The organism is Metapseudomonas phytobenefica (assembly GCF_043392685.1).
Classification (GTDB): Bacteria; Pseudomonadota; Gammaproteobacteria; order Pseudomonadales; family Pseudomonadaceae; genus Metapseudomonas.
On sequence record NZ_JBHZGM010000032.1, the window covers coordinates 1 to 56580 of the forward strand.

The window sequence follows — 56580 nt, forward strand, 5'->3', positions numbered from 1 at the left end:
CGAAGAAGTGACGTAGCTTCTTGCGGCTGTCGCTGCGACCGAAGCCGTCGGTGCCCAGCACCTTGTATTCCTTGCTCGGAACCCACTGGCGGATCTGGTCGGCGAACAGCTTCATGTAGTCGGTGGAGGCCACGACCGGGCCCTTGCGACCGCTCAGGCACTGCTCGACGTAGGTCTGCTTCGGCTTCTGCTCCGGGTGCAGGCGGTTGTAGCGCTCGACCGCCAGGCCTTCGCGGCGCAGTTCGTTGAAGCTGGTGACGCTCCAGACGTCGGCGCCGACGTTGAACGCTTCGCGGAGGATCTTCGCCGCTTCGATGACTTCGCGCAGGATGGTGCCCGAACCCAGCAGCTGCACGTGGTGTGCGGCTTCCTTCTTGTCCTCTTCGAGGAGGTACATGCCCTTGATGATGCCTTCCTCGGCGCCTGCCGGCAGGGCGGGCTGGGTGTAGGCCTCGTTCATCACGGTGATGTAGTAGAAGACGTGTTGCTGCTCTTCGATCATCTGGCGGATGCCTTCGCGGATGATCACCGCCAATTCGTAGCCGTAGGTGGGGTCGTAGCTGCGGCAGTTGGGTATCACCGAGGCGAGGATATGGCTGTGGCCATCCTCGTGCTGCAGGCCTTCGCCATTGAGGGTGGTCCGGCCGGAGGTGCCGCCGATCAGGAAACCATGGGCGCGGCTGTCGCCGGCCGCCCAGGCCAGATCGCCCACGCGCTGCAGGCCGAACATCGAATAGAAGACGTAGAACGGCAGCATCGGCTGGTTGTGGTTGCTGTAGGAGGTGCCGGCGGCGATGAAGGAGGACATGGCGCCCGCTTCGTTGATGCCTTCCTCGAGGATCTGGCCCTTCTTGTCCTCGCGGTAGAACATCACCTGGTCCTTGTCGACCGGCTCGTAGAGCTGGCCCACGGACGAGTAGATGCCCAGCTGGCGGAACATGCCTTCCATACCGAAGGTACGGGCTTCGTCCGGGATGATCGGGACGATGCGCTGGCCCAGTTCCTTGTCCTTGACCAGCTGCGCGAGGATGCGCACGAAGGCCATGGTGGTGGAGATTTCACGGTCGCCCGAGCCGTCGAGGATGGCCTTGAGGGTGTCCAGCGGCGGGGGCGGGATGCTGAAACTGTTGGCGCGGCGCTTGGGCATGAAACCGCCCAGGGCAGCGCGGCGTGCCTGCAGGTACTTGAACTCGGGGCTGTCCTCGGCGAAGCGAACGAAGGGCAATTGTTCCAGCTCGGCGTCGTTGACCGGGATGTCGAAGCGGTCGCGGAACAGCCTCAGGCTTTCGATATCGACCTTCTTGATGTTGTGCGCGATGTTCTTCGCTTCGCCCGCGCCAGTGCCATAACCCTTCACTGTCTTGGCCAGGATGACGGTGGGTTGGCCCTTGTGGTTGACCGCCTGGTGGTAGGCCGCATAGAGCTTGTAGGGGTCGTGGCCACCACGGTTGAGCCTCCAGATCTCGTCGTCGGACAGGTCCTTGACCATCTCCTTGAGTTCCGGGGTGTTGAAGAAGTGCTCACGGACGTAGGCACCGTCCTTGGCCCTGTAGTTCTGGTACTCGCCGTCGACCACTTCGTCCATGCGGCGCTGCAGGGCGCCGTGGGTGTCCTTGGCGAACAGCGGATCCCAGAAGCGGCCCCAGACCACCTTGTTCACGTTCCACTGGGCGCCACGGAAGACGCCTTCCAGTTCCTGGATGATCTTGCCGTTGCCGCGCACCGGGCCGTCGAGGCGCTGCAGGTTGCAGTTGATGACGAAGATCAGGTTGTCCAGCTTCTCGCGGCCGGCCAGGGAAATGGCGCCAAGCGCCTCGGGTTCATCACACTCGCCATCACCGAGGAAGCACCAGACCTTCTGCTTGCCGGCGGGAATGAAGCCGCGGCTTTCCAGGTACTTCATGAAGCGCGCCTGGTAGATCGCCTGGATCGGGCCGAGGCCCATGGACACGGTGGGGAACTGCCAGAAGTCCGGCATCAGCCAGGGGTGCGGATAGGAGGACAGGCCCTTGCCGTCCACTTCCTGGCGGAAGTTGTTCAACTGCTCTTCGCTGATGCGGCCTTCGAGGAAGGCGCGGGCGTAGATGCCGGGGGCGATCGGCCCCTGGATGAAGATCAGGTCGCCGCCATGCTCCTCGGTGGGCGCCTGGAAGAAGTGGTTGAAGCCAACATCGTAAAGGGTGGCCGAAGAGGCGTAGGTCGAGATGTGCCCGCCCAGGTCCGGGTCCAGCCGGTTGGCGCGCATCACCATCGCCACCGCGTTCCAGCGGGTCATCGAGCGGATGCGGCGTTCCATGAACAGGTTGCCAGGCATGCGCGCTTCGTGGCTCACCGGAATGCTGTTGCGATAAGGCGTGGTGATGGCGTAGGGCAGTTGCGTGCCGCTGCGGGTGGCCAGCTCGCCCATGCGGGTCAGCAGGTAGTGCGCGCGGTCTTCACCTTCGTGCTCAAGTACGGATTCCAGGGAATCCAGCCATTCCTGGGTTTCGACGGGATCGAGGTCTTGCATGACAGACTCCACATGTTTGGCCCCACTGGCCGGGGCTGATGTCATCGTCCGAACAGGCCGCGCCTTCTGCAGCGCCGGCGTACGTGAAGGACCACGTTTGTACCACCGGCGGAGCACACTTTAGCGTTCACAGAATAGAACTCTGAGGGCGATAAATTGGATCTACCGAGGCCGTCGTTGCGCAACTACCGTTACCGCCATTGGTTTCAGGAGGTTCGCAATGAAGAAGATCCTCGGCGTCTACACCAGCCCCCGGCCCCACTGGGTGGGTGATGGCTTCCCCGTTCGCACGTTGTTTTCCTACGACAGCCTAGGCAAGCATGTGAGTCCCTTCCTGCTGCTCGACTTCGCGGGCCCCCATGATTTCCCGGCTACCTCCCAGCGCCGGGGCGTGGGGCAGCACCCGCACCGGGGGTTCGAGACGGTGACCATCGTCTACAAGGGCGAACTGGAACACCGCGACTCCACCGGCGCCGGCGGGCTGATCGGCCCCGGCGATGTGCAGTGGATGACGGCGGCCTCGGGCATTCTCCATGAAGAGTTCCATTCCGAGGCCTTCGCCCGCAGCGGCGGCACCCTGGAAATGGTGCGGCTGTGGGTCAATCTGCCGGCTCGCGACAAGATGGCGGCTCCGCGCTATCAGACCCTCCTCGATCAGTCGATTCCCGCCATTCCACTGGCAGGCGGTGCGGGGACACTGCGGCTGATCGCCGGGGAATTCGAGGGCCGTCAAGGACCGGCGCAGACCTTCACGCCGATCGACGTCTGGGACCTGCGGCTCAAGCGAGAAAAGCCGCTGTCCTTGCCATTGGTCGAGGGGCGCACCTCTGCCCTGGTGGTGCTGCGCGGCACGTTGCAGGTGAATGGCACGCAAGTGCTCCGTGAGGCGCAGACCGTGCTGTTCGACCGGGCCGGAGACGAGGTGCTGCTGGAAGCCAATGACGAGGCGCTGGTGCTGCTGCTTTCGGGCGAGCCCATCGATGAGCCCATCGTCGGTTACGGCCCCTTCGTGATGAACAGCGAAAGCGAGATACGCCAGGCGATCCAGGACTTCCAGACCGGCCGGTTCGGCCAGATGAACGACTGACGGTCATATTTCGGACCGGGTCATTGCCTAGTCTGATTAATCCCCACAGTGGACCTGTGGGCCCGCGGTTCGGCCGCCATGGCGAGGATGGCCAAGAACAACAAAGTGCTGGACTCCCGGCACACCCGACCCCAGACCCGCCCCACAAGGGCGGGGCGTCAACCCAAGCAAGGAGACTCACCATGTCTTTCCAATACAAGCGTCTGGACAAGAACAACGCCGCTGTACTGCTGGTAGATCACCAGACCGGTCTGCTCTCGTTGGTGCGGGATATCGATCCGGACCGGTTCAAGAACAACGTGCTGGCCCTTTCCGATCTGGCCAAGTACTTCAATCTGCCGACCATTCTCACCACCAGCTTCGAGAACGGCCCCAACGGCCCGCTGGTGCCCGAGCTGAAGGAACAGTTCCCCGATGCGCCCTACATCGCTCGCCCCGGCAACATCAATGCCTGGGATAACGAAGATTTCGTCAAGGCAGTGAAAGCCACCGGCAAGAAGCAACTGATCATCGCCGGCGTGGTGACCGAAGTCTGCGTGGCCTTCCCGGCCCTGTCGGCCCTGGAAGAAGGCTACGACGTCTTCGTGGTCACCGACGCTTCCGGCACCTTCAACGAACTCACCCGTGATTCCGCCTGGCGCCGTATGGAAGCCGCCGGTGCCCAGCTGATGACCTGGTTCGGCGTGGCCTGCGAACTGCACCGCGACTGGCGCAACGACATCGAGGGCCTGGGCACCCTGTTCTCCAACCACATCCCGGACTACCGCAACCTGATGACCAGCTTCTTCACGCTGAACTCGGGCAAGTGAGTCTGACCCCGGTAGCCCTGCCTGTGTGCATGGCTACCGGGACCGCCACTTTGAAAGTCGCCAGCGATGAGGTCCTGACAACCCGTCCATTGCCCGAGTAAGGAGAACGATCATGGCCAACGCTCCCCGGATCAACGTGCTGGGCATTTCCGGCAGCCTGCGGCGCGGCTCTTTCAATACCTCGGTGTTGCGCGAGGCTGCGCGCCTGGCGCCGGCGGACATGGCCATCGAGCTCGCCGACATCAGCGAGATCCCGCTCTACAACGAAGATACCTACGCCCAGGGCTTTCCCCCTGCGGTCGAGCGTTTGCGTGAACAGATCCGTGCCGCCGATGCGTTGCTGATCGCCACGCCGGAATACAACTATTCAGTGCCAGGGGTGCTGAAGAACGTCATCGACTGGGTTTCCCGTCCGCCCGAGCAACCCTTCGCCGGCAAGCCGGTTGCCCTGATGGGCGCCAGTGCCGGCCGCTTCGGTACGGCGAGGGCCCAGTACCACCTGCGCCAAAGCATGGTCTTCCTGGACATGCGTCCGCTGAACCGACCCGAGCTGATGATCGCCACCGCCCACAAACTCTTCGATGAACAGGGCAACCTGACCGATGAGGCGACCCGCGAGTACCTCCGTGGCCTGCTCGTGACGCTTCATGAGTGGACCCTGAGTCACCAGGCCGGATGATGGAGACCAAGTGATGAGTACTCACGAAACCCGTTGCGAGCTGTCCTCTTCCTTCGATTGTCCGGAGAAGGATGGCGTCCGGGCCGTCCAGCGGATCACCTCGCGCAGTGCCGAGATCGGCGGTGGCATTTCCGTCAGCCGGCTGCTGCCTTCGAGGCATAGGCGCATGGTCGGTGCCTGGTGTTTCCTCGACCATGCCGGCCCGGCGGTTTTCAAGTCCGGCGATGGCCTGCGGGTCGGGCCGCATCCGCATATCGGCCTGCAGACCTTCACCTGGATGATCGAAGGTGAAGTGCTGCATCGCGACAGTCTGGGCAATGTCCAGGTGATCCGTCCCGGCCAGGTGAACCTGATGACCGCCGGCCACGGCATCGCCCATACCGAGGAGTCCCTGCCGGGCGAGGGCCATCTTCACGCCGTGCAATTGTGGATCGCCTTGCCGGCTGCGGAGCGTGATCGGGCTCCGGCATTCGAGCACCATGCCGAACTGCCCCGCTGGCAAGCCGAAGGTTTCAGCTTCACGCTGCTCGCCGGACGTTTTGGCCAGCACGAAGCGCCTGTCAAGACCTTCTCGCCGCTGTTGGGCATTGACCTCGCCACCCTTGATGCCGCGAGCACCCGGCTGGATCTCGATCCGGCCTTCGAATACTGCGTCCTGCCGCTGATCGGCCAGTGGCAGGTCAATGGCGAGTCCTTTGCCGAGAACGAACTGGCTTATCTCGGCCGTGGCCTGGAGTCGCTCGAACTGAGCGCCCCGGCCGGCGCGCGGGGCATCCTGCTGGGGGGCGTGCCTTTCACCGAGGAGATCTTCCTGTGGTGGAACTTCGTCGGCCACAGCAAGGCCGAGATCGCTGACGCCCAGCGCGACTGGGAAGAGGGCAGCGCCAGGTTCGGCGAGGTGGCCGGCTTCGATGGGCGGCGCCTGGTTGCACCTGCGCTGCCCTGGCGAGTGTCGTAACGGCCGGTTTGTCCCGAGGTCCTGGATGAACCCGCTGATCGCCTATTTCAAGATTGCCCTGCGCCCCGGTCGTGACGTCCTGCTGTTCGCATTGCGTACCGTGGCAGCCGGATTGCTCTGCCTGTACCTGGCCTTCATCTTCGATCTGGACCAGCCGAAGTGGGCCCTGATGACGGTGGTCATCATCAGCCTGCCGCTGGCCGGCATGACGCTCAAGCGCAGCTTCGCCCAGGTGCTGGGCACCGGAGCGGGTGCCGGGGTGGCGGTGTTGATCATGGCGGTGTTTCCGCAGGCGCCGGAGCCTTTCCTGATCTGCCTGGCGTTGTGGCTGGCGTTCTGTACGGCGGGCGGCACGCTGCTGCGTTACACCGATTCCCATGCCTTCGTGCTGAGTGGATTCACCGCCGTGATTGTCGCCACGCTGGCGATTCCGGAGCCGGACGGCACGCTCCTGCTGGCCATCACACGGTTGACGGAAACCCTCCTGGCGGTGGCCTGCGTCGGCTTTGTCAGCCTGCTCACGGCTCGCCCGCAGGCGGTGGCCAAAGGTTACTTCGCCAAGGTCGACGGCCTGGTCAGGCTCATCGCCGTTCACGCTGCCGCAGTGATTCGGACCGACGAGGATGAGGCCGCCTTTCGCCAGCGCCAGGCACAACTGGTCGCCGAGATCAGCGCCCTGGAGAGCCTGCGCCGCCACCTGTACTTCGATGCGCCGCACCTGCGCAGTGCCGATGGCCTGGTGCAGTTGTTCGCCAATCAACTGGTCCTGCTGACTTCGCGCCTGCTGGTCCTGCGGCAGCAGCGCGAACTGGTCCAGCAGCACTGGCAAGGCCCGCTGCCAGCCGATATCCAGTTGCTGCGCCAGCGCGAACTGGCCAGCCTGGACGAGCTGGCGCGTGATGGCATGGCCCTGCCGGCGGCCAGCCGTGACGCCCTGCGGAATATCCATCAGGGATTCGACGAGGCCGCTGACCGCGCCGAGTTCCTGAGTGAACCCTTGCCCGCCCATTTGCGCTCCCTGGCCTGGGCGCTGCGCTGGGAGCAGGCCCGCCTGCTGCAGCAGCTGGATGAACTGATAGAACTCAACGAGGCCATCCAGCAGGGGCGGACGGCCAGTTGCCCCTTTGCACGGGGTGGCCTGAATGCGCTTCACCTGGACTTCCGCCTGGCGGGCATGAATGCCGTGCGTGCCTTCCTGGCGCTTGCCCTCGCGGGCTTCCTCTGGATCGAGACGGCGTGGGACGGGGCGCGGGCGGGGCTGATCCTGGTGGCGGTCATGTGCTCGCTGATGGCGACTTTTCCGCGCCCGTTGCTGGCCAGCCAGAACTACAACAGGGGGCTGGTGGTGGCCATCGGTCTGTCGGCGATCTACCAGTTCGCCCTGCTGCCGGTGTTTGGCGATTTCGAGATGCTCGCGCTGTGTCTGGCCCCCTTGCTCTATCTGGTGGCGGTCGGATTGGCCAGCCCCATGACCGCGGGCATCGGCATGGGCATCGGTCTGGTGACCCTGTTGATGGTCGGTCCGCAGAATGTCGGGGCCTACCATAACACGGCGATGCAGTGGTTCGAGTTCGCCGGGGCCTACCTGGCCGGCGGGCTTCTCTCGATGGTGGTGTTTGCACTGGTGTTTCCCTTCAATCCAGAGCAACGGATCGCCTGGCTGTTCCGCGCGTCCCGCGAGGACGTCGCCCGACAGGTCATCGGGACGCCCGGACCGGCCGGCCAATTCGATTTCGAGAGCCGCATGCTGGACCGGCTGGCGATGATGATCGGCCTGCTGCCGGCCACCACGGACCCACGCGCCAGGGAAATCTTCGAATGCAACCTGATGTGCGTCGGCCTTGCCGTGGCGCTGGTGCAGGCGAACGAACAGTGCGCCAGCAGCAAGGCGCTGCCGGCGGAACTGCGCTCGGCGTTGCAGCAAGGGCTGCGGGATATGGCCGATTACATCGGCGCAATCCGGCGCGTCGACCTGCACGGGCTGCTGCAGGACATGCAGCGGATCGGCCAGTCGATGGACGCGCTCCATGAGGCGCATCTGACCCATGGCCGTGAAGAGTTGCGCAGGCTGTTCATCATGCGCGTTGCGCTGGCGATCGCGCTGGCGTTGCTTGAGCGCTACCGCCATTTGCTGGATTTGCCGGGGCCATTGCCGCTGGAGGAGGGTGCCTATGCCCGCTGATTTCGAACTGGGTGGCGTCTACCTGCCGCCGATTGCCCAGGCGCTGTTGCTGAGCCTGCCGTTGTTCCTGCTGCTCGATGCGCTGTTGCGACGCCTGGGCGTTCTCGCGTTCGTCTGGCATCCGGCGTTGTTCCAGGGCGGCTTGTATGCGGCGATCTGTGCGCTGCTGGTGCTGTTGATGGGAGTGAATGTCTGAAATGCCCGCGATGAAACCCTTGCTGTCCAGGACGCTGACCCTTGTCACCGTGCTTGTCGCATTCGGCCTTGGCTGGTACGCCTGGGAGCATTACACCCGCGCCCCGTGGACCCGTGACGCGCGGGTGCGGGCCGATGTGGTGACACTCTCTGCCGAGGTGAGCGGGCGCATCGTCGAGCTGCCATTGCAGGACAATCAGTTCGTCGAGAAGGGCGACCTGCTCCTGCAGATCGATCCAGCCCGCTACGAGCTGGCCGTGCTGCACGCCCAGCGGGCGGTGGAAGTGGCGCGTGCCGCACTGGGACAATCCCGGGCATCCATAGTCGCCAACCAGGCGTTGTTGCGGCAGCGGCGCAGCGAGGAGCAACGCCGTCGGCAATTGCGGCAGCGCTCGGCGATATCCAACGAAGAATGGGAAAAGGCCAGCACCGACGTTGCCGTCGCCGAGGCCGAGCTGCTCAGGGAACAGTCCAACCTGGGCCTGGCACAGGCCAACGTCCAGCTGGCCGAGGCGTCGTTGCAGCAGGCGCGACTGGATCTGGAGCACACCCGGTTGCTGGCGCCGGTGAGCGGCTATGTCACCAACCTGTTGACGCGCAAGGGCGATTTCGCCCAGCCGGGCGCGCCGCTGCTGGCCCTGGTGGACAGCGACTCCTTCCATGTCAGCGGCTACTTCGAGGAAACCAAGCTGCCACGCATCCACGTCGGCAGCCGCGCCCGGATCGTGCTGATGAGCGGGGAAGAGCTGGAGGGCAGGGTGGAAAGCATCGCCTACGCCATCACCGACCGCGAGAACCTCCCGGGCAGCCGCCTGCTGGCGAACGTCAACCCGAGCTACACCTGGATCAAGCTCGCCCAGCGCATCCCTGTGCGCCTGCGGCTGGACCCGCTCCCCGCTGGAGCGCCGCCACTGCGGGCCGGAACCACCGCCACCGTCACCATTCTCGAATAGGTCTGGAATGTTGCATGCAGTCATCCGGTTGGACATGTCGCCATGTTCGATCTGAACGAGCTTTACCTGTACGCCAAGGTCGTAGAGCACGGCGGGTTCGCCCCCGCTGGCCGCAAGCTGGGCGTGCCCAAGTCCCGCTTGAGCCGACGTGTTTCCACGTTGGAGGAGCGCCTGGGCGTGCGCCTGATCCAGCGCTCGACCCGGCACTTCGCGGTGACCGAAGTCGGCCTGGAGTATTACCACCATTGCGTGGCGATGCTGGCGCAGGCCCATGCCGCCGAGGAGGCGATAGAGCGGAGCCGGGCCGAGCCACGGGGCGTGGTGCGGATCGCCTGTTCGACACCCTTGCTGGACGCGCGGCTGGCGCCCATGCTGGCCCGCTTCATGGCCCAATGCCCGGTGGTGGAGTTGCTGGTCAAGAGCCTGAATCGGCGCGTCGATGTCATCAGCGAAGGCTTCGACCTGGTCCTGAGCGTTCGCCACCAGCCGCTGGAAAGCAGTGAACTGGTCATGCGGACACTGGCGCGGAGTCGTCAATGCCTGGTGGCGGCACCCTCCGTTCTTGCTGGACACGCAGATGCCCTCGGGCCGGCGGACCTGCCTGGGTTGCCAGCCCTGTGCTGGGGCCCGAATGTCCAGGACTACACCTGGGAACTGGACGGGCCGGATGGGGCCGTGGCATCGATTCATGTCCGCCCGCGCATGGTGTCGGATGACCTGGCCGTACTGCGGGAGGGGGCGTTGGCCGGGGTGGGGGCCGTACTGCTGCCCGAGGAGGTCGTGCAGGCGGACCTGGCGAGTGGCCGGCTGGTCAACGTACTCGATGGCTGGGCGCCCAGATCGGGGGACGTGGTTGCCATCTTTCCGTCCCGTCGTGGCCTGATGCCGTCCGTGCGCCAACTGATCGATTTTCTCGCCGAGGCATTCCAGCACGAGTCAACGGCGCTGGATGCGGAGGCCATGCCTGCATTGGCCGTTGCCAGAGCGGTGTAGGAGCCAGCTTGCTGGCGAAACGGGACCATTCGCTGGCAAGCCAGCTCCTACGGGCAATTCGGACACCCTCCGACATCCTGCCCGTGGGTTGGCACACCAGCCTTGCGCCGGGAGAGGCGGTCCGTCGGCCGTCGATTCGATTCTTGATTTCAACTCAAATAACTTTGCTCGATTGGCGGCTTAATCGACAAAGGTAAAGGCGACACACTGCGCGCCATTCAAGTCGTCGACCTACTGGAGCCTAGCCATGTCGTCCACCCCCCTCATTCCTTCCTTCGGCCTCGGCACCTTCCGCCTGACCGGCCAGCCCGTCGTCGATTCGGTACGCAGCGCCCTGGAGTTGGGCTACCGCGCCATCGACACCGCGCAGATCTACGGCAACGAGGCCGATATCGGCCAGGCCATCGCCGAGAGCGGCGTGCCCCGTTCCGAGCTGTTCCTCACCACCAAGATCTGGGTGGAGAACTACGCCAGCGACAAGCTGGTCGCCAGCCTGCGCGAGAGCCTGGAAAAACTGCGCACCGATCAGGTGGACCTGACCCTGATCCACTGGCCGGCGCCGGGCAACGGCGTCGAGCTGCCCGAATACATGGAGGCGCTTGCCGAAGCCAAGGCCCAGGGGCTGACCCGCCAGATCGGCATCTCCAACTTCAACATCGATCTGACCCGGCAGGCCGTCGCGGCGGTGGGCAAGGGCGAGATCGCCACCAACCAGATCGAGCTCAGCCCCTATCTGCAGAACGCGGCGCTGACGGCCTTCCTCAAGGAGCAGGGCATCCCGGTCACCTCCTACATGACCCTGGCCTACGGCAAGGTGCTGAAAGACCCGGTGCTGGCCGAGATCGCCGCCAAGCACCAGGCCACCGTCGCACAGGTCGCTCTGGCCTGGGCGCTGCAGCTGGGCTATGCGGTGATTCCGTCCTCGACCCGCCGCGAGAACCTGGCCAGCAACCTGCTCGCCCGCGACCTGCGCCTGGACGCCGAGGACATGGCGCAGATCGCCGCACTGGAACGCAACGGCCGCGAAGTTAGCCCCGAAGGTCTGGCTCCGGTCTGGGATTGACGGCCACGCCAGCTTCCCGCGCCCGACCACGGTGCGCCATCGAATTTTTCTGATCACCGAACGTCGTCAGGCGAGGGCCCCAGCGCTCCGCCGACGGCCTGAACGAATACAGGAGTGTCATATGAAAACCTTCGCCAGATTCGCCCTGGCCGCTGCGTTGCCGCTGGCCATGCAGGCCGCTTCCGCCGCCGACTGGTATCCCTCCGCCTACGGCGCCAACGATGAAATCGGCGCCGCCAACCTGCTGACCCCCGAGGTGGTGAAGCAGGCGGTCGGCCTGGTCAAGACCGGCAAGACCTATCCGCTGGCGGTGCCGGTGGACAAGAACCTGCCGGCGTTTCGCCACCGCAGCTTCCACCTCTACAACATCCAGCCTGGCGAGCAGGCCGGCCGGACCCTCGGCCCGAACAAGTTCACCTTCAACGACGAGATGGTGAACGCCTGGACCGGTGTCGGCACCCAGCTCAACGGCATCGGCCACATCGGCATCGACAACCGTTACTACAACGGCAACCAGGCGGCCGACTTCGTCACCGTCGAAGGGGTGAAGAAGCTCGGCATCGAGAAGGTCCCGCCGTTCGTGACCCGTGGCGTGGTGCTGGACATGACCGCGCACTACGGCAAGGCCGTCGTTCCCGGCGGTACCGAGTTCAGCGTCGCCGACATCCAGGCGGTGCTGAAGAAGCAGGGCCTGACCCTGCGCAAGGGGGACGTGGTGCTGTTCAACACCGGCTGGCTGGAGCTTATCGGCAAGGACAACAAGCAGTTCCTCGAAGTCGAGCCGGGCATCGGCATGGAAGCGGCTAAGTGGCTGGCCGACCAGGGCATAGTTGCTTTCGGCGGCGATACCTGGGCCTCCGAGGTGTACCCCAACCCCCACGGCAAGGATGAGTTCCCGGTGAACCAGTACATGCTGGCCAAGCGCGGCATCTACAACCTGGAACTGATCGACAGCCGCGCACTGGTGCGCGACCAGGCCTGGGAATTCCTCTTCGTCCTCGGCCAGCCGCTGTACGTCGGCTCGACCCAGGTCAACATCAACCCGGTGGCCATCAAATGACGACTTCCACTTCGCTACCGGCCTTCGCCGGCCGCAGCTTCCGCGTCGACTACCAGGGCCTGTCCGCGCACAACCGCTATTCGGCGGACGGCTCTTTCATCCGCTACGCCATCGTCTCCGGTCCCTACGCCGGTGCCGAGGGCGAGGCGGCCTGCCAATGGCGGGAAATCGCCGAGGGTGTCTACGTGATTTCTTGGCAGGAAGCCGACGGCGCCACCGTGGTGCATGTCGATGATTTCGCCAACGGACATTCGCAGGCGTTCTTCACCGCAACCGACCTGAGCTTCCATCGCATGCAGGGGCCGTTGACGGCGATCGAAACGGAGGAGGGCGAGCAATGAAATCCACTCAGGTATTGTTCGCGCTGGCCATCGGCGCGTTCGGCATCGGCACCACCGAGTTCACACCGATGGGGCTGCTGCCGGTCATCGCCGAGGGGGTGGACGTCAGCATTCCCAGCGCGGGGATGCTGGTCACCGCCTACGCCGTCGGCGTGATGCTTGGCGCGCCGCTGATGACACTGTTGTTCAGCCGCTTCGGCAAGCGTGGTGCGCTGATCTCGCTGATGGCCATCTTCACCCTGGGCAATCTGCTGTCGGCGATGGCGCCTGACTATGCCACGCTGCTCGCCTCGCGCCTGGTCACCAGCCTCAACCATGGCGCCTTCTTCGGCCTCGGGGCGGTGGTCGCGGCGAGCGTGGTGCCGAAGGACAAGCAGGCCAGCGCGGTGGCGGCCATGTTCATGGGCCTGACCATCGCCAATATCGGCGGTGTGCCAGCGGCGACCTGGGTCGGCCAACAGGTCGGTTGGCGCGTGGCATTTGCCGGCACCGCGGCGCTGGGTCTGATCGCCATGGCCGCGCTCTGGCTCGCCCTGCCCAGGGGTGAGCGCGGCAGCGTACCCGATGTGCGTCGCGAACTGGCCGTGATAACCCGCCCGAGCGTGTTACTGGCGATGGCGACGACGGTGGTCGGAGCCGGTGCGATGTTCACGCTGTACACCTACGTGGCACCGGTGCTGGCCGAACTGACCGGCGCTTCGGACGCTTTCGTCACCCTGGCGCTGGTGCTGATCGGCGTTGGTTTCACCCTCGGCAATAGCCTGGGCGGCCGTCTCGCGGACTGGTCGCTCGACGGTTCGACGCGAATCTTCCTCGCGGCGCTGGCCGTCATCATGCTGCTCTTGCCGCTGGCGCTGACCAACCACGTAGCTGCGGCGCTGGGCTTGCTGGTCTGGGGTGTAGCGACCTTCGGTCTGGTGCCTCCCCTGCAGATGCGGGTCATGGAAGCCGCCGCCGAAGCCCCCGGCTTGGCCTCGTCCATCAATGTCGGTGCCTTCAACCTTGGCAACGCGCTCGGTGCGGCACTGGGCGGCGGTGTCATCAGCCTGGGCCTGGGTTACGTCGCCGTACCGGTGGCCGGTGGCCTGCTGGCTGCTCTGGGGTTGTTGCTGGTATGGCTGGGGCGAGCCGGCAAGGTCGCCGAAGTCAATCTGGCCCAGCAGCCCTGCGACAGTGTGTGATTGAACCCTGTTGCCGAGAGAACGGAAAAGGCCCCGGGACAGAACGCCCGGGGCCTTCATGTGTTCGGACTCGACCCTTTTGACCTGCGGCCGATTGTGAGTGAGTTTCGTCGAATCGTATTGACCGGCGCGGAGCGCCAAGGACTCCCCATGATTCCATCCCTGGACAGTATTTTTGCTCGCTTGCGCCTGCGTCAGTTGCGCCTGCTCATCGAGCTCGATCGTTGTGGTTCGCTGCACAAGGCTGCAGAGGCCATGGCCATCTCGCAACCCGGCGCGACCAAGGCACTGCGCGAAGTCGAGGAAATCCTCGGCGTGCCGTTGTTCGTGCGCCAGCCCAGTGGCCTGGTGGCCAATGACGCCGGGCGCTGCGTGGTGCGCTATGCGCGGTTGATCCACAGCGACCTGGGCCATCTGCGCGATGAGGTGCTGGGTATCGTCCAGGGGCAGGGCGGCCACCTGGCGGTGGGCAGCATCATGGGGGCCATGCCGATGCTGGTCGGCGCCCTGGGGCGGCTGCGGCACAAGCAGGAGAAGCTGTCGGTGGAGATCGCCGAGAACACCAGCGCCAACCTGCTGGCGCAACTGGACGAAGGGCGCCTGGACCTGGCGATCTGTCGCCCGGGCGTAGGGCGCAACACGGAGGACTACGTCTTCATGGAACTGGCCAAGGAACCCCTGGCGGTCGTGGCACATCCCCAGCATCCGCTGGCGGGCGCGAAGGCGTTGGAGATCAGCGACCTGAGCCAATACCGCTGGATCGTCTATCCGGCCAACATGCCCATGCGCCAGGCCCTGGAGCGCGAGTTGAGCGAGGCGGGTGTGGCGGTGCCGCGCTACCCGCTGGAGACCTCGTCCACCTTCGCGACCTTCATGTTGCTGGAGGAAGACCCGACCCTGGTGGCGGTGATTCCCAGTGCCGTGGCGGCCTTTGCCGAACAGCGCGGGCTGTTGGTGTCGCTGGCGGTGCGGCTACGGGCGCTGAGCGATCCGTTCGGGGTGGTGCACCGGGTCGGCTCGCCGCTGTCCCATGCGGCGCAATTGCTGGTGGATGAGTTGCTCGCACCCTGAGTGCACAAGGGCCGCTATGCGGCCCTTTCGCGGCTGAAGCCGCTCCCACAGGTACTGCGCCGTTCTCAAGGTCTGCGGACTACCTGTAGGAGCGGTGACCCTTGTGCGGTCAGAACTGGCGTTCGCGGTAGTCGATCAGGCTGGAGAACAGGGCAATCAGCACCGCCGCGATCACGAAGAAGATCAACGCGAAGAAGTACTCGCCGGTGAACTGCACGATCAGGCCAATGATGATCGGCACCAGCACGCCGGCCATGTTACCGCAGAAGTTCATGGTCCCGCCCAGTACGCCGGTGCGCGAAGGGCCGCCGATGATCGCCGGCAGGCACCAGTACATGCCGCACCAGCGGATGAAGAACATCGCCACGCACAGCAGGGTGATCACAGGCCCTGTGCTGGCGACGAAGGCCGCCGCGAGGATGCATGCCGCCGCGATCAGCGCCGAGCCGCTGAACATCGAGCGCATCACCAGGTTCGGCGAGGCGCCGCTGGCGCGCCATTTGTCACCGATCCAGCCGCCGACCAGCTCACCGATGAAGCCACACATGAAGATCAGGAAGGTCGCGCCGCCCATGGCCGAGATGTCCAGGCCGTGGGCCTTGTGCAGGTAGCTGGGCATCCAGGTCAGCAGGCCGTAGAACACCGCGAGGATGCAGCTGTAGCCGGCGAACATGGCGAAGATCGAGCGGTCCTTGAGCAGCACGCGCAACGGGATGCGCACCTTGGCGGCAGCGGCGTGGGCGCTGGCGTTGCCTTCGGTGATGTGGCGCAGCTCGGCTTCGTTGACGCCCGGGTGTTCGCTCGGGTGGTTGCGGATGTACTTCCAGGCCAGGATGCCGGCCAGGATGGTGCCCGCCCCGGCGACCACGAAGGCCAGGCGCCAGGAACCCAGCCAGGCGATCAACCCGGAGATGAGGATCGCTCCCAGGGCGCTGCCCAGCGGTGCGCCGCCGTCCACCAGCACGGCACCACGGCCACGCTCGTTGGGTGTGAGCCAGGAACCGTTGAGCTTGGCCCCGGCGGGCATGATCGGCGACTCGGCGACACCCAGGCCGATGCGCGTGAACAGCAGCACCAGCCAATGGTGCGAGGCGGCGCCCATGGCCTGGAAGGCACCCCAGGCGACGGTCGCGCCGCCGATGATGCCGCGGGTGTGGAAGCGGTCCAGCAACAGGCCGCCGGGAATCTGCATCAATGCATAGGACCAGAAGAAGGCGCTGAGCATCAGCCCTTCCATGGCCGGTGTCAGGTTGAACTCCGGCGCGATCAGCGGCAGGGCCACCGAGAGCGAGGCGCGGTCTATGTAGTTGATTGCGGTGAGCAGCAACAGGATCAGGAAGATGCGCCAGCGCACATTGGTCATGGGAGCGGCGGTGTCCGGCGCCAGGTCAGCAGGGGAGGAGATCGTCTTCATCGCAGTGCTCGTTCTTGTGATTATCGGAAGGCACACCGCCCTGGGCCGTGCGCGCTTCGATTGTTGGAGGCGCAGGTTTTCACCAGGTAATGAAAAGAGCTGATCCAGGGATAACCGTGGCTTATCGATAAGCAGGGGTTATTCCCGGATCAGCTCTTTTCATTATCGGGGCCGCCAGCGGCGCCCCTAGATTGGCCAGGCACGGCTCGCCGGACTTACGGCGGGTTCAACAAGAACAACGCGGCGCCACGTGCCTGAGGATCTTCCATGAGCAATTTCCAATTCCATTTCCCCACCATCACCCAGTGCGGTGAAGGCCTGGCCAATCAGGCTGGCGCGCTGCTCAGGCCCCATGTCGAGGGCGCCTTGCTGGTGGTGACCGACCAGGGCCTGATCGACGCCGGGATCCTGGGCGGGTTCTTCGCCTCCCTGGAGCAGGCCGGTATCGACTACCACCTGTTCTCGGCGGTGGAAGCCAACCCCAGCACCGATGTGCTCGATGCGGCCGTGCGCATGCTGCGCGAGTGTGATTGCAAGGCGGTGATCGGCGTGGGCGGTGGCAGCAGCATCGACACCGCCAAGGGCGTGGCGGCGATGGCCACCAACCCGGGCAGCATCCTCGACTACGAAGGCTACGACCGGCTGGTCAATCCGCCGTTGCCGATCTTCGCCATCCCCACCACCGCCGGTACCGGCAGCGAGTGCACCGCCTCGACGGTATTCACCAACAAAGAGACCCTGTTCAAGACCGTCATCATCAGCCCGCAGCTGTTCCCGCGCCTGGCCATCCTCGACCCTGCGCTGACCCTGAACCTGCCGGCGTCGATCACCGCTGCCACGGGCATGGACGCGCTGACCCACGCCATCGAATCCTATGTGTCGCGCCAGGCCAACCCGATCAGCCAGGCCATGGCCCTGCAGGCGATCCGCATGATCGCCGGCAGCCTGGAGAAGTGTTACTTCGTCGGTGCCGACATGGCCGCCCGCGAGCAGATGCTGCTGGGCTCGTTCCTGGCCGGGGTGGCGTTTTCCCAGTCCAAGCTGGGCAACGTGCACGCCATCTCCCACACCTTCGGTGGCGTGTTCAACATCCCCCACGGCATCGCCAACGCCGCGTTGCTGCCCTATGTCATCCAGTTCAACCTGCCGGCCTGCCCGGAGCGCTTCCGCGACATCGCCATCGCCCTGGGCGCCGACGTCACCGGCCTCGGCCTGGAGCAGGCCGCCGCCTGCACCGTGGAGCGCGTGGTGGCGCTGAACCGCGCCATCGGCATCCCCGCCACCATCCGCGAGTTGGGCGTGGACCTGGAATATCTGCCGCAGATGGTCAGCGACTCCATGCGCAGCGGCAACGTGCGGGTCAACCCGCGCCTGACCACGGCCCGCGATGTCGAGCGCCTGATCACCGACGCCTACCACGGCAACCTCTGAACCCCATTACCCACCGTGTGCCCGGCTGCGGGCACGCCTGCCCAGGAAGCCCTGTCCATGTTCTATGAAATGCGTACCTACACCCTGCACATCGGCAAGATGAAGGAATACCTGGAGCACTTCGAGAAAGAAGGCCTGCCGGTGATCTCCCGCTACACCACCCTGGTGGGCTGGTGGTACACCGAAATCGGCGAGCTCAACCAGGTGGTGCACATCTGGGCCTACGAGAGCCTGGATGACCGCATCCGCCGTCGTGCCGCGCTCTACGAGGACCGCGACTGGCTAGAACGCTTCATCCCCAAGGCCTTCCCCATGCTGATCCGCATGGAGTCCAAGCTGCTGATGCCGGCGGCTTTCTCGCCGATCCAGTGATCTTTCTGTCTTTCTTGCGAGAGAAATTTCATCTCCGACGGATACAACACGAGGAGCCAACATGGAGCTGGGTATCAAGGGCCGCTGGGCCATCGTCTGTGCGGCCAGCCAGGGGCTGGGCAAGGGCTGCGCCGAAGCCCTGGGCGGCGAAGGTGTCAACCTGGTGATCAACGCCCGTACCGCCACCACCCTGGAGCAGACGGCCGCCGAATTGCGTAGACGTTGCCCGGCCATTGAAGTGCGCACGGTCGCAGGTGATGTGGCCGAGCCGGCGGTACGCCAGGCCCTGCTCGGCGCGTGCCCGCAGGTCGATATCCTGGTCAACAACGCAGGCGGTCCGCCTCCGGGGGATTTTCGCGACTGGGCCCGGGAAGACTGGATCAAGGCCCTGGACGCCAACATGCTCACGCCCATCGAGCTGATCAAGGCGGTGGTCGATGGCATGGCCGAGCGTGGTTTCGGGCGGGTGGTGAACATCACATCGGGCGCGGTGAAGGCGCCGATCGATATCCTCGGCCTGTCCAACGGCGCGCGCAGCGGCCTGACCGGCTTCATCGCCGGGCTCGCCCGTCAGCAGCGCCTGGCCGGGCGCAACGTGACCCTGAACAACCTGCTGCCGGGCGCCTTCGACACCCCTCGCCTGCAGAAGACCCTGCAGGCCGCGAGCCAGGCCAGCGGCGACCTGCAGGCGACCACCCGGGCACGCCGCCAGGCGATCCCGGCGGCGCGCTTCGGCAAGGCCGAAGAGTTCGGGGCGTACTGCGCGTTCCTGTGCAGCGTCCACAGCGGGTACATCACTGGGCAGAACCTGCTGATCGACGGCGGAGCCTACCCGGGCACCTTCTGACCCAGCACGTCTGGGCAGGGAGGCCCAGGCGTTGGCCATGATGGGATTTTCCAGTCGGCTTCAGATAGCCAGGCTGTCCACCACGCCACCGTCAACGCGCAAGGCGGCTCCGGTGGTTGCGGAAGAGTAGGGCGAGGCAACGTAGGTCACCAGGGCCGCCACTTCTTCGACTTCAGCCACGCGCTGGATGATGGAGCTGGGTCGCTCGCGGCGCACGAATTCATTCGCTTCCTCGCGCGGGGTGCGGCCGGATTTGTTCACGGCGTCGGCTACCAGGTTGGCCACGCCTTCGGTGAAGGTCGGGCCGGGGAGGATGGCGTTGACGGTGACGCCGGTGCCCGCCAGGCGCTTGGCCAGGCCGTGGGAGACGGCGAGGTTGGCGGCCTTGGTGACGCCGTAGTTGATCATCTGCGCGGGGATGGCTACGCCCGATTCCGAGGACAGGAAGATCACCCGGCCCCAGCCGCGCTCGACCATGCCGGGAGTGTAGTGGCGGGCCAGGCGCACGCCGGACAGCACATTGATTTCGTAGAAATCCAGCCACTCCTGGTCCTGGGTTTCGAAGAAGTCGACGTCGTTATAGATGCCCAGGTTGTTCACCAGGATGTCGGCGTGGGGTTCGGCGGCGAACAGCGCCTCCGCCCCGGCGGCGGTGCCCAGGTCGGCGACCACGCCACGGGCCTTGCCGTTGGCGGCACGGATGCCGGCCACGGCTTCGTCAACGGAAGCGGCGTTGCGTCCGACTATGACCACGTCGGCGCCGGAAGCGGCCAACTGGCGGGCGATGCCCAGGCCGATACCGCCGGTGGAACCACTGATGATGGCGGTCTTGCCGCCGAGATCGATTTGCATGTGAGTAATCTCCTCATCCAGGAGGGCACGGGATGTGCCGGTGATCGTCTGGATCTGGTGCCATGCTACGAGGGGCTTATATGATCGTACATAACTTAATTCGACATACTTGAGTCCTTGAGGGTCTTATGCTTGATCTCAGACAACTCCGCTATTTCGTCGCCGTGGCCGAAGTCGAGCACGTCGGCAAGGCGGCGGAGCAACTGCACATTTCCCAGTCGCCGCTGAGCCGGCAGATCGCCCAGCTGGAGGAGCGCCTCGGCCTGCAGCTGTTCGAGCGCAGTCAGCAGCGCCTGCGCCTGACCTCGGACGGGCGCACTTTCCTGCACGAGACCAAGGCGCTGCTCAAGCACGCCGAACGCCTGGAGTCCCTCGGTCGCCGTCTGGGCCGGGGCGAAACGGGCGGGCTGTGCATCGGCTACGTCAGCCATGCCATCCATGCCGGGGTGCTGCCCGAGGCATTGCGCCATGTGCGCGAGGAGCGGCCGGGTATCCACATCGCACTCTATAACCTTTCGGCCCAGGAGCAGTTCGAGGGACTGCGCCAACGCAGCCTGGATATCGCCCTGGTGTGCGAACCGCCGGCGGAGGATGACCCGGACCTGCTCGCCTCCCCGGTGTTCGAGGACCCGCTGCATCTCGCCTTGCCGCTGGGGCACCCGCTGGCGGACAAGGCGGTGATCGAGCCGGCCGACCTGCACGAGCAGGACTGGATCATGGTAGAGGGGCATTTGCAGTCAAACCGCCGCGAGCGCTTCCTCGCCTGCTGCGTGGAGTCCGGCTTCACCCCGCAGATCCGCCTGGAGGCCGCCGAGCCGCTGAGCGCCATCGGCCTGGTCTCCGCCGGCCTGGGGCTGGCATTGATCCAGCAGAGCATTGGCGGCAAGAGCAATCCCAACGTCGTGCTGCGCGAGCTGCCCTGGCTGGGCCAGAGCACCGGCCTGTGGGCCGCCTGGCACCGAGTCGACCTGCGGCCGATTGTGGCGGACTTCCGCGAGATGGTGCTGGCGGGCGCCAAGGTCTGACGGCATCAACAGGAATGGGGGTTTGACGTTACAGGTCTGATCTCTGTCGAATTATGACTTGGACGGTCTTGGTTGGGCAGGCATAGGATTGCCGCCACTGGAGTTCACAAGCGACTCCTCCCCAACCAGGAGAATCCCTATATGAGTCTCAAATCCCTGATCCCCACCCGCCTCGGTTTCGGCACCGCGCCGCTGGGCAACATGTACCGCGACGTACCTGCCGAGGAAGTGCAGGCCACCGTCGATGCTGCCTGGAACAACGGCGTGCGCTACTTCGACACCGCCCCGTTCTACGGCGCCGGCCTGTCCGAAACCCGCCTGGGTGCTGCCCTGGCAAACCGCCCGCGTGACGAATATGTGCTGAGCACCAAGGTCGGCCGCATCATCCTCGACGAACTGGAAGACCCGGCCGCCCGCGAGCTGGGCGAGAAGAGCGGCCTGTTCGAACACGGCAACCGTAACCGCATCGTCAACGACTACAGCGCCGATGCCACCCTGCGTTCCATCGAAGACAGCCTCAAGCGCCTGGGCACCGACCGCCTGGACATCGTCTGGATCCACGACATCGCCCAGGACTTCTACGGTGACGAATGGCTGACCCAGTTCGAGATCGCCCGCACCGGCGCCTTCCGCGCACTCACCCGCCTGCGTGAAGAAGGCGTGATCAAGGCCTGGGGCCTGGGTGTGAACCGCGTCGAGCCCATCGAGCTGACCCTGGACCTGGACGAGCCGCGCCCCGACGGCTTCCTGCTCGCCGGCCGCTACTCGCTGCTGGACCACGAGCGCGCGCTGCAGCGGGTGATGCCGCAGGCGGTGGAGCAGGGCGTCGGCATCGTCGGCGGCGGCCCGTACAGCTCCGGCGTGACCGCCGGTGGCGAGCACTTCGAGTACCAGAAGGCCAGCCCGGCCGTGCTGGCCAAGCTCGAACGCATCCGCTCGGTCGCCCGTGACCACGGCGTGGACGTGAAAGCCGCCGCCCTGCAGTTCGCCCTGGCCCATCCGGCCGTGGTGGCGGCGATTCCCGGCTCGACCCGCCCGCAACATGCCAACGAAGACCACGCCGCGCTGAACGCCGTAATCCCGGCTGCCTTCTGGAACGACCTGCGTCAACAAGGCCTGATCAGCGCCGTGGCGCCTGTCCCGGCCGCTTGAACCTTCAACCGCCGGGCCCGCCGGCCCGGCGCATTACAGCCAATCATCGAATCATTTGGGGCCTGCGCCCCAGGAGAAACATCATGACCAAGGCCACTGCATTCATCGAACTCAACACTGACGCCAACCAGGTCTGGCAACTGATCGGCGGCTTCGACTCGCTGCCCGACTGGCTGCCCTTCATTCCCCAGAGCACCCTCAGCGAAGGCGGCCGCGTCCGCACCCTGAAGAGCGTCGAGGGCGCCACCATCATCGAACGCTTGCTGAACTTCAGCGAAGCCGAGCGCAGCTACACCTACACCATCCTCCAGGGCCCCGCGCCGGTGCGCGACTACGAAGCGACCCTGCGAGTGCTGCCCGGCAGCAATGGCCAGGGCGCCCGCGTGGAGTGGTTCGGTTCCTTCATCCCCGAGGGCATCAGCGACGCGCAAGCCACCGAGCTGTTCACCACCATCTACGAGGATGGCCTGGCGGCGCTCAAGCAAGCCCTCGAAAGCTGATGGCTTGAGGCGCCCTGCCCCGGGCGAGTCCCTTTTGCAGACGCCCAAAAGGAACTGAAACGCTTGCACCTGCATCCTGAGTTTCAGCCCGGTTTCAGATCTCCGTGGGCTTCAGGATGAATTCATCGCGTCAGGCGCGAGTCACCCCTCTCCTCTTTAGGGAGAGGGGCCGGGGGAGAGGGGGACGCCAGATGGATGCGGAGACCTGAAAGGCCCGAAATAGAGCCTTTCCTTCACCGCTGCAACAGTTGACGCAGCCATAGCCTTAGCTGTTGCCAGCGATCGAGGCGCCTTGTAGGAGCCAGCGTGATGGCGAAGCGGAGCCATTCGCTGGCAAGCCAACTCCTACGGGCCATACTGCGGGCTCCCTGCACCGACCTTTATTGAGCCGTCCAGCCGCCATCCATGTTCCAGGCGGCGCCGCGGACCTGGGCGGCGGCATCGCTGCAGAGGAACAAGGCGAGCTCGCCGAGTTGCTCGGGGGTGACGAAGTCCAGCGAGGGCTGCTTTTCCGCCAGCAGGTCGTGGCGCGCCTGTTCCGGGCTGGCGCCGGCACTGATGCGCGCGTCGATCTGTTGCTGGACCAGCGGCGTCAGTACCCAGCCGGGACAGATGGCGTTGCAGGTGATGCCGGTGGTGGCGGTTTCCAGCGCTGTGGTCTTGGTCAGGCCGATGACTCCGTGCTTGGCGGCGACGTAGGCGCTTTTTCCCGCCGAGGCCACCAGTCCGTGGGTGGAGGCGATGTTGAGGATGCGCCCCCAGCCGCGCTGACGCATGCCCGGCAGCGCCAGGCGTGTGGTGTGGAACACCGCGGACAGGTTGATGGCGACGATCGCGTTCCAGCGCTCGACGGGGAAGTCCTCCAGCGCGGCGACATGCTGTATGCCGGCGTTGTTGACCAGGATGTCGAGGGCGCTGAACTCGCGCTCGACGTAGGCGATCATCTCGGCGATCTGCTCGGGTCGGGACATGTCCGCGCCATGATGGCCGATGCGAGCGCCATGGGCGGCGAGCTCGCCCACCACCGCGTCGATGTCGCCGAAGCCGTTGACCACCACGTTGGCACCCGCGGCGGCGAGGCGACGGGCGATGCCCAGGCCGATACCGCTGGTGGAACCGGTGACCAGGGCGGTCTTGCCATTGAGGTTCATGGGGTTCTCCTGTTGGTCACGGCAGCCGCCTGCGGGCGGCTGCGTGTTAGGGGACTCAGACGATGCCGGTCGCGTAGAAGGTGCCGATCACCAGGAACACGGCGAACGTCTTGATCAGGGTGATGGCGAAGATGTCCTTGTAGGCCTCGCGGTGGGTCAGGCCGGTGACCGCGAGCAGGGTGATGACGGCGCCGTTGTGCGGCAGCGTGTCCATGCCGCCGCTGGCCATGGATGCCACCCGGTGCAGCACCTCCAGCGGAATGTCGGCTGCGTGGGCGGCAGCGATGAACTGCTCGGACATGGCCGCCAGGGCGATGCTCATGCCGCCGGACGCCGAGCCGGTGATGCCGGCGAGGGTGGTCACGGTGATGGCCTCGTTGATCAGCGGGTCGGGGATGCTCTTGAGTGCGTTGGCCAGCACCAGGAAGCCCGGCAGCGAGGCGATCACCGCGCCGAAGCCGTACTCCGAAGCCGTGTTCATCGCCGCCAGCAGGGCACCGGAAACGGCGGTCTTGCTGCCTTCGGCGAGCTTGCTGCGGATCACCCGGTAACTGCTCGCCAACACCAGCAGGATGCCCAGCAGCAGCGCCGCCTGCACCGCCCAGATGCCGGTCAGCTTGGCGACGTCACTGGTCACCGGGGCGGCCATGCCGGCCAGTTGCAGGCTGTGGGTCGTGCCGTAGAGCTGTGGAATCCAGTGGGTGAACAGCAAGTTGGCACCGCCCACCAGCACCAGCGGCGAGAGCGCCAGCAACGGGTTGGGCAGTTTCAGGTCGCTGGCGGTTTCCGGCTCGTTGCGCAGGTCGTTGCCATAGCCTTCGCCGGCGGCCTGGGCCTTGTTCAGCTGGCGGCGCAGGAACAGCATGCCCATGGCGAACACGCACAGGCTGCCGATCACGCCCAGCCAGGGGGCGGCCCAGCCATTGGTGCTGAAGAAAGTGGTTGGGATGATGTTCTGGATCTGCGGGGTGCCGGGCAGCGCGTCCATGGTGAAGGTGAAGGCGCCGAGGGCGATGGTCGCCGGGATCAGCCGCTTGGGGATGTTGCTCTGGCGGAACATCTCGGCGGCGAACGGATAGACCGCGAACACCACGACGAACAGCGATACGCCGCCGTAGGTGAGCAATGCGCAGACCAGTACGATGACCAGCATCGCCTGGCGGGTGCCTAGCAGGCGGATGGCGGCGGCGACGATCGAGCGCGAGAAGCCCGACAGCTCGATCAGCTTGCCGAACACCGCGCCCAGCAGGAAGACCGGGAAATAGAGTTTGACGAAGCCGACCATCTTTTCCATGAACACCCCGGTGAAGGCCGGGGCGACGGCGGAGGGATCGGTCAGCAGTACTGCGAGCAGGGCCGCGATGGGGGCGAAGAGGATCACGCTGTAGCCGCGATAGGCGGCGAGCATCAGCAGGGCGAGGGCCGCAAGGGCGATGACCACGCTCATCGAATGGATCTCCAGTTGGCGCGACGGGTGCCGCGAGTGGTTCTTGTTGTTTTGAGGACTACCAGAGCGGCAGGACGAAGCTGGTTGCGTCGATTGTTGTGATGCCGGTTATGTAGCCAGGGCCGCGGCAAGCGACATAGCCAGGATCGTGCCAGTTATGTAACTCATTGATTTATATGAATTATTTTTTAGCTTGGGCTGTCGAGGCGCTACGCTATTCTCCGAATGGAGACAAATTGCGTGCTGTTGGCTCCCGAGTGCCCGGGCATATGCGGAAGTCCTGGTTGTCTCCATATGGAGACTTGTCTCTGTTTCAGGACGAAAGACCCAGCGCAGCCAACTTCTTGTACAGCGTCGAACGGCCCAGCCCCAGGCGCCGTGCGGCCGCGTCGACATTGCCGGCCTGTTCGTCGAGCACGCTGCGGATCAACTGGCGTTCGAATTCCTCGCGCGCGGCGTAGAAATCCTGGCCGGCAGCCAGGGTGACGGAAGGCGCACTCGTCGCTGCCGGTAGCGGTTGCAACGTACCGAGGGACGAGCGCAGCGTGGCGGCGTCGAGCTGAGGGCGGTCGCCAAGCAGCACGGTGCGTTCCAGCAGATTGCGCAGCTCGCGCACATTGCCCGGCCAGGCGTGCTGGGCCAGCAGGGCAAGAGCGTCGGCGTCCAGTTCGTAGAGCATCTGGTGGTCGTCGCGCAGGCCGTCGAGTATGGCTTCGCAAAGGGCCGGCAGGTCCTCCAGGCGCTCGCGCAGCGGTGGAATCTCGATGGGCAGGACGTTGATGCGGTAGAACAGGTCGGCGCGAAAGCGCCCCTCGCGCACGGCGGCATCGAGATCGATGGAGGTGGCGGCGATCAGGCGGATGTCGCTGCGCAGCATCTCGTTGGAACCCACCGGTTCGAATTCCTTTTCCTGCAGCACACGCAGCAGCTTGCTCTGTAGCGCCAGTGGCATGTCGCCGATCTCGTCGAGAAACAGGGTTCCGCCCTGGGCGATCTGCAGCTTGCCAGGGCGGCCCTTGCGGTCGGCGCCGGTGAAGGCGCCCGGAGCGGTGCCGAAGAACTCCGCTTCCAGCAGGGATTCGGGAATCGCCGCGGCGTTGACGCTGACGAAGGGCTTGTCGGCCCGTGGCGAGGAGGCATGGATGGCATGGGCCAGCAGCTCCTTTCCGGTACCGGTTTCCCCCAGCAGCAGTACCGGGGCGTCGCTGGTCGCCCCGCGCCGGGCGCGGCGCTTGACTTCCAGGCTGGCCGGGCTGGTACCGATGAAGTGGCCGAAGCTGTATTTCGCCTGGCGCGCCTGCAGCAGGGAGCGGGTCGAGGCCAGCTCGGCCTGCATGCGCTGGTAGCGGGTCAGCAACGGTGAGAGCGAGCGCAGCTCGTCGAACAGGGCGAAGCCGATGCCCCCGATCACCGCGCCGGTGTCGTCGCGGATCGGCATGCGCATCACCACCAGCGGGTCCTTGGCCATGTCGAGAATGTCCAGCAGCATCGGCCGGCCGCTGCTGACCACCTCACGCATCAGGCTACCGGGAATCACCTGCTCGACCGGACGGCCGATGGCTTGCTCGGCGCTGTCCAGGCCGAAGCGCTGGGCGTAGCGCTGGTTGATCCAGACGATGCGTGCCTCGCGGTCGACGATCACCGTGCCTTCGCTGAACTGCTCGAAGATTTCGAACAGCGAGCGGATCGCCAGTTGGCGGACGCTTTGATAGTCCGAGAGGGCGTGGTTGTCGCTCATGGGGCTTTCGACAGTCTGATGGGGACGTCGCGCACCTTAGCGCACTGTCATTCGCTCGGCGACACCACGACGCGAACCGCCCCTCTCCCGCCTGCGGGAGAGGGGCGGGGGAGCGTGTGGCGCCTGTCTGGGGGACTTGGGCTTAGAACGGCAGGCTGCCGCCGCCTGTTTTCAGGTGTTCGAGCAGCAGGAAAATGGAAACCAGCACCGCGTTGATCGACCAGGCGACGGTGAGGAAACGGGCGATCTCGCCAAAGAGTGCGGTGCGGACGTTGCCGGCGTTGCGCCAGACGGCATTCAGCACCCAGGCCGTGTAGATAATGAAACCGAAGAACAGCAGGGCCAGCTGGGCACTGCCGAGTTGCCCGTACAGCGCCAGTATGCCGCCGAACAACACATGGCTGACCAACACGCCGTACAGCCAGAACACCTTCCACAGCGGTGTTGTGCCGGGAGTGTCGAGCCAGGCGTAAAGCTTGTGTGCATGCATGGTAGTGCTCCTGTGCTGGAAGTTCCGTCAACGCTTGAGTGTAGATAGCGCTGGTGCAGGTTGGTCCGGTCAACGGCTCGACCCGCCAGCGGCGGGTCGAGCCTGGCCAACACTCTTGCTCTGTCAGTTAACCGATAGGCGTTCTCCTTCCGCGCGCTGGGGCACGGTGCTGGTGGTGGGAGAGAAGAATCCGCTGACGACCTGCCAGGCCATGGCCAGCGCACCGACGATGAACACCACATCACCGAAGGTGCGTACCCAGCGCAGCGTCTGGAGGATTTCCTGCTGCATGAAGGCCTCGCTGCGGGCATACCACAGGCCCTCGCTGACGCTGGCGTGGAACTGGATGATGCCGATCGGCAACAGGCTGGTGGCGATCATCAGCACCAGGCCGCCGTTCAGCCACCAGAAGGCGGTCTTCATCAGACGCTCGTTGAAGCGTAGTTGCGGACGGATGTAGCGCAGCACCAGCAGGGTGAAGCCCAGGGCGAGGAAGCCATAGACTCCGAACAGCGCGGCGTGGGCGTGTACCGGCGTGGTGTTGAGGCCCTGCACGTAGTAGAGCGAAACCGGCGGGTTGATCATGAAGCCGAAGACGCCGGCGCCGAGCATGTTCCAGAACGCCACGGCGACGAAGCACATCAGCGGCCACTTGACCCGCTCCATCCAGGCCGCGCGGCTCTTCAGGCGCCAGTTTTCCCAGGCTTCGTAGCCAAGTACCACCAGCGGCACCACTTCCAGGGCGCTGAAGGTGGCACCTACCGCCATCACCGGAGTGGTGGTGCCGGCGAAGTACAGGTGGTGGAAGGTGCCGGGCACGCCGCCGAGCATGAACAGCGAAGCCGAGGCCAGGCTGGCGGTGGTGGCCATGCGCTTGGACACCAGGCCCATGCTGGAGAAGATGAAGGCCAGTGCAGTGGTGGCGAATACCTCGAAGAAGCCCTCGACCCACAGGTGCACCACCCACCAGCGCCAGTACTCCATGATCGACAGGTGGGTGCGCTCGCCGTAGGCGAAGCCGGCGCCGTAGAACAGGCCGATGGCGATCACCGAGGCGGACAGCAGGGCCAGCAGGTTCTTGTCGCCGGGCTGGCGGAACGCCGGCAGGATGCCGCGCAGCATCAGCAGCAGCCAGAAGGCCACGCCGGCGAACTTGCCGATCTGCCACAGGCGGCCGAGATCGACGTACTCATAGCCCTGGTGGCCGAGCCAGAAGTTCCACTCGGCCGGCATGACCTGGGCAATCGCCAGGTAGTTGCCGACGAAGGAGCCGAGCACCACCACCACCAGCGCCCAGAACAGCGCGTCGACGCCGAGTTTCTGGAATTTCGGGTCCTTGCCGCCGTTGATGATCGGGGCGAGGAACAGGCCGGCGGCGAGGAAACCGGTGGCGATCCAGAACAGCGCGCTCTGGATGTGCCAGGTGCGCAACAGCGAGTAGGGGAACCACTGCGACAGCGGGAAGCCGTAGAAATCCTGGCCTTCCACCGTGTAGTGCGCCGTGGCGCCGCCGAGCATGACCTGGAAGCTGAACAGCCCGACCACCAGCAGCAGGTACTTGCCGAGGGCTCGCTGCGACGGGGTCAGCGCCACCAGGCTGAGCGGGTCCTGGGCGGGCGCGGCGGGTTCTTCCTCCTCGTGGCCGCGCAGGAAGGCCCAGGCCCAGATCAGGAAACCGACGCCGGCGATCAGCAGGATCACGCTGGCCACCGACCAGATCAGGTTCTCTGCGGTGGGATGGTTGTCGATCAGCGGCTCGTGCGGCCAGTTGTTGCTGTAGGTGGCTTCGTGCCCTGGCCGTTCGGTCGCGGCGACCCAGGCGGTCCAGAAGAAGAACCGGCTCAGCTGCTCGCGGCGCGCGGCATCGGGCAGGGTGTTCTCCTTCATGGCGAAGCTCTTGCGGCTGCCCTGCAGGGCTGGGTCGTTGCTGAACAGCGCGTCGTAATAGGCGGCGGTCTGGCCCATGGCGGCGACGCGGCGCTCGCTCAGGGACAGCACGCCGTCACGCACCTGGTTACCGCGATACTCGCGCTTGAGTTGCTCGCGTAGCAGGGCCTGGTGGTCCTGGTCGACCTCGGCATAGGGCTTGCCGTACTGCTGTTGCGCGGCCAGGTCGAGCCAGGCGAGCAGTTCACGGTGCAGCCAGTCGGCGGTCCAGTCCGGCGCCTGGTAGGCGCCATGGCCCCAGATGGAGCCGAGCTGCATGCCGCCGACGCTCTGCCAGGCGGTCTGGCCATCGAGGATGTCGTCGGCGCCGAACAGGTGCTGGCCGCTCGCGCTCACCACCTCCGAGGGAATCGGCGGCGCCTGGCGGTAGACCTCACGGCCGAACCAGCCGAGCAGGCAGAAGGTCACTCCGAGCACGGCGATCAACGTCCACCAAAGCTTGCGGTACTCACCCATGGCGCACCTCCAGGCCCAGGGCACGGGGGAACAGCAGGTTGTTTTCCAGGTGGATGTGCTGCATCAGGTCGACGCGCAGTTCATCGAGGCCGCGATACAGCGCTCGCCAGGTGTTGCAGGCGCCTTCCGGCGGCTGCATGTCGCCGGTCAGATCCACCAGTTGCTGCAGCGCTTCGCCATGCTGGTCGTGCTCGAAACGCATGACCGAGATCGGCCCGCCGGCCATGGGGCCTGCGCCGCGTTCGATGAGCGGGAAGAGCACCTGCTCCTCCTTCTGCATGTGGCTTTCCAGTTCCTGCTGCATGGTGATCAGCAGTTCGGTCAGCCCGTGGGGGCAGTCGTCACGTTCCCCGTGGACCTGTTCGACGCGCGCCGCCAGGCGGATCAGCTCCGGCAACTGCTGGCGATGCACGGCGTGGAAACGGTCAAGCAGGTGGTCGATCAGTTGCTCGGGAGACGCCTGGCGCCAGTCGGCGCCCTCGGCGTCCTGCGGGTCGAGCCGGGACAGCTGGCGGATCACTTCGTCGGCATCCACCCCGCGCTCCAGGGAAGCCTGGCGCAAGGTCTTTTGGCCGCCGCAGCAGAAGTCCAGGTGGAACTGATGGAATACCCGTGTGGCGCCGGGGAGGGTGCATGCCAGGTCGCCCAAGGTGCTGTCGAGCAGTTGGTCAGCCATGGAGAGGCTCCTTGATGGTTGAGAGTCCTCCTGACACTGGCAAGCACCGTGCCGCTTTTGAAATTGACGGAAATCAAGGGTTTGCCGGCAGGTAAGGTCTAACCTACCCGGCACGAATCAGGTCATGGATACCCGAAATGGTAGATTTCACCCCGATCCAGAATGCCCAGCTCGCCGACCTGGTCTGCGAGCTGCCGGCGGCGGTCCGCCTGCAACGGCTGGTGGTTGGCCTGCGCGAGGCGTTTGGCTGCAGTGCGGTGGTTCTGTTGCGCCTGGACGGCGAGAGCTTGCGCCCGCAGGCGGCCGTGGGGCTGGCCCATGAAGTGCTCGGACGCAGCTTCGCGGTGGCTCGCCATCCGCGCCTGGCGCAGATCCTGGCGCAGCGCGAGCCGCTGCAGTTCGCCGCCGACAGTCTGTTGCCCGACCCCTACGACGGCCTGCTGGAAGACAGCCCGGACGAGCCGCTGCCAGTGCATGACTGCATGGGCATGAGCCTCTATCTGGATGGCCAGCTGTGGGGCGCGGTGACCCTCGATGCCTTGCGTCCCGGCAGCTTTGATCGCCATGCCGCGCAGCGCTTGCGCCAGCACGCGCTGCTGATTGAAAGCGCGCTGCGGGTGTGCCGGCTGGAGGCCGAGGTGCGCAGCCTGCGCCTGGCCGGACGCCAGGCGGAACCGGACGGGGAGGCCGGTGATGCGGCGATTCTCGGCAACAGTCCAGCGATCAGCCAACTGCTGGACGAACTGGCTGTGGTGGCCGACTCCGAGTTGCCCGTGCTGCTGCAGGGCGAGACCGGCGTGGGCAAGGAGCTGTTCGCCCGCTGGCTGCACAGCCATTCGCCGCGCGCGCGAAAGCCGCTGGTCTACGTCAACTGCGCGGCCTTGCCGGAAACCCTGGCCGAGAGCGAGCTGTTCGGCCATGCCAAGGGGGCGTTCTCCGGCGCGGGCCAGGACCGTCCCGGGCGCTTCGAAGCGGCCAACGGAGGCACCCTGTTCCTCGACGAGATCGGCGAGCTGCCGCTGGCAACCCAGGCCAAGATGCTGCGCGCGCTGCAGAACGGCGAAATCCAGCGCCTTGGCGCCGACCAGCCACGGCATGTCGATGTGCGGGTGATCGCAGCGACCAATCGCCGCCTCTGGGAAGAGGTGCGCGAGGGACGTTTCCGCGCCGATCTCTACCATCGCCTGTCGGTGTATCCGGTGCATATTCCGCCGCTGCGCGAGCGTGGCCGCGATGTGCTGTTGCTGGCCGGCCACTTTCTCGAACTCAACCGGGTGCGTCTTGGCCTGCGTTGCCTGCGCCTCTCGCCAGAGGCCGAGCGGGTGCTGCTGAACTACGACTGGCCGGGCAACGTACGCGAGCTGGAGCATGTGATCAGCCGGGCGGCGCTCAAGGTGCTCAGCCAGGCCGAGTCGCGTACTGCACTGCTCAGCATCGAGGCTCCCTGGCTAGGACTCGAGTCGCCGCCAGTCCGCCATCTCACTCCGCCACAGGCCGCCTCCGAGCCGGTGCTGGAGTCCATGCAGCAGGCACTGGAGCGCTACCAGCGCGAGCTGGTCGAAGCGGCCCTGGGCCGTCATGCCGGCAAGTGGGCGGCTGCCGCCCGCGACTTGCAGATGGACCCGAGCAATCTGCGCAAGCTGGCCCGCCGTCTTAATCTGATCTGATCCAGGAGTCCTGGCGATGTTGACCCACCTCGATACCCAAGGCCGCGCCAACATGGTCGATGTCACCGACAAGGCGGTGACTTCCCGTGAAGCGACAGCCGAATCCCGCGTGCGCATGCGCCCGGAAACCCTGCGCATGATCGTCGACGGCGCCCACCCCAAGGGCGACGTGTTCGCCGTGGCGCGTATCGCCGGCATCCAGGCGGCGAAGAAGACATCCGATCTCATTCCCCTGTGCCATCCGCTGATGCTCGCCAGCGTCAAGGTCGAACTGGAGGCGGAAGGGGAGAACTGCGTGCGCATCGTCGCCCGCTGCAAGCTGGCCGGGCAGACCGGGGTGGAAATGGAGGCGCTGACCGCCGCCAGCGTCGCCGCCCTGACCCTCTACGACATGTGCAAGGCGGTGGATCGCGGCATGACCATCGAGCATGTCCGCCTGCTGGAAAAACGCGGCGGCGCTTCGGGCCACTACGTGAGCGCGGCGGCCGTACCGCAGGGCCCCGTCCCGGCGTTGGCGGCTCCTGCGGAGGAACCCTGGATGCTGCTGCAGAGCTGGTTGCGCGAAGCGCAATGCGACAAGGGCGCGGCCATGGTGCTGGCCACGGCGGATGACTTCGGCCATCCACACTGCCGGGTCGTGTCGCTCGGCGGCCTGGATGAACAGGGGCTGCTGTTCTACAGCGACCAGTGCAGCGAAAAGGGCCAGGACCTGGTGATCAACCCCTGGGCGGCAGTGGTGTTCCATTGGCCTGCAGCGGAGCGGCAGTTGCGCATCGAGGGCCGGGTCGAATGGCTGGGCGCGCGTTCGGCGGAGGATTCGCCGCCGGTCTATCGCCAGCGTGACGAGGCACCGTCCCTCCTGCCGAATTGGGGGCATTACCGCCTGCTGCCCGGCCGCATGGAATTCTGGCAGGGCCTGCCGGGGCAGCGTTACGAGCGCCTCGATTTCCGCAAGGAGGCGAACGGCTGGCAGCCGCTGCCGACAATGCCCTGAGCCTGCGCTGCATGCCGGCGGCCTGATACCCGCTGTCACCGCCTGGTCGATTGCGACCCTTTGCCACGCCTGGCCCGGCAGCGGGCAGGCACGCGGCCTGCGGGGCGGAACCGCGAAAGTGATACCTCCATCGGGGAATGGGCGGCGCCGCGGCACTGGCGCAGGCTGCGCGCAGTCATTTCGCGGAGGTTTGCAGCATGGCCCATCTATCCAGCGTCGAATTCCAGCCGCTGCGTATCGCAGTGCTGACGGTCAGCGATACTCGCAGCCTGGCGACCGACACATCCGGGCAGACCCTGATCGAGGGACTGGAAGCGGCCGGCCATCAGCTCCATGAGCGGGCCCTGGTGATCGATGACATCTGGCAGATCCGCGCCCGGCTGTGCGCCTGGATCGCCGACCCGCTGGTGCAGGTGGTACTGATCACCGGCGGCACCGGATTCACCGCGCGGGACAATACCCCCCAGGCGGTGTCGCCGCTGCTGGACAAGGCGGTGGATGGTTTCGGCGAGCTGTTTCGCCAGGTGTCGCTGGCCGAGATCGGGACCTCCACCATCCAGTCCCGCGCGCTGGCCGGAATCAGCAACGCCACCCTGGTCTGCTGCCTGCCCGGTTCCCCCGGGGCCTGCCGGACGGCCTGGGAGAAGATCCTGCGCGAGCAGCTCGACAGCCGTACGCGGCCGTGCAATTTCGTCCCCCATCTCAAGTCGCTGCCGGAGCACCCGGCCCTCCAGTGCGGAGCCCGCTCATGAGCGCCTGCGGCTGCCATGCGGCCAAGACCGACTTGCGACCGGTGGACGAGGCGATTGCCGAACTGCTGAAGCAGGTCCCCTTGCCGCCGAAACCGGAGCGGGTACCGCTGGCGCAGGCCCTTGGTCGTACCCTGGCGCTGCCGATTCATGCGGCCAGCGCCATGCCCGCCTGGGACAACAGCGCGATGGACGGCTATGCCCTGCGTGCCGCCGACCTGCCCGCTGGCGAGGGCTGGCTGCCTCTGGCCGGACGGATCGCCGCTGGCGACGCGGCGCTGGCCGAACTGCCAGCCGGCACCGCGGTGCGGATATTCACCGGTGCGCCATTGCCGCCAGGCGCCGATACCGTGGTGCCGCAGGAGCTGGCACGGGTCAAGGATGACGGGGTCTGGCTGGCCAGCGTGCCGGCAGGGGCGAACGTGCGCCGCCAGGGCGAGGAGTTCGCCGCCGGGAGCCGCGTGCTGGACGCCGGAATCCGGCTGCGGCCTCTGGAAATCGGCCTGCTGGCGAGCCTGGGATGCGCCGAAGTGACGGTCTACCGACCGCTGCGGGTCGGCTTGCTGAGCAGCGGCAACGAGTTGCGCGAGCCCGGCCAGGCGCTGGCGCCGGGGCAGATCTACAACGCCAACCGTTACAGCCTGGAAGGCGTACTGCGCAGCCTGGGGCTGGATGTGCTTGATGGCGGCATTCTCGTCGACGAACTGGCGGCCAGCCGTGATTCCCTCAGCCTGGCGGCTTGCGAAGCGGATGTGCTGATCACCTCGGGCGGCGTCTCGGTCGGCGAGGAGGATCATCTCAAGCAGGCGGTGCGCGAGCTCGGCGAGCTGCACCTGTGGCGCCTGGCGATCCAGCCGGGAAAACCGCTGGCCTTCGGCTCGGTGTGCGGCAAGCCGTGGATCGGTCTGCCGGGCAACCCGGCGGCGGCGCTGATCACCGCGCTGGTGGTAGCGCGACCCTTTCTGCTTCGCGCGCAGGGGCGAAACGAAGTGCTGGCGCGCCCGCTGCGCCTGCCTGCCGCCTTCGACTGGACGCGGGGCAATCCGCGTCGCCAGTACCTGCGAGCCCGCCTGGAAAGCCCTGGCGGGCATTTGCAGGTGGTCCTGCATCCCGATCAGGGCTCGGCCATGCTGGCCTCGGCCTGCTGGGCCGACGGTCTGGCGCTGATCGAGTGCGAGCGCACGCTGATGCGCGGCGAGCTTGTGGACTTCCTGCCCTTCGCCGACCTGCTCGGCTAGACACCCTCGGTGGGATGCACGGTTTTTCCAAGGGGAGTTTCCAGCATGCACCTGGTATGTCCGGCGGGCAGCCTGCCCGCCCTCAAGGCGGCCTTGCGACAGGGGGCCGACGCCATCTATGTGGGCTTTCGCGATGACACCAATGCGCGGCACTTTGCCGGCCTCAACCTCGATGATCGCCAGTTGGAGACTGGCATGCAGCTGATCCGCCAGCAGCGCCGGCAGCTCTATGTGGCGGTCAATACCTATGGCCAGCCGGTGGGCTGGACACGCTGGCAGCGGGCGGTGGATCGCGCCGCGGACCTCGGGGTGGATGCGCTGATCGCCGCCGACCCCGGTGTTCTGGCCTACGCCAGTCGCCGGCATCCGGACCTTTCCCTGCACCTTTCGGTACAGGGCTCGGCCACCAACGCCGCGGCCCTGGAGTTCTACCGCACGCGCTACAACATCCGCCGTGCGGTGCTGCCCCGGGTGTTGTCGCTGGCCCAGGTACGCCAGGTGGCGGAACGGAGCCAGGTGCCGCTGGAGGTCTTCGCCTTCGGCAGCCTGTGCATCATGGCCGAAGGGCGCTGCCACCTGTCTTCCTACGTCACCGGAGAGTCGCCGAACCTGTGCGGGGTCTGCTCGCCGGCCAAGGCGGTGCGCTGGCAGGAGAATGCCGACGGGCTGAGTTCCAGGCTCGGCGGCGTGCTCATCGACCGTTACCGCAAGGACGAGCCGGCCGGCTATCCGACCCTGTGCAAGGGCCGCTTCCTGGTGGAAGGGCAGCGCTTCCATGCCCTTGAAGAGCCCACCAGCCTGAACACCCTCGACCTGATTCCGCAGCTGGCGGCGATGGGGATCGCGGCGGTGAAGATAGAGGGGCGCCAGCGCAGCCCGGCCTATGTCGAGCAGGTCACCGGAGTCTGGCGCGCGGCGCTCGACGCCCATGCGCGTGCGCCGCAGCGGTACACCGTAGAGGAGCAGTGGCGGCGTGCGCTGGAAGCGGTGTCGGAGGGCAGCCAGACCACTCTGGGTGCCTACCATCGATCCTGGCAGTGAGGTAGCCATGAAGCTGAGTCTGGGGCCGGTCCTGTTCTACTGGAGCCGGGAGAAACTGTTGGATTTCTATGCCGAGATGGCCGGGCAGCCGCTGGATGTCATCTACCTGGGTGAAACCGTCTGCTCCAAGCGCCGCGCGCTGTCGCTCGACGGCTGGCTGGGGCTGGCCCGCGAGCTGCGTGAAGAGACCCGGGCCGAGCTGGTGCTGTCCGGGCTGACCCTGGTGGAGGCGGCCTCCGAACTGGCCAGCCTCAAGCGCCTGTGCGACAACGGCGAGCTGCGGGTGGAGGCCAACGACATGGGTGCGGTGCAGTTGTTGCTGGAGCGCTGCCAACCCTTCGTCGCCGGGCCGGCGCTCAACCTGTACAACGCCCATGCGCTGGCCGAATTGCTCGACTGCGGAATGGTGCGCTGGGTGCCGCCGGTGGAGTGCTCGGCGAGTCTGCTGGCGGACTGCCTGCAGCAGCTCGACGCGCTGGGCCAGCCGCGTCCGGAGGTGGAACTCTTCGCCTACGGGCATCTGCCGCTGGCCTATTCGGCACGCTGCTTCACCGCCCGGGCGCAGAACCGGCCCAAGGATGACTGTCGATTCTGCTGCCAGGACTACCCGGAAGGCATTCCGTTGCTCAGCCAGGAGGGCCAGGCGCTGTTCACCCTCAATGGCATCCAGACGATGTCCGCCCAGGTCAGCAACCTGCTGCCCGAATACTCGCGGATGACGGCGCTGGGGATCGACCTGTTGCGCCTGAGCCCGCGAGCGGAAGGCATGGCGCAGGTTGTCCGGGCATTCGCCGAGGTGCGCGCCGGTGCGCTGCCGCCGCCGCTGGCCGTGGATGGCTGCAACGGTTACTGGCATGGCCAGGCAGGCATGCTGCGAGTCGAGGAGGCGGGGCTATGAGCCTGGCAAGCATGGCTCTGCGCCTGGGTGAACCGCTGCTGCCGCTGGGCCGGCGGGTGCCTTTCCTGATTCAGCGCCTGGTGCTGGAGCAGGCGTTGCCGCGGGTGTTCGCCACGCCGCTGGAGGAGGGCGCCTTCGAGGTGCTGGAAGGGCGCTGGCTGCGCCTGGAAATCAGCGATCTGGGACTGGCCTGGTGCCTGACCCGTGAACGCACTGGCCTGAAAGTGGCTCGGCAGGCACCGGTGGACGTGAGCATTCGCGGCAACTGGCGCGAGTTCCTGCTGTTGCTGAGCCGCCAGGAAGATCCGGACACGCTGTTCTTCCGCCGCCGGCTGGTGATCGAAGGCGACACAGACCTTGGCCTTTCCATCAAGAACCTGCTCGATGCACTGGACCCGGACGAACTGCCGCCGCTCCTGTGGCAGGCGATTCACCGGCTGGGCGAAGCCGCTCGCGAGAAGTAGGGCGGGCAAGATGCCGAGAAGCCGCCAGCGTTGCCGATGCTTCGCTGGCGTTCCTCGAGGCTATGTCTGCGTCAAGTGTTGCTGGAACCGCTGAGCCAGGCTGGAGGATGTAGGCGAGCTCTGCTCGCGATTCGCTGCGTGGGACATTCGCGAGCAGAGCTCGCTCTTACGGTGTTTGGGTCCATTAGAGATGCAGCTACCCTCTCCCTCTGGGAGAGGGTAGCGTCAGGCAAACACGGAGACCTGAAAACCCTTGGCCATCGCCTTTCTCGACACGCGACCGCTAGGACGCGCTCCGATCGGTGCGGCGCGCCTGCAGGCGATCGCTGGCGATCAACTGGACCACTTCGCTGTACAGCTGTTCGGCGGTTTCCGCGTCGCAGTCCTCGCCGTAGCGTTTTTTCAGGCCGTACTCATTGAGCAGCAGGTGCACGTCGGCGGTCACGCCGTGCTGGTCCAGGCAGCCTTGCACGCATTGCAGGCGGCAGCCGTCGATGGCGAGGATCGGCCGCCCGCTGCGGGCCTTGCTGACCAGGGCCGGTACGCGACCGCCAACCCCGGCGATGCACGACATCTCGGCCAGGCCCTCACGGTCCAGGCGAACCGCCAGGGCGTTGGCCAGTTGCGCGACGTTCGAACAGCCGGAGCAGGAATAGACCAGTGGACGGTTAAGGGTAGACATTTCAAGCCTCCTGGGGGCGTGACGCCGCCGGTTTCATTCGCAGTAGTTGGCCAGGCTCGGCGTGTCCAGCACGCGGATCTGACGCCGCTCCATGGCAATCAGCCCGGCGTCCATCAGCCGGTGCAGGATGCGCGAGAAGGTCTCCGGCTGGATGCCCAGCCGCGAAGCGATCAGGCGCTTTGGTACGTTGAAGCGGATCTCGCCGTTGCCGGCCTCCTGCTCCTGGCAGAGAAAGCGCGCCACCCGGCGGCCGGCATTGGCCAGGGTCAGGGTGTCGATTTCATCCAGGCGTTGATGCAGGCGAGTACTGAGGCTGGCCAGCAGTTCGAGGCAGATCTTCGGTTGATCTTCCAGCAGGCTCCGGTAATGGCTGCCGTCGAGGCTTACCAAGCTGCTCGGCTTGAGGGCGCAGGCCGTCACCGGGTAACGGCGGAGGCCGCTGAACAGCAGGGATTCAGCGAAGCACTGGCCGGGCACGATCACCTCGACCAGCTTCTCCTGGCCATCGGGCAGCACCCGGGTGAGCTTCATCTGGCCTGCGAGCAGCAGGTAGAAGCGCTCGGCCGTCTCGCCCTGGTGGAAGAGGATGTCGCCGCTGCCCAGCCGGCGGCTTACCGCCAGGTTGCACAGTGCGTGAAAGGGCGTCTCCGGCAGCCGGTCGAACAGGTGATGCTGGCGCAGGGCCTGTTGCGTTGCCACGTCTGTGAGCATGGTCCACCTCCCATGCCACCATGCTAGAGCGCCCGGGGGATGGCTCCCATTCCTCCCAGGTACTACCTCGAAAGAGGCAGGCCGGATGGCGCCAGGTGCCTGGAGAGCCGGCTCATGTGTCTCAGCGCAGGTTCTCCATCGCCCAGACGGCGGCTTCGACCCGTGAGCGCAGCCCCAGCTTGTGCAGCAGGTTCTTCACATGGACCTTCACCGTGCCTTCGGTGATGCCCAGCTTGTTGCCGATCATCTTGTTGCTGAGGCCCGCAGCGATCATCTTCAGGACCTGGCGCTCGCGGTCCGTCAGGTCCAGCGAGCTGGCGCCCTGTGGTGCCCGCAACGCCTGGGCGAGGACGGCGGTCAGCGCCGGGCTGACCACCAGGGCGCCGCGCAGCACTTCGCGCAGGCGGCTGATCAGGTGCTCCGGCTCCATGTCCTTGAGCAGGTAGCCGTCGGCGCCGAAGCGCATGGCGTCGCGCACGTCTTGCTCGGCATCGGACACGGTGAACAGCAGGACCTTGCCGGCGAAGCCCTGTTCGCGCAGGCGCTTGAGCGTCTCCACGCCGTTGAGCTGGGGCATGTTGTTGTCCAGCACGATAAGGTCCGGCGAGAGCCTGGCCGCCAGCGCGCAGGCTTCTATGCCATTGTTCGCTTCACCCACCACCACCAGGTCGTTTTCCAGTTCGATGAGCTGGCGCAGGCCGCGACGCATCATCGGGTGGTCGTCGACCAGCAGCAGCGTGTGAGGGAGCATTGCGTTCATGAGAGTGCCTCGGGGTCCAGTTGGCGCAGGAAGCCCGGGCAGAACTTGAGCCGAACCCGGGTGCCATGGGGCTCCCTGCGTGAAAGGGTGAGCGTGCCGCCCAGGCTGCGGGCTCGCTCCTGCATGATGTTCAGGCCGTGGTGCTGGCGGCTGTCGAAGCCTGGGGTGATGCCGATGCCGTCATCCTCGATGATCAGCTCGACGTCATCGCCACGCTGGCGCAGCTGCACCCAGGCGTGCTCGGCCTGGGCGTGCCGCGCGCAATTGGAAAGCGCCTCGCGAGTGATCTGCAGCAGGTGGATCTGCTCGGTGGCGGAGAGGGTGAAGGCCAGTCGTTCGTTGTCCAGCAGCACCTGCAGGTTGCCGCGCTCGGCGAACTCGCGGGCGGTGTCGTCCAGAGCCTGCTCGATGCCGCCTTCCTGGATCTGCAGGCGGAAGGTGGTCAGCAATTCGCGCAGTTGGCGGTACGCGCTGTTAAGGCCTTCGCGCAGCTCGTCGCTGACCTCCAGCAGATGCTCGCCGCTTTCGCCCCGGCGAATCAGGGTTTGCAGGCGGCTTACCTGCAGCTTCATGTAGGACAGGGCCTGGGCCAGCGAGTCGTGCAGCTCGCGGGCGATGGTTGTGCGCTCGTCGAGCAATACCAGGCGGTGGTCCTGTTCACGCTGGCGTTCCAGGGACAGAGCGGTGCCGATGAGGTGAGCCAGCGCTTCGATCAGCTCGCGTTCCCAGCCGAGCGGTGCGTGCCCATCGAGGTAGTGGGCGCGCAGGTCACCCAGGGATTCTCCCTGGGAGTTGATCGGCACGCTGATGCGGTTGGGCATGCGTTGCCGCTGGCAGGTCGCGCAGTCGCCCGGCGCGCAGATTTCGCGGCTTGCGTCGCTGTGCAGGGCGATCAATTGTTCGACGGGCTGCTTCTGCCCGCCATTGAGGCAGAGCGAGAGGCTGAGGCCTGGCAAGCGTTGCTGGAAACGGTCGATCAGTTCGTGCAGCTGGTCGGCGTTGGCGGGTTGGCTGGCGATGCTGCGGCTGCTCTGGTAGAGCAGTTCGAGTGCCGCGTTGCTCTGCTCCAGTTCGCGGGTCTTGCTGGCGACGCGCGACTCCAGGGTCCGATGCGATTCCTCGATGGCATCGGCCATGGCGTTGAAGCTGTCCGCCATCTGTCCGAGTTCGTCGCGGGAACGGTATTCGATGCGGGCGTTGAGGTCGCCAGAGCGGAAGCGCTCGGCGGTGCTGACCAGTTCCTGCAGGGGATTGAGGACGCTGCTTTGCAGCTCGAACATGCCGACGATCAGGATCACCACCGTCAGCAGCAAGGCTGCGCCCTGGATGCTCTGCTGCCAGCCCTGGCGCCGTTCGCTCTCTTTCTGGAGTTGCAGTACGAAGTGCTCCAGCTCGCCGATGAAGGCTTCGGACTGTTGCGCGAACGCCATGCCGTCACCCCGTTCGAGGGCTGGCAGCAAGTGTTCCCGCCATTGCCGCTGAATGTTGTCGAAGGTGATGCCGAGTGGGTCGTCTCGTTCTTCGCCGACCATCTGTTTCAGCGATTCGCTGTCCAGGCGGCGCTGCATGTCGTCACGAAGGCGGGTGATGGTTTGCGGGGCGGCATCGGCCTCCAGCTGCCAGTTCAGGCGATAAGTCGCCATGCGCAGCGAGCCGGCGGTGTTGATGGCTGCCGCATCATCCTCGCTGATCAGGGCGATGAGTACCGCGCTGAACGCGCTGGAGAAAGCCAGCATCGCGATCAGTATCACCGCGAGCCCGGCCCGGGCCGGCAGTGAGCCCTTGAACCAGTCCGGCATGACCGCTACCTCCAAAGAGTTCGAATGGCTTCCAGGCGGCGCCGAGTTTGTCTGTAAGTCGTGTAAAACATTGATTTTAAAGGACTTAGTTGGGCATCGCCTACCTACCACTTTGGTGGTAGATGGCGGAATGGTAGGGCTGTGTCCGCCGTTGGCTCCTTGATCCAGGTCAAGGGAAATCAGCCGTCGGGAAATAGCCTGCCGCCATGAAAGCCGCTTGGGAGAGCGTTCATGGCGAGCAGGAAAGTGCAACAGGGATTGGTGCTGGGGATGAGTACCGCAGCGTTCACCATCTGCTTCATGGTGTGGATGATGTTCGCGGTGCTCGGCGTGCCCATCAAGGAACTGTTGCAGCTCAACGAGACCCAGTTCGGCCTGCTGGCTTCCACACCGGTGTTGACCGGGTCGCTGGTGCGCCTGCCGCTGGGCATGCTCACCGACCGCTTCGGCGGCCGCATCGTGTTCTTCGTTCTGATGCTGGTGTGCGTGCTGCCCCTCTACCTGATCAGCCAGGCGACGGAGTACTGGCAGTTCCTGGTGCTTGGCCTGTTCGTCGGCCTGGCCGGCGGCTCCTTCTCGGTGGGCATCGCCTACGTCGCCAAGTGGTTCGACGCGTCCAACCAGGGCCTGGCCATGGGCATCTTCGGCGCGGGCAACGCCGGTTCGGCACTGACCAAATTCGTCGCCCCGGCGATCATCGCCGCGGCCAGCTGGCAGATGGTGCCCAAGGTCTACTCGGCGATCATGTTCGTCACGGCGCTGCTGTTCTGGTTCTTCAGCTACGACAACAAGACCCATCGGGTGGCCGATGGCGTGTCACTGGCCGAGCAGCTGAAGACCCTGAAGGACCCGCGCGTGTGGCGCTACTGCCAGTACTACTCGATTGTCTTCGGCGGCTACGTGGCCCTGGCCCTGTGGATGACCAGGTACTACGTGCAGGAATACGACTTCAGCCTGCAGGGCGCGGCGCTGCTGGCTGCCTGCTTCTCCCTGCCGGGTGGCGTGCTGCGCGCCATCGGCGGCTGGATGTCGGACAGGTGGGGCGCGCACAGCGTGACCTGGTGGGTGATGTGGGTCAGCTGGATCTGCCTGTTCATCCTGTCCTATCCGCAAACCGACTTCACCGTGCACACCGTCGACGGGCCGCGCACTTTCCACATCGGCCTCAACGCCTGGATGTTCACCGCGCTGATGTTCGTCATGGGCATCTCCTGGGCCTTCGGCAAGGCCTCGGTGTTCAAGTACATCTCCGACGAGTTTCCCGATCGCATGGGCGCCGTGTCCGGCATCGTCGGGCTGGCCGGCGGCCTGGGTGGCTTCGTCCTGCCGATCCTCTTTGGCGCCCTGGTGGACCTCACCGGCGTGCGCAGCTCCTGCTTCATGCTGATGTACGGCGTGGTCTGGGTCTCCCTGATCTGGATGTACTTCAGCGAGGTTCGCAAAACCCCTGTCATGGGTACGGGTTCGTCCGCCCCCATGAGTTCCGCTTCCTGACGCTTCTAGGAGACAGAGCATGTCCGCAACCAAGAATCCGGCCATGAGGCAGTCGCCCCGGCAGGGGGCGGCGATCGAGGACTGGCGCCCGGAGGACCCGCATTTCTGGGGAACCACGGGAAAGGCCATCGCCACCCGCAACCTGTGGATTTCGATTCCCGCGCTGTTCCTGGCTTTTGCCGTGTGGATGGTATGGAGCACGGTGATCGTCCGCCTGAACGCCATCGGTTTCACCTTCAGCACCGACCAGCTGTTCTGGCTGGCAGCGTTGCCGGGGCTGTCCGGCGCGACCCTGCGCGTTTTCTACTCGTTCATGGTGCCGGTGTTCGGCGGCCGGCGCTGGACCGCGCTGAGCACCGCTTCGCTGCTGATACCGGCGGTGTGGATGGGCATTGCCGTGCAGAACCCGGCCACGCCCTACAGCGTGTTCGTGATCATCGCCCTGCTGTGCGGCTTCGGCGGCGGCAACTTCGCCTCCTCGATGTCCAACATCAGCTTCTTCTATCCCAAGTCCCAGCAGGGCACCGCCCTGGGCCTGAACGCCGGACTGGGCAACCTGGGTGTCTCGGCCATGCAGTTCCTGGTCCCGCTGGTGATCGGCTTCGGCCTGTTCGGTGCGCTTGGCGGCAAGCCGCAGGAACTGGCCGACGGTAGCCAGCTGTGGCTGCAGAACGCCGGCCTGATCTGGGTTCCGATGATCTGCGCGGTGATGGTGGCGGCCTGGTTCGGCATGAACGACCTGGCCTCGGCCCGTGCTTCCTTCTCCGAGCAGGCGGTGATCTTCAAGCGCAAGCACAACTGGCTGATGTGCTGGCTGTACCTGGCCACCTTCGGTTCCTTCATCGGTTTCGCCGCGGCTTTCCCGCTGCTGATAAAGACGTCCTTCCCGGAAGTCACCGCCTTGCGGTTCGCCTTCCTCGGCCCGTTGGTAGGCGCCCTGGCACGGCCGCTGGGTGGCTGGGTGGCGGACAGGCTGGGCGGCGCGCGGGTCACCCTGTGGAACTTCGTGGTGATGATCGCTGCGGTGTTCGGGGTCATCGCCTTCCTGCCCCATGGCGGGGAGGAGGGCAACTTCTACGGTTTCCTGGCCATGTTCATGCTGCTGTTCGTTGCCACCGGCATCGGCAACGGCTCGACCTTCAGCATGATCCCGGTGATTTTCCGCACCCTGCATGAGCACCTCAGTGCCGGCAAGGGCACGGCGGCCAGGGAGCAGGCGCTCAAGTCCGCCGGCAAGGAGTCGGCCGCGGTGCTCGGTTTCAGCTCGGCCATCGGGGCGTTCGGTGCCTTCTTCATTCCCAAGTCGTTCGGCAGCTCCATCGCCCTCACTGGAGGGCCGGAGGTCGCCCTGTACGTGTTCGTCGGCTATTACGCGAGCTGCATCCTGGTTACCTGGTGGTGGTACTCGCGCAAAGGCGCGGAAACCCCCTGTTGAGTTCGCCTTCAAGAAAGATGACGAGCGCAGGGGCAACTGCCTGCGCTCAGCCTGAGAGGAAAAGTAAATGAGCCATCTACTCGACCAGCTGCGCTTCTTCAATCGCAAGCAAGGAGAGTTCGCCGACGGTCATGGCGAGACGCGCAAGGAGTCGCGTGACTGGGAGAACGTCTACCGCTCGCGCTGGCAGTACGACAAGATCGTGCGTTCCACCCACGGGGTGAACTGCACCGGGTCCTGTTCCTGGAAGATCTACGTGAAGAACGGCCTGATCACCTGGGAGACCCAGCAGACCGACTACCCGCGCACCCGCAACGACCTGCCCAACCACGAACCGCGCGGCTGCCCGCGCGGCGCCAGCTACAGCTGGTACATCTACAGCGCCAACCGCCTGAAGTATCCCAAGGTACGCAAGCCGCTGCTCAAGCTGTGGCGCGAGGCGCGCCGCAGCCTGGCGCCGGTGGAGGCCTGGGCCAGCATCGTCGAGGATCCGGTCAAGGCCGCCAGCTACAAGAGCAAGCGCGGCATGGGCGGTTTCATCCGCTCCAGCTGGAGCGAGGTCAACGAGATCATCGCCGCCGCCAACGTCTACACGGTCAAGCGGTATGGCCCGGATCGGGTGATCGGCTTCTCGCCGATCCCGGCCATGTCGATGGTCAGCTACGCCGCCGGCAGCCGCTATCTGTCGCTGATCGGCGGGGTGTGCCTGTCGTTCTACGACTGGTACTGCGACCTGCCGCCGGCCTCGCCGCAGGTGTGGGGTGAGCAGACCGACGTGCCGGAGTCCGCCGACTGGTACAACTCCAACTACATCATCGCCTGGGGCTCCAACGTACCGCAGACCCGGACCCCGGACGCCCACTTCTTCACCGAGGTGCGCTACAAGGGCACCAAGACCGTGGCCATCACCCCGGACTATGCGGAAGTCGCCAAGCTCACCGATCTCTGGCTCAACCCCAAGCAGGGTACTGACGCGGCACTGGCCCAGGCCTTCGCCCACGTCATCTTCAAGGAATTCCATCTGGAGAAGCCCAGCGCCTACTTCCGCGACTACGCCAAGCGCTACACCGACCTGCCGATGCTGGTGCTGCTGGAGGAGAAGGACGGCAGCCACGTCGCCGACCGTTTCCTGCGCGCCTCCGACCTGACCGGCAATCTCGGCCAGGACAACAACCCCGAGTGGAAAACCATTGCCATGGATGCCAGCGGCGAGCTGGTGTCGCCGCAGGGCGCCATCGGCTACCGCTGGGGCGAGAAGGGCAAGTGGAACATCGAGGCCCGCGAGGGCAGGGAAGGTCGCGAGGTCGATCTGCAGCTTACCCAGGTCGATGACGGCGAGGCCGTGGAGGTCGCCTTCCCGTACTTCGGCGGCCTGAGCCACGAGCACTTCAGTCACGTTGCGGGCGAGGAAATCCAGCTGCGCCGCGTGCCGGTCAAGAGCCTGACCCTGGCCGATGGCCGCAGCGTGAAGGTCGCCACCGTATTCGATCTGATGGCCGCCAACCTCGGCATCGACCGGGGCCTGGGCGGCAAGCACGTCGCCAGCAGCTATGACGATGCCGGCGTTCCCGGTACACCGGCCTGGCAGGAGCAGATCACCGGGGTTTCACGCGAGAAGGTCATCCAGGTCGCTCGCGAATTCGCCGACAACGCCGACAAGACCCATGGCCGTAGCATGATCATCGTCGGGGCGGCGATGAACCACTGGTACCACATGGACATGAACTACCGTGGCCTGATCAACATGCTGATGTTGTGCGGCTGCGTGGGTCAGACCGGTGGCGGCTGGGCCCATTACGTCGGCCAGGAAAAGCTGCGTCCGCAGTGCGGCTGGCTGCCCCTGGCCTTCGGCCTCGACTGGCACCGTCCACCGCGGCAGATGAACGGCACCAGCTTCTTCTACAACCACAGCTCGCAGTGGCGCCACGAGAAGATGAGCATCCACGAGGTGCTCTCGCCGCTGGCCGACAAGTCGCGGTTCCCCGAGCACATGCTCGACTACAACATCCGCGCCGAGCGCGCCGGCTGGCTGCCCAGCGCACCGCAGTTGAACCGCAACCCGCTGCAGATCACCCGTGATGCCGCGGCGGCCGGCATGGAGCCCGCGGACTACGTGGTCAAGTCACTGGCGGACGGCAGCCTGCGCTTCGCCTGCGAGCAGCCGGACAACCCGGACAACTTCCCGCGCAACATGTTCATCTGGCGCTCCAACCTGCTGGGCTCATCCGGCAAGGGCCACGAGTACATGCTCAAGTACCTGCTGGGCACACGTAACGGGGTGATGAACGAGGACCTCGGCAAGCGCGGCGGCTTCAAACCAGAGGAAGCCGAGTGGGTGGACGAGGGCGCCATCGGCAAGCTCGACCTGGTGACCACCCTCGACTTCCGCATGTCCTCCACCTGCGTGTATTCCGACATCGTCCTGCCGACCGCCACCTGGTACGAGAAGGACGACATGAACACCTCGGACATGCACCCCTTCATCCACCCGTTGTCGGCGGCCATCGATCCGGCCTGGGAGGCGCGCTCCGACTGGGAGATCTACAAGGGCATCGCCAAGGCTTTCTCGGCAATGGCCGAGGGGCACCTGGGCGTGGAGAAGGACCTGGTCACCGTGCCGCTGCTGCACGACACCCCCGGTGAACTGGCGCAACCATTCGGCGGCAGCGACTGGAAGACTGCCGGCGTCACCCCGCAACCGGGCAAGAACTGCCCGAACATCACGGTCATCGAGCGCGACTACCCGAACACCTACAAGAAGTTCAGCTCCCTGGGTCCGCTGCTGGACAAGCTGGGCAACGGCGGCAAGGGCATTACCTGGAACACCGAGCACGAAGTCGAGTTCCTCGGCAAGCTGAACTACAAGGTGCGCGAGGAAGGCGTCAGTCAAGGCCGGCCGAAGATCGAGACGGCCATCGACGCGGCCGAGGTGATCCTCAGCCTGGCGCCGGAAACCAATGGTCACGTCGCGGTGAAGGCCTGGGCCGCGCTATCGGAATTCACCGGCCGCGACCACACCCACCTGGCCCTGCCCAAGGAACACGAGTCGATCCGCTTCCGCGACATCCAGGCGCAGCCGCGCAAGATCATCTCCAGCCCCACCTGGTCGGGCCTGGAAGACGAGCACGTCAGCTACAACGCGGGCTACACCAACGTTCACGAGCTGATCCCGTGGCGCACCCTCACCGGCCGCCAGCAGTTCTACCAGGATCACCCCTGGATGCTGGCCTTCGGCGAAGGCCTGCAGAGCTACCGGCCGCCGATCAACACCCGTTCGACCGGTTATGTGAAGGGCAAGATGTCCAACGGCAACCCGGAGATCTGCCTGAACTGGATCACTCCGCACCAGAAGTGGGGCATCCACAGCACCTACAGCGACAACCTGATCATGCTGACCCTGAGCCGCGGCGGCCCGATCGTCTGGATGAGCGAGATCGACGCGAAGAAGGTCGGCATCGAAGACAACGACTGGATCGAGTGCTTCAACGCCAACGGCGCGCTCACCGCTCGCGCGGTGGTCAGCCAGCGGGTCAAGGAGGGCATGGTGATGATGTACCACGCCCAGGAACGCATCGTGAACGTGCCCGGCGCCGAGAGCACCAGGACCCGCGGCGGCCACCACAACTCGGTGACCCGCGTGGTCCTCAAGCCCACCCACATGATCGGCGGCTATGCCCAGCTGGCCTATGGCTTCAACTACTACGGCACCGTGGGTTGCAACCGCGACGAGTTCGTCGTGGTGCGCAAGATGAACAAAGTGGACTGGCTGGACGGGCCCGATGGCGACGCCCTGCCACAACCGCTGCCGACCGAGATTGAGTGAGGAGTGATGCCATGAAGATCCGTTCACAAGTGGGCATGGTCCTTAACCTGGACAAATGCATCGGCTGCCACACCTGCTCGATCACCTGCAAGAACGTCTGGACCAGTCGCGAAGGCATGGAGTACGCCTGGTTCAACAACGTCGAGACCAAGCCCGGTATCGGCTATCCCAAGGAATGGGAGAACCAGGAGAAATGGAAGGGCGGCTGGGTCCGCAACAAGGATGGCTCGATCAACCCGAGGATCGGCGGCAAGTTCCGCGTGCTGGCGAACATCTTCGCCAACCCGGACTTGCCGAGCATCGACGACTACTACGAGCCGTTCGACTTCGACTACCAGCACCTGCATACCGCCCCGCTGGGCGACCACCAGCCGGTGGCGCGCCCTCGCTCGGTGATTTCCGGCCAGCGCATGCAGAAGATCGAGTGGGGCCCGAACTGGGAGGAAATCCTCGGCACCGAATTCGCCAAGCGGCGCAAGGACAAGAACTTCGACCAGGTGCAGGCCGACATCTATGGCGAGTACGAAAACACTTTCATGATGTACCTGCCGCGCCTGTGCGAACACTGCCTGAACCCGGCGTGCGCCGCGTCCTGCCCCAGCGGCGCGATCTACAAGCGCGAAGAGGACGGCATCGTCCTGATCGACCAGGAGAAATGCCGCGGCTGGCGCATGTGCATCAGCGGCTGCCCGTACAAGAAGATCTACTTCAACTGGAAGAGCGGCAAATCCGAGAAGTGCATCTTCTGCTACCCGCGCATCGAGGCGGGCATGCCGACCGTGTGTTCGGAAACCTGCGTCGGCCGGATTCGCTACCTGGGCGTGCTGCTGTATGACGCCGACCGTATCCATGAGGTGGCCAGCACCCCGAGCGAGCAGGACCTGTACCAGAAGCAGCTGGAAATCTTCCTCGATCCCCATGATCCCAAGGTCATCGAACAGGCGTTGAAGGACGGCGTGCCCAGGTCGGTCATCGAGGCCGCGCAGAAGTCGCCGGTATACAAGCTCGCCGTCGACTGGCAGCTGGCCCTCCCGCTGCACCCGGAATACCGCACCCTGCCGATGGTCTGGTACGTGCCGCCGCTGTCGCCGATCCAGAATGCCGCCGCCAAGGGCAGCGTCAGCATGGACGGCGTGTTGCCGGACGTGGACAGCCTGCGCATCCCGGTGCGCTACCTGGCCAACCTGCTCACCGCCGGCGACGAGAAGCCGGTCAAGCTGGCCCTCAAGCGTCTGCTGGCGATGCGCGCCTACAAGCGTGCCGAGCAGGTCGACGGCGTGCAGGATCTCAAGGTGCTGGAGTCGGTCGGCCTGAGCGTCGCCCAGTGCGAGGACATGTACCGCTATCTGGCCATCGCTAACTACGAAGATCGTTATGTGATTCCCACCGCGCACCGTGAAGAGGCCATGAGCGACGCCTTCGCCGAGCGCTCGGGCTGCGGTTTCAGTTTCGGCAGCGGCTGCAGCGGCAGTTCGGACACCAACATGTTCGGCGCCAGGAAGGCCAACCGCCGCGACATCCTCAAGACCGTGCAACTGTGGGAGGACTGAACATGCGCATTCTCAAGGTGATTTCCCTGTTGCTGGACTATCCCGACGAGGCCTTGCAAGGCGCCCGTACCGAGTTGCACGAGGCAATCGGCAGTGCCCGCGAGATCAGTCCTGAGCAGCGGAGTCTGCTGATCGCGCTGCTCGACGAACTGGCCGGCGACGAGCTGATGGATGTGCAGGAGCGTTACTCCGAGCTGTTCGACCGTGGCCGCGCGCTGTCGTTGCTGCTGTTCGAGCACGTGCATGGCGAGTCCCGCGATCGTGGCCAGGCCATGGTCGACCTGATGGCCCAGTACGAGGCCGCCGGCTTTGCCATCGGCGTGCGCGAGCTGCCGGACTACATCCCGCTGTACCTGGAATTCCTCGCCAGCCGCGAGGACCTGGAAGCCCGCGAGGGCCTGGCTGACGTGGCGCATCTGCTGGCCTTGCTGGCGGCGCGCCTGGAAGAGCGCCGGAGCGCCTACGCGGCCTGCTTCCGTGCGCTGTTGCAAATCGCTGGCGAGCAGCCGGCAGCGGCGGTGGAGCAGGTGCGCGAGCGGGTAGCCGGCGAGCAGCGCGATGACAGCCTGGAGGCTCTGGACAAGGTGTGGGAGGAGGAGGCCGTCGATTTCCTCCAGGCCGAGCAGCAGGAACGCTGCCCGAGCCAGCCCGGCCTGCCAGGCAAGGCCCGCGAGGAAGTGCCCGTGCCGCTGCACTGGGTGGGGTTCAAGCAAGACGGGCAGGCCGCTGCGCCGGCCCGGGAGGTTCGCAATGTCTAACGTCAATCTGCTGCTGTTCGGGATTTATCCCTACGTTGCCCTGGCCATCTGCATCATCGGCAGCTGGGCGCGATTCGACCTCGCGCAGTACAGCTGGAAAGCCGGTTCCAGCCAGGTGTTCAACCGTACGCCGGCCGAGCATCGCTACATGCGCATCGCCAGCAACCTGTTCCACGTCGGCGTGCTGTTCATCCTCGCTGGCCATTTCGTTGGCCTGCTGACGCCCGAGGCGGTGTATCACACGGTCATCAGCACCGCGAACAAGCAACTGCTGGCGATGGTCTCCGGGGGCTTCTTCGGCGTTCTCTGCCTGATCGGCCTGTTGATGCTGCTGTACCGCCGTCTCAACGATCCGCGCGTGCGCGCCAGTTCCAACCTGTCCGACATCCTCGTCCTGTTGGTGTTGCTGGCGCAGTTGGTGCTCGGCCTGCTGACCATAGTTGCCTCCGCCCAGCACCTGGATGGTTCGGTCATGGTGCTGCTGGGCAACTGGGCGCAGGCGGTGGTCACCCTGCAGCCGCAGGTCGCGGCGGCGAACATCGCTCCGGTGGGGCTGGTGTACAAGCTGCACGTATTCCTCGGCTTGAGCCTGTTCGTGCTGTTCCCCTTTACCCGCCTGGTGCACATCGTCAGTGCGCCGGTGTGGTACTTGGGGCGGCGCTACCAGATCGTCCGGCAGAAAGGTTGAAACGACTCCGGTCCACCGGGCATTCCGGCGGACCGGGTTCACCAGGTTGAAGCGAAGCGGAGAACTCATCATGGGATGTGGATGCGGCGGTAACAGTAATGGTGGTGGCTGCGGCGGAGGGCTGCAGCCGCTGCCCGAGGCGCTGGCGAGCGCGCCGGTGGTGCAGGAAGTGGTGCCCGAGTCGCGTTCCGAGACGGACGAGGCACTGAAAGAGGAGGACGAGGCACCAGGTGAGCTGATCGCCAGCAGTGAGCAGGAATGGCCGCGGATCAAGGTCAATGGTGTGCGCATCGCGCCCGAAGCCATCGCCCGCGAGTTGCAGTATCACCCGGCCGGCAGCCGCCGGGAGGCGGTGTTCCTGGCCAGCCAGGCACTGGTGATCCGCGAGTTGCTGCAGCAGCGCATCGCCGAGTTGGGCCTGCGGGTGCGGGCGCAGGCGGGGGAGAGCGAGGAGGAGGCCGCGACCCGCGCGCTGATCGAGCGCGAGGTACCCCTGCCAAGCGCCGATGAGGCGGCCTGCCGGCAGTTTTTCGCCAACAACCGTGAGCGCTTTGCCAGCGCTCCGCTGCTGGCTGTACGGCATATCCTGCTGGCCTGCCCGCCGGAGGATGCCGAAGAACGTAGCCGTACCCGCGAACGTGCCGAGGCTTTGCTCGGCGAACTGACCCGCGACCCGACGCGTTTCGCCGAACTGGCCGCCGCCCATTCGGACTGCCCGTCTGGCGATCAGGGTGGCGCCCTCGGCCAGCTCAGCAAGGGGCAGACTGTGCCGGAGTTCGAGCGTCAGCTGTTCCGCCTGCCGCCGGGGCTGGCGGGGCGGCCGCTGGAGAGCCGCTACGGTTTCCATCTGGTCTGCGTCGATCAGCGCATCGAGGGCCAGCCGCTGCCTTACGAAGCCGTCGAGTGCAGCATCCGCGACGAGCTCGATCAGCGCGTCTGGCAGTCGGCGGTGAAGCAGTACCTGAAGGGGCTGGTCGGTGCAGCGGACATCCAGGGCATCGTAATCGAGGCGGCCGACTCCCCGCTGGTGCAGTGACATCCGCTTCCCCCGGAGCTCATTCGGGGGCTGATCGCAAGCATCGCCCGGAAGAGCTTCCTCTCTTCCGCTGGCGGGGGAGAAGCCGGGAAAGGTAATCCAACGATGGACACACAACTGCGGGATGGCTTCGGCCGCCGCATCGACTACCTGCGTATCTCCGTGACCGATCGTTGTGACTTCCGCTGCGTGTACTGCATGGCCGAGGACATGAAGTTCCTGCCGCGCCAGCAAGTACTCACGCTGGAAGAGCTGGAACGGTTGGCGCGCCTGTTCGTGGCCAACGGAGTGAAGAAGATCCGTCTGACCGGCGGTGAACCGCTGGTGCGTCCCGGCATCGTCGGCCTGTGCGAGCGCATCGCTGCGCTGCCTGGGCTGCGCGAGCTGGTGATGACCACCAACGGTTCGCAGCTGGGAAAACTGGCCCGGCCGCTGGCCGACGCGGGAGTCAGACGTCTCAACATCAGCCTCGATACGTTGCGTCCCGAACGCTTCAAGGCCATCACCCGTACCGGCGACCTGGCCCAGGTACTGGCCGGCATCGACGCGGCGCGTGAAGCCGGTTTCCAGCGCATCAAGCTCAACTGCGTGGTGATGCGGGGACGCAACGATGACGAAGTAGTGGAGCTGGTCGACCATGCGCTGGCGCGTGGCCTGGACATCAGCTTCATCGAGGAAATGCCATTGGGTGACGTCGGTCGTTCGCGCGGTGAGAGTTTCTGCTCCAGCGACCAGGTACGCGAACTGATCGGGCAGCGCTACAGCCTGCTCGACAGTGCCGAGCAGAGCGGCGGACCGGCACGCTATGTGCGCCTGGCGGGCTATCCGGACAGCCGCATCGGTTTCATATCGCCCCATAGTCACAACTTCTGCGCCACCTGCAACCGGGTGCGCCTGACCGTGGAGGGACGCTTGCTGCTGTGTCTCGGCCACGAGCATTCCCTCGACCTGCGTGCCTTGTTGCGCCGTTATCCGGAGTCGGACGCGCCGCTGCTTCAGGCGATTCAGGCCGGCCTGGCGCACAAGCCGTTGCGCCATGAATTCAGCGCCTCCGGCGAAGTGCAGGTGTTGCGCTTCATGAACGCCAGCGGCGGCTGATCGACAGCAGGCGTCGCTCGGCGCTTGCTGTCGGCCCGCATTTCCTCCCCGCAAGCGACTTTTTCCCAACTTGATTGCAATCAATTTTTGTTTCGTTGCTCTGAGGATAATTCGCTGCATATTGTGTTTTCAAATTTAAAAAACACCATATGTTGCGATCTGGAGGTGTGAATGAGTACCCGGAAAACGATGCCCAGGCCACGGACCCTGTTCAAGCGCGATGGCAGCGAAGTCTCTTTCGATGAATCCAAGATCCAGCGCGCCATCCTGGCGGCAGGCCTGGCCACCGGAGAGCTCGCCGCCGACCAGTCCGAGGCACTGACGATAGCCGTGCTGGCCCGTCTGCCGGGGCTGCAGAGTCTGGATGTCGAGCAGGTGCAGGACAAGGTCGAGCTGGTACTGATGGAAGGCGGATACTACGCCACCGCACGTGCCTACATCGTCTACCGCGAGCGCCACGGCCGGTTGCGCCGTGACCGCAAGCACCTGGTGGACGTGGCGGCGTCGATGAACGAATACCTCAACCGGGAGGACTGGCGGGTGCAGGCCAATGCCAACCAGGGCTATTCCCTGGGCGGGCTGATTCTCAACGTCTCCGGCAAGGTCACTGCCAATTACTGGCTGGACGAGGTGTACAGTGCGGAGATCGGAAAGGCCCACCGTGAGGCCGACCTGCACATCCACGACCTCGACATGCTGGCTGGCTACTGTGCCGGCTGGTCGCTGCGCAGCCTCTTGCACGAGGGCCTGAACGGCGTACCGGGGCGGGTCGAGGCCGGGCCGCCGAAGCACCTGTCCAGCGCCTTGGGGCAGATGGTCAATTTCCTCGGTACCCTGCAGAACGAATGGGCCGGCGCGCAGGCGTTCAGCTCGTTCGATACCTACCTGGCGCCCTATGTACGCAAGGATGGCCTGGGTTACGCCGAGGTGCGCCAGTCGTTGCAGGAGTTCATCTACAACCTCAACGTGCCGTCGCGCTGGGGCACCCAGACGCCCTTCACCAACCTGACCTTCGACTGGGTCTGTCCAGAAGACCTGCGTGAACAGGTGCCGGTGATCGGCGGCCGGGAGATGTCTTTCCGCTATGGCGAGCTGCAGGCCGAGATGGACCTGATCAACCGTGCCTACATCGAGGTGATGATGGCCGGCGACGCCCGGGGGAGGGTGTTCACTTTCCCGATCCCCACCTACAACATCACCCACGACTTCCCCTGGGACAGCGACAACGCCACGCGCCTGTTCGAGATGACTGCGCGTTATGGCCTGCCGTATTTCCAGAACTTCCTCAACTCGGACATGCAGCCCAATCAGGTGCGCTCCATGTGCTGCCGCCTGCAGCTGGACGTTCGCGAGTTGCTCAAGCGCGGCAATGGCCTTTTCGGCTCGGCCGAGCAGACCGGATCACTGGGGGTGGTGACCATCAACTGCGCGCGTCTGGGCTTTCTCTACCGGGATGATGTCGAGGGCCTGTCCAAGCGGCTGGACGAGCTGCTGCGCATGGCCTTCGAGAGCCTGGAGGTCAAGCGCAAGGTGATCCAGCATCACATGGACGCCGGTCTCTATCCCTACACCAGGCGCTACCTCGGCACGCTGCGCAACCATTTCTCCACCATTGGCGTGAACGGGCTGCACGAGATGGTGCGCAATTTCACCGCCGACCGCGAAGGCATGCATACCGAGGCGGGGCGGCAGCTGGCGCTTAGCCTGCTGGACCATGTGCGGGCACAGCTGGTGGAGTTCCAGGAGGAAAGCGGCCATCTGTACAACCTCGAGGCGACCCCGGCGGAAGGCACTACCTACCGCTTCGCCAAGGAAGATAGAAAGCGTTTCCCCGGCATCCTCCAGGCCGGTACGCCAGAGGCGCCTTACTACACCAACTCCTCGCAGCTGCCGGTGGGCTTCACCGACGACCCTTTCCAGGCCCTGGAGCTGCAGGACGCCCTGCAGTGCAAGTACACCGGCGGCACCGTGTTGCACCTGTACATGGCCGAGCGTGTGTCTTCGGCCCAGGCCTGCAAGGAACTGGTGCGCACGTCCCTGAGCCGCTTCCACCTGCCTTACCTGACAGTGACGCCGACCTTCTCCATCTGCCCGGTACATGGCTACCTGGCCGGCGAACACGAATTCTGTCCGAAGTGCGACGAGGTGCTGTTGCAGAAGCAGCAGTGCTGCGGCGCGTGCAACTGATCCACGAACCCACCCACAGCAAGGAGCAACATCATGAACGCAACCGTGCAACTCCCCGAAGACCAGCGCCAGCGCTGCGAAGTCTGGACCCGCGTCATGGGCTACCACCGTCCGGTGGCGGCCTTCAATCCGGGCAAGCAGTCGGAGCATCGCGAACGGCGCCATTTCAACGAACCCGGGGGACGAAACTGAGGGATTGAATCCGTCATACAGTCCGATCATTCCCTCTCGACGGCCTGCCCGGGATTCCGGGCGGGCCCTCGCGTTTGCGGAGACCGTCATGCACGCCGATTGCCAGAATTCCGTCCGTCCCGCCGGCAGCAAACGCTCGCTGCGGATCGGCGGGCTGTTGCCGATGACTACCCTCGACTATCCGGATCACCTGGCCTGTGTGCTGTTCTGCCAGGGCTGCGCCTGGAACTGCCGTTATTGTCACAATCCCGAACTGATCCGCCGTGGGGCGAAGCCTGCCATGAGCTGGGGGCAGGTCCTGGCCTTCCTCAAGCAGCGGCAGGGACTGTTGCAGGCAGTGGTGTTCAGTGGCGGCGAGGCCACCCTGCAGCCAGCCTTGCCGCAGGCCATGCGCGAGGTTCGTGCCCGTGGTTTCAAGGTCGGCCTGCACAGCGCCGGCATCAAGCCCGGCGCGCTGCGGCGGGTGCTGCCGCTGTGCGACTGGGTGGGGTTCGACGTCAAGGCACTCGAGGAGGACGTACCACTGATCACCGGCGTGGCCGGCAGCGGGCGGGCCAATTGGGATAGCCTGGATCTGCTGCTGGCCAGCGGAGTCGCCTACGAGTGCCGCACCACCGTGCATTGGCGCCTGTTCGACCCACTGCGCGTGCGGCGTCTGGCCGAGCGTCTTGCCGGTCTCGGCGTGGAACGGTTCGCGGTGCAGCTTGCACGGCCGGGGCAGATGCTGGACATGAGCC

47 protein-coding genes and 3 pseudogenes (1 of these 50 only partly in view) are annotated in these 56580 nt (G+C 65.5%); 37 read left to right on the top strand and 13 right to left on the bottom strand.

Annotated elements, in window-relative coordinates; all coding sequences use genetic code 11:
* Nucleotides 1-2509: pyruvate dehydrogenase (acetyl-transferring), homodimeric type (aceE, locus tag ACFW0B_RS21100; RefSeq protein WP_449150941.1), on the bottom strand; the 2509-nt coding region annotated here is incomplete at its 3' end.
* 220 nt (nucleotides 2510-2729) lie between these two features.
* Between aceE and ACFW0B_RS21105 the strand changes: the two genes are divergently transcribed.
* From ACFW0B_RS21105 to ACFW0B_RS21165, 13 genes are all read left to right on the top strand, one after another.
* On the top strand, nucleotides 2730-3596 hold the full coding sequence (locus ACFW0B_RS21105; protein ID WP_449150942.1) for a pirin family protein: 867 nt from the start codon (nucleotides 2730-2732) through the stop codon (nucleotides 3594-3596).
* A 182-nt stretch (nucleotides 3597-3778) separates the two neighbouring features.
* Nucleotides 3779-4405 carry an isochorismate family cysteine hydrolase YcaC gene (gene ycaC / locus ACFW0B_RS21110; protein ID WP_449150943.1) on the top strand — a complete coding sequence of 209 codons (627 nt, stop codon included), beginning with the start codon at nucleotides 3779-3781 and terminating at the stop codon, nucleotides 4403-4405.
* 112 nt (nucleotides 4406-4517) lie between these two features.
* Nucleotides 4518-5084 carry an NADPH-dependent FMN reductase gene (locus ACFW0B_RS21115; RefSeq protein ID WP_449150944.1) on the top strand — a complete coding sequence of 189 codons (567 nt, stop codon included), beginning with the start codon at nucleotides 4518-4520 and terminating at the stop codon, nucleotides 5082-5084.
* A 13-nt stretch (nucleotides 5085-5097) separates the two neighbouring features.
* Nucleotides 5098-6042, top strand: a complete 945-nt coding sequence (locus ACFW0B_RS21120; RefSeq protein ID WP_449150945.1) for a pirin family protein — start codon at nucleotides 5098-5100, stop codon at nucleotides 6040-6042.
* A gap of 25 nt (nucleotides 6043-6067) precedes the next feature.
* Entirely contained in the window at nucleotides 6068-8224 is a 2157-nt protein-coding gene (locus tag ACFW0B_RS21125; RefSeq protein WP_449150946.1) for an FUSC family protein, read from the top strand.
* Nucleotides 8214-8420 (top strand): DUF1656 domain-containing protein, encoded by a 207-nt coding sequence (locus ACFW0B_RS21130; RefSeq protein WP_449150947.1) that lies wholly within the window; start codon nucleotides 8214-8216, stop codon nucleotides 8418-8420. The genes ACFW0B_RS21125 and ACFW0B_RS21130 overlap by 11 nt, the downstream gene beginning before the upstream one ends.
* A 10-nt stretch (nucleotides 8421-8430) precedes the next feature.
* Nucleotides 8431-9372 carry an HlyD family secretion protein gene (locus ACFW0B_RS21135; protein WP_449150969.1) on the top strand — a complete coding sequence of 314 codons (942 nt, stop codon included), beginning with the start codon at nucleotides 8431-8433 and terminating at the stop codon, nucleotides 9370-9372.
* Nucleotides 9373-9414: 42 nt separating this feature from the next.
* Nucleotides 9415-10365 (top strand): LysR substrate-binding domain-containing protein, encoded by a 951-nt coding sequence (locus ACFW0B_RS21140; RefSeq protein WP_449150948.1) that lies wholly within the window; start codon nucleotides 9415-9417, stop codon nucleotides 10363-10365.
* Nucleotides 10366-10612: 247 nt separating this feature from the next.
* On the top strand, nucleotides 10613-11428 hold the full coding sequence (gene dkgB, locus ACFW0B_RS21145; protein WP_449150949.1) for a 2,5-didehydrogluconate reductase DkgB: 816 nt from the start codon (nucleotides 10613-10615) through the stop codon (nucleotides 11426-11428).
* Between the two features lie 121 nt (nucleotides 11429-11549).
* Nucleotides 11550-12488 carry a cyclase family protein gene (locus ACFW0B_RS21150; RefSeq protein WP_449150950.1) on the top strand — a complete coding sequence of 313 codons (939 nt, stop codon included), beginning with the start codon at nucleotides 11550-11552 and terminating at the stop codon, nucleotides 12486-12488.
* Nucleotides 12485-12829: a MoaF-related domain-containing protein gene (locus ACFW0B_RS21155; RefSeq protein WP_449150951.1), complete on the top strand. Its 345-nt coding sequence runs from the start codon at nucleotides 12485-12487 to the stop codon at nucleotides 12827-12829. The genes ACFW0B_RS21150 and ACFW0B_RS21155 overlap by 4 nt, the downstream gene beginning before the upstream one ends.
* Nucleotides 12826-14010: an MFS transporter gene (locus ACFW0B_RS21160; RefSeq protein ID WP_449150952.1), complete on the top strand. Its 1185-nt coding sequence runs from the start codon at nucleotides 12826-12828 to the stop codon at nucleotides 14008-14010. The genes ACFW0B_RS21155 and ACFW0B_RS21160 overlap by 4 nt, the downstream gene beginning before the upstream one ends.
* Nucleotides 14011-14160: 150 nt before the next feature.
* Nucleotides 14161-15081: a LysR family transcriptional regulator gene (locus ACFW0B_RS21165; protein ID WP_449150953.1), complete on the top strand. Its 921-nt coding sequence runs from the start codon at nucleotides 14161-14163 to the stop codon at nucleotides 15079-15081.
* Between the two features lie 109 nt (nucleotides 15082-15190).
* Here ACFW0B_RS21165 and ACFW0B_RS21170 read toward each other — a convergent pair whose 3' ends face one another.
* Entirely contained in the window at nucleotides 15191-16495 is a 1305-nt protein-coding gene (locus ACFW0B_RS21170) for an MFS transporter (protein ID WP_449150954.1), read from the bottom strand.
* Between the two features lie 267 nt (nucleotides 16496-16762).
* On the opposite strand from ACFW0B_RS21170, the gene ACFW0B_RS21175 reads away from it, so the two are divergent.
* The 3 genes from ACFW0B_RS21175 to ACFW0B_RS21185 all read left to right on the top strand — a co-directional run bounded on the left by ACFW0B_RS21175 (nucleotide 16763) and on the right by ACFW0B_RS21185 (nucleotide 19145).
* Nucleotides 16763-17926, top strand: coding sequence for an iron-containing alcohol dehydrogenase (locus ACFW0B_RS21175; RefSeq protein WP_449150955.1), 1164 nt, complete (start codon nucleotides 16763-16765; stop codon nucleotides 17924-17926).
* 57 nt (nucleotides 17927-17983) lie between these two features.
* Nucleotides 17984-18298, top strand: a complete 315-nt coding sequence (locus tag ACFW0B_RS21180; protein WP_449150957.1) for an NIPSNAP family protein — start codon at nucleotides 17984-17986, stop codon at nucleotides 18296-18298.
* Between the two features lie 61 nt (nucleotides 18299-18359).
* The gene (locus ACFW0B_RS21185) at nucleotides 18360-19145 is read left to right on the top strand and encodes an SDR family oxidoreductase (protein WP_449150958.1); all 786 of its coding nucleotides are present in this window, start codon (nucleotides 18360-18362) and stop codon (nucleotides 19143-19145) included.
* Between the two features lie 60 nt (nucleotides 19146-19205).
* Here the strand turns inward: ACFW0B_RS21185 and ACFW0B_RS21190 are convergent, their stop codons facing one another.
* Entirely contained in the window at nucleotides 19206-19997 is a 792-nt protein-coding gene (locus ACFW0B_RS21190; RefSeq protein WP_449150959.1) for an SDR family NAD(P)-dependent oxidoreductase, read from the bottom strand.
* Between the two features lie 128 nt (nucleotides 19998-20125).
* Between ACFW0B_RS21190 and ACFW0B_RS21195 the strand changes: the two genes are divergently transcribed.
* From ACFW0B_RS21195 to ACFW0B_RS21205, 3 genes are all read left to right on the top strand, one after another.
* Nucleotides 20126-21022, top strand: coding sequence for a LysR substrate-binding domain-containing protein (locus ACFW0B_RS21195; protein ID WP_449150960.1), 897 nt, complete (start codon nucleotides 20126-20128; stop codon nucleotides 21020-21022).
* A gap of 141 nt (nucleotides 21023-21163) precedes the next feature.
* Nucleotides 21164-22174: an aldo/keto reductase gene (locus ACFW0B_RS21200; protein ID WP_449150961.1), complete on the top strand. Its 1011-nt coding sequence runs from the start codon at nucleotides 21164-21166 to the stop codon at nucleotides 22172-22174.
* Between the two features lie 83 nt (nucleotides 22175-22257).
* Nucleotides 22258-22674 carry an SRPBCC family protein gene (locus ACFW0B_RS21205; protein WP_449150962.1) on the top strand — a complete coding sequence of 139 codons (417 nt, stop codon included), beginning with the start codon at nucleotides 22258-22260 and terminating at the stop codon, nucleotides 22672-22674.
* Nucleotides 22675-23054: 380 nt separating this feature from the next.
* Here the strand turns inward: ACFW0B_RS21205 and ACFW0B_RS21210 are convergent, their stop codons facing one another.
* From ACFW0B_RS21210 to ytfE, 6 genes and pseudogenes are all read right to left on the bottom strand, one after another.
* Nucleotides 23055-23825, bottom strand: a complete 771-nt coding sequence (locus tag ACFW0B_RS21210; RefSeq protein ID WP_449150963.1) for a 3-hydroxybutyrate dehydrogenase — start codon at nucleotides 23823-23825, stop codon at nucleotides 23055-23057.
* A 55-nt stretch (nucleotides 23826-23880) separates the two neighbouring features.
* Nucleotides 23881-25272, bottom strand: coding sequence for a GntP family permease (locus ACFW0B_RS21215; protein ID WP_151134703.1), 1392 nt, complete (start codon nucleotides 25270-25272; stop codon nucleotides 23881-23883).
* 282 nt (nucleotides 25273-25554) lie between these two features.
* Nucleotides 25555-27010: pseudogene (locus tag ACFW0B_RS21220) on the bottom strand (sigma-54 interaction domain-containing protein); the annotation flags it as partial.
* A gap of 142 nt (nucleotides 27011-27152) precedes the next feature.
* Complete coding sequence (locus ACFW0B_RS21225) at nucleotides 27153-27500, bottom strand: hypothetical protein (protein WP_151134699.1); 348 nt, start codon at nucleotides 27498-27500, stop codon at nucleotides 27153-27155.
* A 123-nt stretch (nucleotides 27501-27623) separates the two neighbouring features.
* On the bottom strand, nucleotides 27624-29903 hold the full coding sequence (locus ACFW0B_RS21230; RefSeq protein ID WP_151134697.1) for a nitric-oxide reductase large subunit: 2280 nt from the start codon (nucleotides 29901-29903) through the stop codon (nucleotides 27624-27626).
* Nucleotides 29896-30579 carry an iron-sulfur cluster repair protein YtfE gene (gene ytfE, locus ACFW0B_RS21235; RefSeq protein ID WP_151134695.1) on the bottom strand — a complete coding sequence of 228 codons (684 nt, stop codon included), beginning with the start codon at nucleotides 30577-30579 and terminating at the stop codon, nucleotides 29896-29898. The genes ACFW0B_RS21230 and ytfE overlap by 8 nt, the downstream gene beginning before the upstream one ends.
* Nucleotides 30580-30716: 137 nt before the next feature.
* On the opposite strand from ytfE, the gene norR reads away from it, so the two are divergent.
* The 8 genes and pseudogenes from norR to ubiT all read left to right on the top strand — a co-directional run bounded on the left by norR (nucleotide 30717) and on the right by ubiT (nucleotide 37630).
* On the top strand, nucleotides 30717-32246 hold the full coding sequence (norR, locus tag ACFW0B_RS21240; protein WP_151134693.1) for a nitric oxide reductase transcriptional regulator NorR: 1530 nt from the start codon (nucleotides 30717-30719) through the stop codon (nucleotides 32244-32246).
* 16 nt (nucleotides 32247-32262) lie between these two features.
* Nucleotides 32263-32718, top strand: a pseudogene (moaC, locus tag ACFW0B_RS21245) (cyclic pyranopterin monophosphate synthase MoaC); the annotation flags it as partial.
* 66 nt (nucleotides 32719-32784) lie between these two features.
* Nucleotides 32785-33240 (top strand): pyridoxamine 5'-phosphate oxidase family protein, encoded by a 456-nt coding sequence (locus ACFW0B_RS21250; protein ID WP_226284419.1) that lies wholly within the window; start codon nucleotides 32785-32787, stop codon nucleotides 33238-33240.
* Between the two features lie 197 nt (nucleotides 33241-33437).
* Nucleotides 33438-33992: a molybdenum cofactor biosynthesis protein B gene (gene moaB, locus ACFW0B_RS21255; RefSeq protein ID WP_226282189.1), complete on the top strand. Its 555-nt coding sequence runs from the start codon at nucleotides 33438-33440 to the stop codon at nucleotides 33990-33992.
* Entirely contained in the window at nucleotides 33989-35227 is a 1239-nt protein-coding gene (locus tag ACFW0B_RS21260) for a molybdopterin molybdotransferase MoeA (RefSeq protein ID WP_151134687.1), read from the top strand. Before moaB ends, ACFW0B_RS21260 begins: the two co-directional genes overlap by 4 nt.
* 45 nt (nucleotides 35228-35272) lie before the next feature.
* Nucleotides 35273-36268: a ubiquinone anaerobic biosynthesis protein UbiU gene (gene ubiU / locus ACFW0B_RS21265; RefSeq protein ID WP_449150964.1), complete on the top strand. Its 996-nt coding sequence runs from the start codon at nucleotides 35273-35275 to the stop codon at nucleotides 36266-36268.
* A gap of 7 nt (nucleotides 36269-36275) precedes the next feature.
* The gene (locus tag ACFW0B_RS21270) at nucleotides 36276-37166 is read left to right on the top strand and encodes a U32 family peptidase (protein ID WP_151134683.1); all 891 of its coding nucleotides are present in this window, start codon (nucleotides 36276-36278) and stop codon (nucleotides 37164-37166) included.
* Nucleotides 37163-37630 carry a ubiquinone anaerobic biosynthesis accessory factor UbiT gene (ubiT, locus tag ACFW0B_RS21275; RefSeq protein ID WP_151134681.1) on the top strand — a complete coding sequence of 156 codons (468 nt, stop codon included), beginning with the start codon at nucleotides 37163-37165 and terminating at the stop codon, nucleotides 37628-37630. Before ACFW0B_RS21270 ends, ubiT begins: the two co-directional genes overlap by 4 nt.
* A gap of 283 nt (nucleotides 37631-37913) precedes the next feature.
* Here ubiT and ACFW0B_RS21280 read toward each other — a convergent pair whose 3' ends face one another.
* The 4 genes from ACFW0B_RS21280 to ACFW0B_RS21295 all read right to left on the bottom strand — a co-directional run bounded on the left by ACFW0B_RS21280 (nucleotide 37914) and on the right by ACFW0B_RS21295 (nucleotide 41582).
* Nucleotides 37914-38312, bottom strand: coding sequence for a putative zinc-binding protein (locus ACFW0B_RS21280; RefSeq protein WP_449150965.1), 399 nt, complete (start codon nucleotides 38310-38312; stop codon nucleotides 37914-37916).
* A gap of 33 nt (nucleotides 38313-38345) precedes the next feature.
* The gene (locus tag ACFW0B_RS21285) at nucleotides 38346-39023 is read right to left on the bottom strand and encodes a Crp/Fnr family transcriptional regulator (RefSeq protein WP_151134677.1); all 678 of its coding nucleotides are present in this window, start codon (nucleotides 39021-39023) and stop codon (nucleotides 38346-38348) included.
* 121 nt (nucleotides 39024-39144) lie between these two features.
* Nucleotides 39145-39783, bottom strand: a complete 639-nt coding sequence (gene narL / locus ACFW0B_RS21290) for a two-component system response regulator NarL (RefSeq protein ID WP_151134675.1) — start codon at nucleotides 39781-39783, stop codon at nucleotides 39145-39147.
* Nucleotides 39780-41582, bottom strand: a complete 1803-nt coding sequence (locus ACFW0B_RS21295; RefSeq protein WP_151134673.1) for an ATP-binding protein — start codon at nucleotides 41580-41582, stop codon at nucleotides 39780-39782. The genes narL and ACFW0B_RS21295 overlap by 4 nt, the downstream gene beginning before the upstream one ends.
* Before the next feature lie 231 nt (nucleotides 41583-41813).
* Between ACFW0B_RS21295 and ACFW0B_RS21300 the strand changes: the two genes are divergently transcribed.
* From ACFW0B_RS21300 to ACFW0B_RS21345, 10 genes and pseudogenes are all read left to right on the top strand, one after another.
* Nucleotides 41814-43076: an MFS transporter gene (locus tag ACFW0B_RS21300; RefSeq protein ID WP_151134671.1), complete on the top strand. Its 1263-nt coding sequence runs from the start codon at nucleotides 41814-41816 to the stop codon at nucleotides 43074-43076.
* A gap of 43 nt (nucleotides 43077-43119) precedes the next feature.
* Nucleotides 43120-44511, top strand: coding sequence for a NarK family nitrate/nitrite MFS transporter (locus tag ACFW0B_RS21305; RefSeq protein ID WP_449150970.1), 1392 nt, complete (start codon nucleotides 43120-43122; stop codon nucleotides 44509-44511).
* Nucleotides 44512-44578: 67 nt separating this feature from the next.
* A complete protein-coding gene (locus tag ACFW0B_RS21310; RefSeq protein WP_151134668.1) occupies nucleotides 44579-48334 on the top strand; it encodes a nitrate reductase subunit alpha in 3756 nt (1251 codons plus the stop codon).
* Between the two features lie 11 nt (nucleotides 48335-48345).
* On the top strand, nucleotides 48346-49884 hold the full coding sequence (gene narH / locus ACFW0B_RS21315; RefSeq protein WP_151134665.1) for a nitrate reductase subunit beta: 1539 nt from the start codon (nucleotides 48346-48348) through the stop codon (nucleotides 49882-49884).
* A gap of 2 nt (nucleotides 49885-49886) precedes the next feature.
* Complete coding sequence (gene narJ, locus ACFW0B_RS21320) at nucleotides 49887-50642, top strand: nitrate reductase molybdenum cofactor assembly chaperone (RefSeq protein WP_151134663.1); 756 nt, start codon at nucleotides 49887-49889, stop codon at nucleotides 50640-50642.
* A complete protein-coding gene (narI, locus tag ACFW0B_RS21325; protein ID WP_151134661.1) occupies nucleotides 50635-51330 on the top strand; it encodes a respiratory nitrate reductase subunit gamma in 696 nt (231 codons plus the stop codon). Before narJ ends, narI begins: the two co-directional genes overlap by 8 nt.
* 70 nt (nucleotides 51331-51400) lie before the next feature.
* Entirely contained in the window at nucleotides 51401-52366 is a 966-nt protein-coding gene (locus tag ACFW0B_RS21330; RefSeq protein ID WP_449150967.1) for a peptidylprolyl isomerase, read from the top strand.
* Nucleotides 52367-52471: 105 nt separating this feature from the next.
* Nucleotides 52472-53464 (top strand): GTP 3',8-cyclase MoaA, encoded by a 993-nt coding sequence (gene moaA, locus ACFW0B_RS21335; protein ID WP_151134657.1) that lies wholly within the window; start codon nucleotides 52472-52474, stop codon nucleotides 53462-53464.
* A gap of 189 nt (nucleotides 53465-53653) precedes the next feature.
* Nucleotides 53654-55825, top strand: a pseudogene (locus ACFW0B_RS21340) (ribonucleoside triphosphate reductase); the annotation flags it as partial.
* Nucleotides 55826-55931: 106 nt separating this feature from the next.
* Nucleotides 55932-56580, top strand: the 5' portion of a protein-coding gene (locus ACFW0B_RS21345; protein ID WP_449150968.1) for an anaerobic ribonucleoside-triphosphate reductase activating protein. The gene runs 89 nt beyond the window's last position; the window shows 649 of its 738 coding nt (coding positions 1-649); it begins with the start codon at nucleotides 55932-55934; the stop codon falls past the right edge of the window.

What these genes read in the sequence shown, in the direction of transcription:
- ACFW0B_RS21105 (WP_449150942.1), top strand. Translation starts at nt 2,730, where the DNA reads ATGAAGAAGATCCTCGGCGTCTACACCAGCCCCCGGCCCCACTGGGTG.
- ycaC (WP_449150943.1), top strand. Translation starts at nt 3,779, where the DNA reads ATGTCTTTCCAATACAAGCGTCTGGACAAGAACAACGCCGCTGTACTG.
- ACFW0B_RS21115 (WP_449150944.1), top strand. Translation starts at nt 4,518, where the DNA reads ATGGCCAACGCTCCCCGGATCAACGTGCTGGGCATTTCCGGCAGCCTG.
- ACFW0B_RS21120 (WP_449150945.1), top strand. Translation starts at nt 5,098, where the DNA reads ATGAGTACTCACGAAACCCGTTGCGAGCTGTCCTCTTCCTTCGATTGT.
- ACFW0B_RS21125 (WP_449150946.1), top strand. Translation starts at nt 6,068, where the DNA reads ATGAACCCGCTGATCGCCTATTTCAAGATTGCCCTGCGCCCCGGTCGT.
- ACFW0B_RS21130 (WP_449150947.1), top strand. Translation starts at nt 8,214, where the DNA reads ATGCCCGCTGATTTCGAACTGGGTGGCGTCTACCTGCCGCCGATTGCC.
- ACFW0B_RS21135 (WP_449150969.1), top strand. Translation starts at nt 8,431, where the DNA reads ATGAAACCCTTGCTGTCCAGGACGCTGACCCTTGTCACCGTGCTTGTC.
- ACFW0B_RS21140 (WP_449150948.1), top strand. Translation starts at nt 9,415, where the DNA reads ATGTTCGATCTGAACGAGCTTTACCTGTACGCCAAGGTCGTAGAGCAC.
- dkgB (WP_449150949.1), top strand. Translation starts at nt 10,613, where the DNA reads ATGTCGTCCACCCCCCTCATTCCTTCCTTCGGCCTCGGCACCTTCCGC.
- ACFW0B_RS21150 (WP_449150950.1), top strand. Translation starts at nt 11,550, where the DNA reads ATGAAAACCTTCGCCAGATTCGCCCTGGCCGCTGCGTTGCCGCTGGCC.
- ACFW0B_RS21155 (WP_449150951.1), top strand. Translation starts at nt 12,485, where the DNA reads ATGACGACTTCCACTTCGCTACCGGCCTTCGCCGGCCGCAGCTTCCGC.
- ACFW0B_RS21160 (WP_449150952.1), top strand. Translation starts at nt 12,826, where the DNA reads ATGAAATCCACTCAGGTATTGTTCGCGCTGGCCATCGGCGCGTTCGGC.
- ACFW0B_RS21165 (WP_449150953.1), top strand. Translation starts at nt 14,161, where the DNA reads ATGATTCCATCCCTGGACAGTATTTTTGCTCGCTTGCGCCTGCGTCAG.
- ACFW0B_RS21170 (WP_449150954.1), bottom strand. Translation starts at nt 16,495, where the DNA reads ATGAAGACGATCTCCTCCCCTGCTGACCTGGCGCCGGACACCGCCGCT.
- ACFW0B_RS21175 (WP_449150955.1), top strand. Translation starts at nt 16,763, where the DNA reads ATGAGCAATTTCCAATTCCATTTCCCCACCATCACCCAGTGCGGTGAA.
- ACFW0B_RS21180 (WP_449150957.1), top strand. Translation starts at nt 17,984, where the DNA reads ATGTTCTATGAAATGCGTACCTACACCCTGCACATCGGCAAGATGAAG.
- ACFW0B_RS21185 (WP_449150958.1), top strand. Translation starts at nt 18,360, where the DNA reads ATGGAGCTGGGTATCAAGGGCCGCTGGGCCATCGTCTGTGCGGCCAGC.
- ACFW0B_RS21190 (WP_449150959.1), bottom strand. Translation starts at nt 19,997, where the DNA reads ATGCAAATCGATCTCGGCGGCAAGACCGCCATCATCAGTGGTTCCACC.
- ACFW0B_RS21195 (WP_449150960.1), top strand. Translation starts at nt 20,126, where the DNA reads ATGCTTGATCTCAGACAACTCCGCTATTTCGTCGCCGTGGCCGAAGTC.
- ACFW0B_RS21200 (WP_449150961.1), top strand. Translation starts at nt 21,164, where the DNA reads ATGAGTCTCAAATCCCTGATCCCCACCCGCCTCGGTTTCGGCACCGCG.
- ACFW0B_RS21205 (WP_449150962.1), top strand. Translation starts at nt 22,258, where the DNA reads ATGACCAAGGCCACTGCATTCATCGAACTCAACACTGACGCCAACCAG.
- ACFW0B_RS21210 (WP_449150963.1), bottom strand. Translation starts at nt 23,825, where the DNA reads ATGAACCTCAATGGCAAGACCGCCCTGGTCACCGGTTCCACCAGCGGT.
- ACFW0B_RS21215 (WP_151134703.1), bottom strand. Translation starts at nt 25,272, where the DNA reads ATGAGCGTGGTCATCGCCCTTGCGGCCCTCGCCCTGCTGATGCTCGCC.
- ACFW0B_RS21225 (WP_151134699.1), bottom strand. Translation starts at nt 27,500, where the DNA reads ATGCATGCACACAAGCTTTACGCCTGGCTCGACACTCCCGGCACAACA.
- ACFW0B_RS21230 (WP_151134697.1), bottom strand. Translation starts at nt 29,903, where the DNA reads ATGGGTGAGTACCGCAAGCTTTGGTGGACGTTGATCGCCGTGCTCGGA.
- ytfE (WP_151134695.1), bottom strand. Translation starts at nt 30,579, where the DNA reads ATGGCTGACCAACTGCTCGACAGCACCTTGGGCGACCTGGCATGCACC.
- norR (WP_151134693.1), top strand. Translation starts at nt 30,717, where the DNA reads ATGGTAGATTTCACCCCGATCCAGAATGCCCAGCTCGCCGACCTGGTC.
- ACFW0B_RS21250 (WP_226284419.1), top strand. Translation starts at nt 32,785, where the DNA reads ATGCTGCTGCAGAGCTGGTTGCGCGAAGCGCAATGCGACAAGGGCGCG.
- moaB (WP_226282189.1), top strand. Translation starts at nt 33,438, where the DNA reads ATGGCCCATCTATCCAGCGTCGAATTCCAGCCGCTGCGTATCGCAGTG.
- ACFW0B_RS21260 (WP_151134687.1), top strand. Translation starts at nt 33,989, where the DNA reads ATGAGCGCCTGCGGCTGCCATGCGGCCAAGACCGACTTGCGACCGGTG.
- ubiU (WP_449150964.1), top strand. Translation starts at nt 35,273, where the DNA reads ATGCACCTGGTATGTCCGGCGGGCAGCCTGCCCGCCCTCAAGGCGGCC.
- ACFW0B_RS21270 (WP_151134683.1), top strand. Translation starts at nt 36,276, where the DNA reads ATGAAGCTGAGTCTGGGGCCGGTCCTGTTCTACTGGAGCCGGGAGAAA.
- ubiT (WP_151134681.1), top strand. Translation starts at nt 37,163, where the DNA reads ATGAGCCTGGCAAGCATGGCTCTGCGCCTGGGTGAACCGCTGCTGCCG.
- ACFW0B_RS21280 (WP_449150965.1), bottom strand. Translation starts at nt 38,312, where the DNA reads ATGTCTACCCTTAACCGTCCACTGGTCTATTCCTGCTCCGGCTGTTCG.
- ACFW0B_RS21285 (WP_151134677.1), bottom strand. Translation starts at nt 39,023, where the DNA reads ATGCTCACAGACGTGGCAACGCAACAGGCCCTGCGCCAGCATCACCTG.
- narL (WP_151134675.1), bottom strand. Translation starts at nt 39,783, where the DNA reads ATGAACGCAATGCTCCCTCACACGCTGCTGCTGGTCGACGACCACCCG.
- ACFW0B_RS21295 (WP_151134673.1), bottom strand. Translation starts at nt 41,582, where the DNA reads ATGCCGGACTGGTTCAAGGGCTCACTGCCGGCCCGGGCCGGGCTCGCG.
- ACFW0B_RS21300 (WP_151134671.1), top strand. Translation starts at nt 41,814, where the DNA reads ATGGCGAGCAGGAAAGTGCAACAGGGATTGGTGCTGGGGATGAGTACC.
- ACFW0B_RS21305 (WP_449150970.1), top strand. Translation starts at nt 43,120, where the DNA reads ATGAGGCAGTCGCCCCGGCAGGGGGCGGCGATCGAGGACTGGCGCCCG.
- ACFW0B_RS21310 (WP_151134668.1), top strand. Translation starts at nt 44,579, where the DNA reads ATGAGCCATCTACTCGACCAGCTGCGCTTCTTCAATCGCAAGCAAGGA.
- narH (WP_151134665.1), top strand. Translation starts at nt 48,346, where the DNA reads ATGAAGATCCGTTCACAAGTGGGCATGGTCCTTAACCTGGACAAATGC.
- narJ (WP_151134663.1), top strand. Translation starts at nt 49,887, where the DNA reads ATGCGCATTCTCAAGGTGATTTCCCTGTTGCTGGACTATCCCGACGAG.
- narI (WP_151134661.1), top strand. Translation starts at nt 50,635, where the DNA reads ATGTCTAACGTCAATCTGCTGCTGTTCGGGATTTATCCCTACGTTGCC.
- ACFW0B_RS21330 (WP_449150967.1), top strand. Translation starts at nt 51,401, where the DNA reads ATGGGATGTGGATGCGGCGGTAACAGTAATGGTGGTGGCTGCGGCGGA.
- moaA (WP_151134657.1), top strand. Translation starts at nt 52,472, where the DNA reads ATGGACACACAACTGCGGGATGGCTTCGGCCGCCGCATCGACTACCTG.